46 protein-coding genes and 1 tRNA gene (1 of these 47 cut by a window edge) are annotated in these 57,537 nt (G+C 72.6%); 30 read left to right on the top strand and 17 right to left on the bottom strand.

The window, feature by feature from the left end; translation table 11 throughout:
• The 4 genes from ACLJT4_RS27340 to ACLJT4_RS27325 form a co-directional block, all read left to right on the top strand.
• Positions 1 to 90: the 3' end of an AraC family transcriptional regulator gene (locus tag ACLJT4_RS27340; protein ID WP_351470911.1), read on the top strand. The gene continues 303 nt to the left of window position 1, outside the view; 90 of the gene's 393 nt are visible here — the last part of the coding sequence; the start codon falls outside the window, past its left edge; it ends in the stop codon at positions 88 to 90.
• A 138-nt stretch (positions 91 to 228) separates the two neighbouring features.
• On the top strand, positions 229 to 639 hold the full coding sequence (locus ACLJT4_RS27335; RefSeq protein ID WP_016575190.1) for a VOC family protein: 411 nt from the start codon (positions 229 to 231) through the stop codon (positions 637 to 639).
• Between the two features lie 428 nt (positions 640 to 1,067).
• Positions 1,068 to 1,736 (top strand): DUF4232 domain-containing protein, encoded by a 669-nt coding sequence (locus ACLJT4_RS27330; protein ID WP_411126109.1) that lies wholly within the window; start codon positions 1,068 to 1,070, stop codon positions 1,734 to 1,736.
• Between the two features lie 518 nt (positions 1,737 to 2,254).
• Entirely contained in the window at positions 2,255 to 3,310 is a 1,056-nt protein-coding gene (locus tag ACLJT4_RS27325; protein WP_411126107.1) for an aldo/keto reductase, read from the top strand.
• 18 nt (positions 3,311 to 3,328) lie between these two features.
• On the opposite strand, the gene ACLJT4_RS27320 is transcribed toward ACLJT4_RS27325, so the two are convergent.
• Positions 3,329 to 3,631, bottom strand: coding sequence for a hypothetical protein (locus ACLJT4_RS27320; RefSeq protein WP_411126105.1), 303 nt, complete (start codon positions 3,629 to 3,631; stop codon positions 3,329 to 3,331).
• Between the two features lie 214 nt (positions 3,632 to 3,845).
• Between ACLJT4_RS27320 and ACLJT4_RS27315 the strand changes: the two genes are divergently transcribed.
• The 10 genes from ACLJT4_RS27315 (at position 3,846) to ACLJT4_RS27270 (ending at position 16,797) form a co-directional block, all read left to right on the top strand.
• On the top strand, positions 3,846 to 4,676 hold the full coding sequence (locus tag ACLJT4_RS27315) for a helix-turn-helix domain-containing protein (protein ID WP_411126103.1): 831 nt from the start codon (positions 3,846 to 3,848) through the stop codon (positions 4,674 to 4,676).
• A complete protein-coding gene (locus ACLJT4_RS27310; protein WP_411126101.1) occupies positions 4,673 to 4,894 on the top strand; it encodes a DUF397 domain-containing protein in 222 nt (73 codons plus the stop codon). The genes ACLJT4_RS27315 and ACLJT4_RS27310 overlap by 4 nt, the downstream gene beginning before the upstream one ends.
• Positions 4,895 to 4,917: 23 nt before the next feature.
• A complete protein-coding gene (locus tag ACLJT4_RS27305; RefSeq protein ID WP_411126099.1) occupies positions 4,918 to 6,117 on the top strand; it encodes a M20 metallopeptidase family protein in 1,200 nt (399 codons plus the stop codon).
• Positions 6,118 to 6,292: 175 nt separating this feature from the next.
• Entirely contained in the window at positions 6,293 to 7,090 is a 798-nt protein-coding gene (locus ACLJT4_RS27300; RefSeq protein ID WP_411126097.1) for an SDR family oxidoreductase, read from the top strand.
• A gap of 75 nt (positions 7,091 to 7,165) precedes the next feature.
• Positions 7,166 to 9,205, top strand: a complete 2,040-nt coding sequence (locus ACLJT4_RS27295) for a glycoside hydrolase (RefSeq protein WP_411126095.1) — start codon at positions 7,166 to 7,168, stop codon at positions 9,203 to 9,205.
• Positions 9,206 to 9,346: 141 nt separating this feature from the next.
• Positions 9,347 to 10,729, top strand: a complete 1,383-nt coding sequence (locus ACLJT4_RS27290) for an NAD(P)/FAD-dependent oxidoreductase (RefSeq protein WP_411126093.1) — start codon at positions 9,347 to 9,349, stop codon at positions 10,727 to 10,729.
• Positions 10,729 to 13,368, top strand: coding sequence for a nitrite reductase large subunit NirB (gene nirB / locus ACLJT4_RS27285; protein WP_411126091.1), 2,640 nt, complete (start codon positions 10,729 to 10,731; stop codon positions 13,366 to 13,368). Before ACLJT4_RS27290 ends, nirB begins: the two co-directional genes overlap by 1 nt.
• Positions 13,365 to 13,721 carry a nitrite reductase small subunit NirD gene (nirD, locus tag ACLJT4_RS27280; RefSeq protein WP_038519336.1) on the top strand — a complete coding sequence of 119 codons (357 nt, stop codon included), beginning with the start codon at positions 13,365 to 13,367 and terminating at the stop codon, positions 13,719 to 13,721. The genes nirB and nirD overlap by 4 nt, the downstream gene beginning before the upstream one ends.
• A gap of 42 nt (positions 13,722 to 13,763) precedes the next feature.
• Positions 13,764 to 14,702 (top strand): oxidoreductase, encoded by a 939-nt coding sequence (locus ACLJT4_RS27275; RefSeq protein WP_411126089.1) that lies wholly within the window; start codon positions 13,764 to 13,766, stop codon positions 14,700 to 14,702.
• Between the two features lie 202 nt (positions 14,703 to 14,904).
• The gene (locus ACLJT4_RS27270; protein WP_411126087.1) at positions 14,905 to 16,797 is read left to right on the top strand and encodes an APC family permease; all 1,893 of its coding nucleotides are present in this window, start codon (positions 14,905 to 14,907) and stop codon (positions 16,795 to 16,797) included.
• Positions 16,798 to 17,285: 488 nt separating this feature from the next.
• On the opposite strand, the gene mfd is transcribed toward ACLJT4_RS27270, so the two are convergent.
• Complete coding sequence (mfd, locus tag ACLJT4_RS27265; RefSeq protein ID WP_411126085.1) at positions 17,286 to 20,822, bottom strand: transcription-repair coupling factor; 3,537 nt, start codon at positions 20,820 to 20,822, stop codon at positions 17,286 to 17,288.
• A gap of 316 nt (positions 20,823 to 21,138) precedes the next feature.
• Here mfd and ACLJT4_RS27260 point away from each other — a divergent pair, with 316 nt between their 5' ends.
• Positions 21,139 to 22,863: an MFS transporter gene (locus ACLJT4_RS27260; RefSeq protein ID WP_411126083.1), complete on the top strand. Its 1,725-nt coding sequence runs from the start codon at positions 21,139 to 21,141 to the stop codon at positions 22,861 to 22,863.
• A gap of 24 nt (positions 22,864 to 22,887) precedes the next feature.
• Here the strand turns inward: ACLJT4_RS27260 and ACLJT4_RS27255 are convergent, their stop codons facing one another.
• The 3 genes from ACLJT4_RS27255 to ACLJT4_RS27245 form a co-directional block, all read right to left on the bottom strand.
• Positions 22,888 to 23,922 carry a cellulose-binding protein gene (locus ACLJT4_RS27255; protein WP_411126081.1) on the bottom strand — a complete coding sequence of 345 codons (1,035 nt, stop codon included), beginning with the start codon at positions 23,920 to 23,922 and terminating at the stop codon, positions 22,888 to 22,890.
• Positions 23,923 to 24,571: 649 nt separating this feature from the next.
• Complete coding sequence (locus tag ACLJT4_RS27250; RefSeq protein WP_411126079.1) at positions 24,572 to 27,514, bottom strand: SUKH-4 family immunity protein; 2,943 nt, start codon at positions 27,512 to 27,514, stop codon at positions 24,572 to 24,574.
• Positions 27,515 to 27,519: 5 nt separating this feature from the next.
• Positions 27,520 to 28,527, bottom strand: coding sequence for an HNH endonuclease (locus tag ACLJT4_RS27245; protein WP_411126077.1), 1,008 nt, complete (start codon positions 28,525 to 28,527; stop codon positions 27,520 to 27,522).
• Between the two features lie 436 nt (positions 28,528 to 28,963).
• Between ACLJT4_RS27245 and ACLJT4_RS27240 the strand changes: the two genes are divergently transcribed.
• Both ACLJT4_RS27240 and ACLJT4_RS27235 read left to right on the top strand, forming a co-directional pair.
• Positions 28,964 to 29,497: a YwqJ-related putative deaminase gene (locus tag ACLJT4_RS27240; RefSeq protein WP_411126075.1), complete on the top strand. Its 534-nt coding sequence runs from the start codon at positions 28,964 to 28,966 to the stop codon at positions 29,495 to 29,497.
• Positions 29,498 to 29,505: 8 nt separating this feature from the next.
• A complete protein-coding gene (locus tag ACLJT4_RS27235) occupies positions 29,506 to 30,066 on the top strand; it encodes an SUKH-3 domain-containing protein (RefSeq protein WP_411126073.1) in 561 nt (186 codons plus the stop codon).
• A 10-nt stretch (positions 30,067 to 30,076) separates the two neighbouring features.
• Here ACLJT4_RS27235 and ACLJT4_RS27230 read toward each other — a convergent pair whose 3' ends face one another.
• Complete coding sequence (locus ACLJT4_RS27230; protein ID WP_411126071.1) at positions 30,077 to 31,546, bottom strand: sensor histidine kinase; 1,470 nt, start codon at positions 31,544 to 31,546, stop codon at positions 30,077 to 30,079.
• A gap of 244 nt (positions 31,547 to 31,790) precedes the next feature.
• Between ACLJT4_RS27230 and ACLJT4_RS27225 the strand changes: the two genes are divergently transcribed.
• The 5 genes from ACLJT4_RS27225 to pth all read left to right on the top strand — a co-directional run bounded on the left by ACLJT4_RS27225 (position 31,791) and on the right by pth (position 35,976).
• Positions 31,791 to 31,862: transfer RNA gene (locus ACLJT4_RS27225), tRNA-Gln, on the top strand.
• A gap of 131 nt (positions 31,863 to 31,993) precedes the next feature.
• Positions 31,994 to 33,481, top strand: coding sequence for a bifunctional UDP-N-acetylglucosamine diphosphorylase/glucosamine-1-phosphate N-acetyltransferase GlmU (glmU, locus tag ACLJT4_RS27220; RefSeq protein ID WP_275464336.1), 1,488 nt, complete (start codon positions 31,994 to 31,996; stop codon positions 33,479 to 33,481).
• A gap of 73 nt (positions 33,482 to 33,554) precedes the next feature.
• The gene (locus tag ACLJT4_RS27215; RefSeq protein WP_016578947.1) at positions 33,555 to 34,529 is read left to right on the top strand and encodes a ribose-phosphate diphosphokinase; all 975 of its coding nucleotides are present in this window, start codon (positions 33,555 to 33,557) and stop codon (positions 34,527 to 34,529) included.
• A gap of 188 nt (positions 34,530 to 34,717) precedes the next feature.
• Positions 34,718 to 35,296 carry a 50S ribosomal protein L25/general stress protein Ctc gene (locus tag ACLJT4_RS27210; protein WP_411126068.1) on the top strand — a complete coding sequence of 193 codons (579 nt, stop codon included), beginning with the start codon at positions 34,718 to 34,720 and terminating at the stop codon, positions 35,294 to 35,296.
• Between the two features lie 89 nt (positions 35,297 to 35,385).
• The gene (gene pth, locus ACLJT4_RS27205; RefSeq protein ID WP_411126066.1) at positions 35,386 to 35,976 is read left to right on the top strand and encodes an aminoacyl-tRNA hydrolase; all 591 of its coding nucleotides are present in this window, start codon (positions 35,386 to 35,388) and stop codon (positions 35,974 to 35,976) included.
• 19 nt (positions 35,977 to 35,995) lie between these two features.
• Here the strand turns inward: pth and ACLJT4_RS27200 are convergent, their stop codons facing one another.
• Both ACLJT4_RS27200 and ppc read right to left on the bottom strand, forming a co-directional pair.
• Entirely contained in the window at positions 35,996 to 36,262 is a 267-nt protein-coding gene (locus ACLJT4_RS27200; protein ID WP_411126064.1) for a hypothetical protein, read from the bottom strand.
• A 94-nt stretch (positions 36,263 to 36,356) separates the two neighbouring features.
• A complete protein-coding gene (ppc, locus tag ACLJT4_RS27195; protein ID WP_411126062.1) occupies positions 36,357 to 39,122 on the bottom strand; it encodes a phosphoenolpyruvate carboxylase in 2,766 nt (921 codons plus the stop codon).
• Between the two features lie 263 nt (positions 39,123 to 39,385).
• On the opposite strand from ppc, the gene ACLJT4_RS27190 reads away from it, so the two are divergent.
• Entirely contained in the window at positions 39,386 to 40,408 is a 1,023-nt protein-coding gene (locus tag ACLJT4_RS27190; protein WP_411126060.1) for an acyl-CoA desaturase, read from the top strand.
• A gap of 7 nt (positions 40,409 to 40,415) precedes the next feature.
• A complete protein-coding gene (locus ACLJT4_RS27185) occupies positions 40,416 to 41,117 on the top strand; it encodes a TetR/AcrR family transcriptional regulator (RefSeq protein ID WP_020930731.1) in 702 nt (233 codons plus the stop codon).
• A 255-nt stretch (positions 41,118 to 41,372) separates the two neighbouring features.
• On the opposite strand, the gene ACLJT4_RS27180 is transcribed toward ACLJT4_RS27185, so the two are convergent.
• A complete protein-coding gene (locus ACLJT4_RS27180) occupies positions 41,373 to 42,239 on the bottom strand; it encodes a trans-aconitate 2-methyltransferase (RefSeq protein WP_411126058.1) in 867 nt (288 codons plus the stop codon).
• A gap of 201 nt (positions 42,240 to 42,440) precedes the next feature.
• Between ACLJT4_RS27180 and ACLJT4_RS27175 the strand changes: the two genes are divergently transcribed.
• From ACLJT4_RS27175 to ACLJT4_RS27165, 3 genes are all read left to right on the top strand, one after another.
• On the top strand, positions 42,441 to 42,938 hold the full coding sequence (locus tag ACLJT4_RS27175; RefSeq protein ID WP_411126056.1) for a MarR family winged helix-turn-helix transcriptional regulator: 498 nt from the start codon (positions 42,441 to 42,443) through the stop codon (positions 42,936 to 42,938).
• 65 nt (positions 42,939 to 43,003) lie between these two features.
• Positions 43,004 to 43,825 carry an SDR family NAD(P)-dependent oxidoreductase gene (locus ACLJT4_RS27170; RefSeq protein ID WP_411126054.1) on the top strand — a complete coding sequence of 274 codons (822 nt, stop codon included), beginning with the start codon at positions 43,004 to 43,006 and terminating at the stop codon, positions 43,823 to 43,825.
• Between the two features lie 123 nt (positions 43,826 to 43,948).
• On the top strand, positions 43,949 to 46,003 hold the full coding sequence (locus ACLJT4_RS27165) for a beta-galactosidase (RefSeq protein WP_411126052.1): 2,055 nt from the start codon (positions 43,949 to 43,951) through the stop codon (positions 46,001 to 46,003).
• Positions 46,004 to 46,024: 21 nt separating this feature from the next.
• Here the strand turns inward: ACLJT4_RS27165 and ACLJT4_RS27160 are convergent, their stop codons facing one another.
• The 4 genes from ACLJT4_RS27160 to galT form a co-directional block, all read right to left on the bottom strand.
• A complete protein-coding gene (locus tag ACLJT4_RS27160; RefSeq protein WP_275464329.1) occupies positions 46,025 to 46,804 on the bottom strand; it encodes a response regulator transcription factor in 780 nt (259 codons plus the stop codon).
• A 261-nt stretch (positions 46,805 to 47,065) separates the two neighbouring features.
• Positions 47,066 to 48,241: a galactokinase gene (gene galK, locus ACLJT4_RS27155; protein WP_411126049.1), complete on the bottom strand. Its 1,176-nt coding sequence runs from the start codon at positions 48,239 to 48,241 to the stop codon at positions 47,066 to 47,068.
• Positions 48,242 to 48,305: 64 nt separating this feature from the next.
• Positions 48,306 to 49,331 (bottom strand): UDP-glucose 4-epimerase GalE, encoded by a 1,026-nt coding sequence (galE, locus tag ACLJT4_RS27150; protein ID WP_411126047.1) that lies wholly within the window; start codon positions 49,329 to 49,331, stop codon positions 48,306 to 48,308.
• On the bottom strand, positions 49,328 to 50,374 hold the full coding sequence (galT, locus tag ACLJT4_RS27145) for a galactose-1-phosphate uridylyltransferase (RefSeq protein ID WP_411126045.1): 1,047 nt from the start codon (positions 50,372 to 50,374) through the stop codon (positions 49,328 to 49,330). The genes galE and galT overlap by 4 nt, the downstream gene beginning before the upstream one ends.
• Before the next feature lie 286 nt (positions 50,375 to 50,660).
• On the opposite strand from galT, the gene ACLJT4_RS27140 reads away from it, so the two are divergent.
• Positions 50,661 to 52,364, top strand: a complete 1,704-nt coding sequence (locus ACLJT4_RS27140; RefSeq protein ID WP_411126043.1) for a sodium:solute symporter family protein — start codon at positions 50,661 to 50,663, stop codon at positions 52,362 to 52,364.
• A gap of 14 nt (positions 52,365 to 52,378) precedes the next feature.
• On the top strand, positions 52,379 to 52,699 hold the full coding sequence (locus ACLJT4_RS27135; RefSeq protein ID WP_411126041.1) for a hypothetical protein: 321 nt from the start codon (positions 52,379 to 52,381) through the stop codon (positions 52,697 to 52,699).
• Here ACLJT4_RS27135 and ACLJT4_RS27130 read toward each other — a convergent pair.
• Together ACLJT4_RS27130 and ACLJT4_RS27125 are read right to left on the bottom strand one after the other, a co-directional pair.
• A complete protein-coding gene (locus tag ACLJT4_RS27130; RefSeq protein WP_411126039.1) occupies positions 52,687 to 53,373 on the bottom strand; it encodes a response regulator transcription factor in 687 nt (228 codons plus the stop codon). The two genes, ACLJT4_RS27135 and ACLJT4_RS27130, sit on opposite strands and share 13 nt — an antisense overlap.
• 194 nt (positions 53,374 to 53,567) lie before the next feature.
• Positions 53,568 to 55,370 (bottom strand): ABC-F family ATP-binding cassette domain-containing protein, encoded by a 1,803-nt coding sequence (locus ACLJT4_RS27125; RefSeq protein WP_411126037.1) that lies wholly within the window; start codon positions 55,368 to 55,370, stop codon positions 53,568 to 53,570.
• A 203-nt stretch (positions 55,371 to 55,573) separates the two neighbouring features.
• Between ACLJT4_RS27125 and ACLJT4_RS27120 the strand changes: the two genes are divergently transcribed.
• Positions 55,574 to 56,161 (top strand): Uma2 family endonuclease, encoded by a 588-nt coding sequence (locus ACLJT4_RS27120; protein ID WP_411126035.1) that lies wholly within the window; start codon positions 55,574 to 55,576, stop codon positions 56,159 to 56,161.
• On the opposite strand, the gene ACLJT4_RS27115 is transcribed toward ACLJT4_RS27120, so the two are convergent.
• Positions 56,158 to 56,442, bottom strand: coding sequence for a DUF397 domain-containing protein (locus tag ACLJT4_RS27115; RefSeq protein ID WP_411126033.1), 285 nt, complete (start codon positions 56,440 to 56,442; stop codon positions 56,158 to 56,160). The two genes, ACLJT4_RS27120 and ACLJT4_RS27115, sit on opposite strands and share 4 nt — an antisense overlap.
• Positions 56,414 to 57,274, bottom strand: a complete 861-nt coding sequence (locus ACLJT4_RS27110) for a helix-turn-helix domain-containing protein (RefSeq protein ID WP_411126031.1) — start codon at positions 57,272 to 57,274, stop codon at positions 56,414 to 56,416. Before ACLJT4_RS27110 ends, ACLJT4_RS27115 begins: the two co-directional genes overlap by 29 nt.
• Positions 57,275 to 57,537 lie beyond the last annotated feature (263 nt).

The raw sequence follows: 57,537 nt of genomic DNA, 5'->3' as shown, positions 1-57,537 counted from the left end.
GGGCGGTCGCCGCGGACGTACCGCAAGGAAGCCGTGGCCACGAGCGTGCCGACGTGCTTCACGATGGCGTGGACGCGGCCGAGCGACTGATCGACCGACCGGGCCGGCCGACCCGCCCCCGGACCGGCCCCGGACCGGCCGCCAACTGAAGAGTCCCCGGACTGAGCAGTTCCGGACTGAGCAGTTTTGGATAAGTTTTCGTCGCGGCGGCTCAGTAGCGTGAGGAACATGTTCAACGCCATCACGCAATCGCAGATATACGTCCTGGACCAGGACGAGGCCCTCGACTTCTACGTGGGCAAGCTCGGCCTGGAGGTCGCCGCCGACGTCCCGTTGGGCTTCATGCGCTGGTTGACCGTCAGCGTCCCCGGTCATCCGGAACGCCAGATCCTGCTGGAGAAGCCGGGCGCCCCGGCGATGTCCGAGGAGACCGCGGAGCAGGTCCGCGCATTGGTGACCAAGGGGGCGATGGGCGGGTGGCTCATCTTCACCACGGACGACTGCCGCAAGACCTACGAGACGCTGCTGGGCCGCGGCGTGGAGTTCACCGAGGAGCCCACCGAGCGCCCCTACGGGACCGACTGCGGACTCCGCGACCCCTTCGGCAACCGGATCCGGTTCACCCAGCCGCGGGCCTAGTCAGTCGTTGCGGAGCGGCTCCGGTCCCTCGCGTCTCGCGTCTCACCTCGTGCCGTGAGGATCTCGGTGCGGGGTGAGGGGAGCCTCAAGGGCCAGTGGGCCGCTCTGGAATCGTTGTTGCCGACGTCGCGTTGCCGACGTCGCTACCGCTGTGCTGCCGACGTTGTTGCCCCGGCATCCGCCAGGTGCCGCGGAGCCGGGCGGAGGCCCTCCGGTTCACGGGCGCGTTGGTGTCCGCATGCTGGACGGGCCGGGTTGGGACGCTTCTTGACCCTTTGCACCGTGAGCATGTGCCCGGCCTGCGACAGCGATGTGGTGGAACGGCGACGCTCGTGTCTCTTGGTTCACAGCACTGACATAGTGATCAAGAACGTACTGGGGAACCGAAGCCGCCACGGCTTCAACCATTGCACATCAAGGGGTCTTTCATGTCCGGCAACCGCCGCAAGGCACTTCTCGCCTCCGCAGCCCTCGTCGGCTGCGCCATGCTGATGACGGCGTGCCAGGACTCGGGCTCGGGCACCGCGAAGGACGCTCCGTCCGCCGACGCGTCCGGCTCTTCCGGCTCTTCCGGCTCTTCCGGCTCGTCGTCCGCGGGCGGCGAGAAGGACTCCGCGGCGAAGGACTCCGGTGAACAGGGAACGCTCGCCGGGACCGGCTCCAACGAGAACGGCAAGATCGGCAAGTGCCGCACCGACGAGCTGGAGGTCACGGCGAAGGACAGCACCATCACCGGTGACAACGAGGGCACCGTCGCCGTGGAGCTGAAGAACGGCGGCGGCCGGGACTGTTCCCTGTCCGGGTACGCGGGCGTCGACCTGAAGACCAACGCGGGGTCGTTGTCCGCGAAGCGGACCGGCGAGAAGGCCGAACCGATGGTCCTCAAGGACGGCAAGTCGGTGTACTTCGGCGTCCACTACCCGATCAACACGTCGGGCGGCTCCGGCGTCCGCATCACCGGCCTCGTGGTGACCCCGCCGGACGAGACGAAGTCGGTCACCCTCAACTGGCCGGGCGCCGGCTCGCTGCCCGTCTCGGACGGCCCCGGCTCCCCGGTGAAGGTGGGCCCGATGGGCAGCGCCGGCCAAGGCGCCTGACCCCGCACGCGCCCCACGCCCCGCGCGCGGCGGAAATCCTTCCGCCGCGCGCGAGTTGGCAGCGTTCGCCGGATCGGCCGGACCGGGTTGGTCACCCGGGCGCACGCGGGTCGTCAGGTGACGCGCCGGGCCTCGCGCTCCGCAACCCGGTGTCCTTGACGTCGGCTCAGTCGGTGTCGGGGATCGCCACGGCAGCCCCCGCCGAACGCGGCCCGGTGCGCAGATCCATGCCAGGTCCTCCGTGTTCGGGGCTTACGGGCGGAGCCGATTGAAGCAGCGCCCCGAGGGCGCGCACTACAGGTGCCCCACACGAAAAGACGACAGCGCGCGGCTGTGCAATGGGATGAGAACGGAGGGGGCGGTGGGGTTGGGTTCCCCTGGGGTTGCGAGCCCCTGTCGTTGCCCCGGGCCGGACGCTCAAGCCGGGTCGCCGCCGGCTCGACGGCGCCCGGGAGCGGGCGATGGCTCCGGTCTCCGAAGGCGCCGGACTCCCGGACCCGCTGTTTAAGCTGCGGGGCATGGATGCCCAGACGAATTCCGACGCCGCCGCGACCCCCGAGCCGACCGGGGAGCACGGGGTCTCACGGGAGCCCGGCGCAACGGGGCAGACCGCGGCAGCCGGGGAATCCGGGGTCCGTGCGACAGTCGAGGCACGTGCGGCCGGTGGCGCGCGTCCCGACTTCCCCCTCGGGGGCACGCTGACCGTCAGGCGGCTCGGGTTCGGGACGGGTGGGCTGGTCGGCCCCGGGTACTGGGGGCCGCGGCACGCGGATCCCGCGCGTTCCCTGGCGCTGTTGCGACGGGCCGTCGACCGCGGCGTCACGCTGATCGACACCGCCGACAACTACGGCCCCGACGTGGCCGAGGAGTTGGTGGCCCGCGCCCTCCACCCGTATCCGGAAGGTCTCGTGATCGCGACGAAGGGCGGCGTCGTCCGCACCGGCCCGGACGTCTGGCACGTCGCCGGCCGGCCGGAACACCTGCGCGCCATGTGCGACGCGAGCCTGCGGCGGCTCCGGGCGGACACCATCGACCTCTACCAGTTGCACCGTCTGGACCCCGACGTCCCCATGGCGGAGCAGCTGGGCACCCTGGTCGAACTCCAACAGGCCGGGAAGATCCGCCACATCGGCCTGGACAGCATCGGAGCCGCGGAGTTGGCCCGGGCCCGCGAGCTGGCGCCGATCGCCTCCGTGCAGAACCGCTACAACGTGCTGGACCGCGCCTCCGAGGACGTACTGGAACTGTGCGAGCGGACCGGGACGGCGTTCCTGCCCTGGTTCCCGTTGGGCCACGGCACGCTGACGGGCGCCCCCGGCACACGAACTGCTACCCCCTCCCCCACCCCGCCCCCTGCCGCGGACGCCCTGACGACGATCGCCGCGGCGCACGGCGCGACCACCGGCCAGATCACCCTGGCCTGGCTCCTCCACCACTCCCCCGCCCTCCTGCCGACCCCCGGCACCGGCTCCCCCGACCACCTGGACGAAAACCTCGCCGCGGATCGGATCGCCCTCACGGAGGAGGAGTTGAGGCGGCTCGACGCGCTCGGGACGCCCGAGGCAGGGGCGTAGGCGGCTCTGACCTGGGCGTCAGGCCGGCCGTTCCACCGGGGACGCAGTCCGCAGGCGGGCGCCTCGGCTTGCTGCGATGCGGCGGATCTCCACCAGGGACTCGGTCAACTCGACCGTGAGGAGATGGAGTTCGCCGGCCGTCCAGCTCCGGGCGCCGAGGAGGCGGCGGGCGTCCTCCACCAGGCCGTCGGCGAGGAAGAGTTGGGCTTCCTCGATGTCGTCGGCCAGGCGGGAGACCATGCCGGTTCCGTCACCGAGTACGTAGGAGGGCTTGCCGTCGGGGCTCGACCACGGCAGAAGGCGCGGTGTGGCGTCGGTCATCGTCGTCATCCTCCAGGGGGGCGGTGGCCGCACCGTCGAGCCAACGCGCGTCGGTTGCCGGGGACTTGCTCACCGCAGGTCGGATACTCGGTGTAGCCAATTGGTCACCATGAGAACGCGGCGGGCAATAGGATCGGTGCGGTTGAACGGCAGAGTTCAATGGCCTGACCTGCCGCGATACCGACGTGCGCCCACATGACGAGAGGTCATAACGTTGGACGAGACGACCACGCCCGATCACTTGAATCCGCTGCAGAGCTTCGGCCGTGACGTCAAACAGGTACGCCTGGCGCGCAAGCTCACGCAGAAGCACCTGGCCAAGGCGACGGGCTACACCGACGGCTATGTCAGCAAGGTCGAGTCGGGGACGCTGCTGCCCAGACCCAGCCAGAAGTTCGCCAAGGGCTGCGACAACGCCTTCGGGACAGGCGAGTTGTTCGCGGGGATGTTACGGAGGATCGATGAGGGCGACCACCCGTCATGGTTCGTTCCCTACCTGAATCTGGAGCGGAAGGCGTCCCGCATCCTGGATTACTCGACCAGTCTCCCCATGGGGATCCTTCAGACAAGGGATTACGCACGCGCCGTCTTTCGCGCGTACCACTCGGGGGCAAGTGCCGAGACGATCGAGGACAAGGTCGATGCGCGCCTACGACGCCGTGAGGTATTCGAACGGGAAGCGCCGCCGCTCCTCTGGGCCATCATGCACGAAGCATGCCTACGAACAGTCGTAGGCGGCGTTGAGGTCATGTCGGGACAGCTGGAGCATCTTCTTTCGGTAGCCGTTTCGCCGCAGGTCAACCTACAGATCATGCCGTTCTCGGCAGGCGCTCCGGCCGCATCGACGAAGCCGTTCATCGTGTTGCACTTCACTGATTCGCCGACGGTGTTGTACACGGAGACCCGGGTAGGAGGGCGGATACACGATTCCGCACATACAGTCGAATCAGCCCTGGATGACTACGATCTCCTCCGGGCTCACGCGTTGGCCCCAGACCAATCGCTGTCCTTGATCGAGAAAATGCTGAGGGAGTATCGAGCATGAAGCCCGACTTGAGTCTCACCGTCGTCGAGTGGATCAAGTCTTCCTACAGCGACGCCAACGGCGGCAACTGCCTCGAATTCTCCCCCGCTCAAGCCCCCACCCACGCCGTCGTCCCCTTCCGTGACAGCAAGCTCCCCCACGGCCCCGTGATCACCATGTCCGTAACCGGGTGGTCCTCGTTCGTGGACGCGGTCAAGAATGGGGAGTTCGCCGTCTGAGGACCGTCTGAGGAGGAGCGCCCGTGGACCTGCGTGACGATGCCCGTGCCCTGTCCGGTGAACTCGTGCGGTTGCGGCGGGCGCTGCATCGGATTCCGGAGACCGGGCTCGAACTGCCCCGTACGCAGGAGACGGTGCTGGCCGCACTCGACGGGCTGCCGTTGGAGGTGAGCACCGGCGCGGGGCTGAGTTCGGTGACGGCGGTGCTGCGCGGGGCGGCGCCCGGGCCCGTGGTGTTGTTGCGCGGGGACATGGACGCGTTGCCGGTGGCCGAGCGACTGGATCTGGACTTCGCCGCGGACAACGGGCGGATGCACGCGTGCGGGCACGACCTGCACACCAGCATGCTCACGGGGGCGGCGAGGCTGCTGTCGGCGCACCGGGACCGGCTCGCGGGGGACGTGGTGTTCATGTTCCAGCCGGGCGAGGAGGGGTACGACGGGGCCCGGCACATGCTGGCGGAGGGGGTGCTGGAGGCGGCCGGGCGGCGGCCGGTGGCGGCGTACGCGCTGCACGTGCTGTCGGCGGGGCAGCCGAGCGGGGTGTTCGGGGCGCGCGGCGGGCCGATGATGTCGGCGTCCAACGTGCTGCGGGTGACGGTCCGCGGGGTGGGCGGGCACGGGTCGATGCCGCACCGCGCCAAGGACCCGGTGCAGGCGGCGTGCGCGATGGTGACGGCGTTGCAGGCGTGGATCACGCGGAGCTTCGACGTCTTCGACCCGGTGATCCTTTCGGTGGGCACGTTCCACGCGGGGACGCAGCAGAACGTGATCCCGGAGTCCGCGGTGTTCGAGGCGACGGTGCGGAGCTTCTCGGACGCGGCCCAGGCGCGGGTGAAGGACGGGACCGTGGAGGTGTGCCGGGGCGTGGCGGCGGCCCACGAGGTGGCGGTGGACGCGGAGTTCGTGGAGACGTACCCGGTGACCGTCAACGACGGGGCGGAGGCGGAGTTCGTGGCGCACACCGTGCGGGAGGCGCTGGGCGAGGAGCGGTTCGCGGCGCGGCGGAATCCGTTGCCGGCGTCGGAGGACTTCTCGCGGGTGCTGGACGAGGTGCCGGGCGTGATGATGATGCTGGGCGCGCCGCCGGCCGGCGCGGACCCGGAGCGCACTGCCAACAACCATTCTCCGCTGGCGGAGTTCGACGACGCGGTGCTGGCGGACGGGGCGGCGGTGTACGCGGAGTTGGCGGTGCGGAGGTTGGCGAAGGGCGACAAGGGGTGACAAGGGGTGACGAAGGGCGACGGGGTGGCGGGGTGAGGGGGTAGGGGCGTCGGGTGGGGCCGGTGGTCCCCGGTGCGGGCGGCGGCTTGACCCTGACATCCGTGTGAGGCCCTAGCGTCCCGGTCATCCGCGCGGCGTGCAGGTGCGCCGCGCCGCATGCGAGGGAGCCCCTGCCATGACCCACCCCCACCGCCCGCTGGACGGAAAGATCGCCCTGGTCACCGGCGGCAGCCGGGGCATCGGGCGCGCGATCGCCGAACGGCTCGGCCGGGACGGGGCCGCCGTCGCCCTGACCTACGCCCGTGACGCGGCGGCCGCCGACGACGTGGTCGCGCGCATCCAGGAGGGCGGCGGCCGGGCGGTCGCGCTGCACGCCCCGCTGGGGCACCGCGGTGACGCCGCCGCCCTCTGGTCGGCCTTCGACGAGCACACCGCGGCATGGGCTCCGGCGGCGGAGGGGCGGCCGCGGCCGGTGGTGGACGTCCTCGTCAACAACGCGGGGATCGGGATGCCGGTGGCGCTGCCCGCCCTGACCGAGGACGACTTCGACGAGGTCTTCGCGGTGAACGTGCGGGCCCCGTTCTTCGTGGTGCGGGAGGGGCTGGAGCGGCTGCGGGACGGCGGGCGGATCGTCAACGTCTCCAGCGGCGCCGGCCGGCTGGCCATGCCCGAGGCCATCGCCTACGGCGCCACCAAGGGGGCGTTGGACAACTTCACCCTCAACCTGGCCGCGGCGCTGGGCCCCCGGGGCATCACCGCCAACGCGGTGGCGCCGGGGGTCATCGACACCGACGTCAACGCCGGTTGGCTGCGCGGCAATCCGGTCGCGGAGGCGGATGCCGCCGCGCGGGCCGCGTTGGGCCGGGTCGGCCGACCGGACGACGTTGCGGACGTGGTCGCGTTCCTGGCCTCGCACGACGCGCGGTGGGTCACCGGCCGGGTGATCGACGCCACGGGCGGCGTCCGGCTGTGACGGGTGTCCGGTCCGCCCCGGTTCGTGAACCCGGGTCTTAGAACCTTCTTAAGACCCGCCACTATTCACATGGGCATGACATCACAGGGCAGGACTGCGCAGAGCAGGACATCGAAGGGCCGCACGGCCAAGGGTCGTGCGACGACGCGCACCCGGGTGGTCGCCGCGTCGTTGGCGCTGACCGCGAGCGCGTTCGGGGTCACCGGGTGCGGGCGGGCCGAGGCCGGGACGCTGGCGGACGGACGGCTGGTGCTACCGGTCGCCGGGGGGACCGCCACCGTCGACACCACCACGCTCGCGGTGCGCGCGCGGGCCGACGACGGGACGCAGCTGGTGCTCTCCGAGGCGGCCGGCGGCGGGCTCGGGGTGCCCGGGCCGGTGACCCGCACCGCCGACGGGGCGCGTTGGACGTATCCGGCCAAGGGGCTGTCGGTGACGGCGCGCACCGAACGGGGACGGCTGCGGATCGGCATCCGTTCGGACCGGGACCAGCGGGTGAGCTGGCCGGTGACCGGGACGGACCGGGCCGCGTCGGCCGTGCAGGTGCCGCGCGGCGAGGGGTTGGACCTCCCGGTGCGGGACGCGTTCTGGAACTCGGAGCGGGGCGGGCTGGCCGGCAGCACGGTGGACGTGGGGGCGGACCTGGCGCTGCCGCTGTGGGGGTACGCGATGGGCGGCGACGGGGCCGCCCGGCACGGGGTGAGCTACCTGACGCCGACCGACCTCGGGACGTCGCTCGCGTTCGCGTCGCAGGGCGGGTCGCTGCGGACCACCGCGGCGCACGCCTTCGACGCCGGGGAGGGGGCGCGGGAGTACGAGGTCGCGTTCGCGTTGACCGACGGGGATCCGGTGGCGCCGGCGGCCGACTACCGGTCCTACCTCGCGCAGCACGGGCAGTTGGGCAGCCTGCGGGAGAAGATCGCGAAGAATCCGGCGAACGGGAAGCTGCTGGGGGCGTTCCACGCCTACGCGTGGGGCGAGGCGCGGACCGCGGCGGGCGTGGCGCGGCTGCGGAAGCTGGGCGTGGACCGGATGTGGCTGGGGTACGACGCCGGGCCGGACCCGATGGACGCCGCGGCGGTGCGGGCGGCGAAGCAGGCGGGGTACCTGGTCGGGCCGTACGACTCGTTCGCCAACGGGCAGGACCCGAAGTCGGCGGACAGCCCGACCTCCGCGTGGCCGGGGACGGTCTACCCGGACTTCTGCGTCCGCAAGGCGGACGGGAGCGCGGAGACCGGGTTCGGCGGGCGGGGCTGCTACCTCAGTTCGCAGGCGTTCGAGCAGGCCGAGCCGGCCCACCACTACCTCGCGGACCGGACCCGGAAGATGACCGCGAACGGGGCGGACAGCTACTTCCTGGACGTGGACGCGACCGGTGAGGTGTTCCGGGACCACGCCGCGGGCCACCCGATGACGAAGGCGGGCGACCGGACCAACCGGCTGGCCCGGATGGGGCGGTTGGCGCAGGACTTCGTGCTGGGCTCGGAGTCGGCGCAGCCGTGGGCCAACGGCGTGCTGGCCTTCGACCACGGCTCGGGGACGCCGGTGGCGGACGGGTTGTGGAAGCTGGAGCGGGACAAGGAGACGTGGGGCGGCTGGTATCCGCAGAACGCCCCGAAGAACTTCTTCCAGCCGGTGACGCTGCCGGCGGACCTGGCGACGGCGATGTACGACCCGAAGTACCGGGTGCCGCTGTACGAGACGGCGCTGCACGGGTCGCTGGTCAACGTCGAGCGGTGGGAGCTGTCCTACGACAAGCTGCCGGCGCAGAAGACCACCCGGGCGTTGCTGGCGATGCTCTACAACACGCCGTTGAACTTCGTGCTGGACGGGCCGTCGCTGACGAAGAACGGGGCGGAGCTCGCCGCGTTGCAGAAGTACTTCGCGCCGTTGCACAAGGCCGCGGGGACCGAGCGGATGACGTCGTTCCGGTGGATGACGGCGGACCGGAACGTGCAGCGGACGGTGTTCGGCGACGGGGTGCTGACGGTCACGGCCAACTTCGGCAAGCAGGCGTACCACGGGCTGCCGGGCGGCTGCGTGGACGCGCGGCTGCGGGGCGACGCGAAGCCGCGGCGACTGTGTCCCGCCCAGGTCGGCGGCGCGACGCGGTAGTCCGACGACGCTCCCCGGTGCGGTTGGCACATGCCGCCGACATCTCCTCACAGTGCGGTCGGCGCGCCGCTGAGGGCGGTGTTCCGCCGGGGTAACGCGGGCGATGCGGGCGGGTAACAGTGGCGTCGCAGGCTGTCGGACATGACACTGTCGGACACCGTGCGGACGGATCTCGCGCCGCCGGGCGCAACGGTCGCGGACCGTGCGGCCGTGGGCATCCCGCGCCCGGACCCCGCACCGGGGTCCGGGGCGACGCGGGTGCTGGTGGTCGGCGGCGGGATGGCCGCCGCCCGGCTCGTCCAGCAGTTGGCCGCGGCGGTCGGCACCGCGGGCCCCGGGTCACCGGCGGTGACCGTCCTGGCCGAGGAGCCGCATCCGCCGTACAACCGGGTACTGCTCGCCGAGGTCCTCGCCGGCCGCTACCCGCCCGAGGTGATCGCGCTGCCCGCGCCAGCGCCCGGGGTGAGGTGGTGCGGCGGCGTCCGGGCGACCCGCGTCGACCGGGTCGCCCGGCGGGTGCGGTGCGCGGACGGGCGGGAGTTCGGCTACGACGTGCTGGTCCTGGCGACCGGCGCCAATCCCGTACTGCCGCCGCTGCGCGGCCTGTTCGCACCCGGCGGACGGGAGCTGCCGGAGGGGGTGCATCCGTTCCGCACCCTGGACGACTGCGCGGCGCTGGCCGCGGCGGTGCGGCCCGGGCTGCCGGCGGTGGTCGTCGGCGGCGGCCTGCTCGGGGTCTCGGCGGCCCGGGCGCTGGCCGCGTGCGGGGCGCGGGTCCTCCTGGCGCACCAGGGCACGCACCTGATGGAACGTCATATCGATGCGGAGGCCGGGGCGCTGCTCCGGGACCACCTCACCGCGCGCGGCGTGGAGGTGCACACCGAGTGCCGGGCGCGCGGCGTCCTGACCCGGCCGACGGGCGGGGCCGCGGGCCCGGCCGGGCGCCGGGTGCACGCCGTGGAGCTGGCCGACGGGCACCGGCTCGACGCCGCTCTGACCGTCCTGGCCTGCGGCGTCCGCCCCCGCACCGGCCTCGCCCGGGACGCCGGCCTGGACGTCGGCACCGGCATCCGGGTCGACGGCGCGCTGCGCACCAGCGACCCGCGCATCCACGCCGTCGGCGACTGCGCCGAGCACCACGGCACCGTGTACCAACTGGCCGGCGCCGCCCAGGAACAGGCCGACGCGCTGGCCCGGGTGCTGACCGGCCCCCGGCCCACCTCCCCCGCCTACACCGGGACCCGCGCCCTGACCCGGCTCACCCTGACCGGGCGGGACGCCCTGGACCTCGCCGCGTTCGGCGAGACCGCGCCGCGCCCCGGCGACGACGTGGTGCGGCTCGCCGACGCCACCCGCGGCACCTACCGCAAGGTCGTCGTCCGCGGTGACCGCCTGGTCGGCGGGGTGCTCGTCGGCGCGCTGGGCACCGTCGGCACGCTCGCCCGCGCCTGGGAGGACGCCGAACCCCTCCCGGCCGACAACGGCCCCCTGCTCCACCTGCTCACCCACGACGGAGGCTCCTGATGTCCACGACGGCTCTTCGTGAGCGGCCCCGCCCCACGCTCGTCCTCGTCGGCCACGGCATGGTCGGACAGCGCTTCCTGGAGGCACTGGCCGCACGCGGCCTGACCGGCACGCACCGCGTGGTCGTGCTGTGCGAGGAGCCGCGGCCGGCCTACGACCGCGTGCACCTCACCTCGTACTTCTCGGGGACGACGCCGGCCCAACTCTGCCTGGTCGACGAGGAGTTCCTCGCCGAGCACGACATCGAACTGCACCTCGGCGACCCGGCCGAGACCGTCGACCGGACCGCCCGGACCGTCACCGCCCGCTCCGGGCTGACCGTCCGCTACGACGCCCTGGTCCTGGCCACCGGCTCGTACCCCTTCGTGCCGCCGGTCCCCGGCAAGGACGCCGAGGGCTGCTTCGTCTACCGCACGATCGAGGACCTGCTGGCGATCGAGGCGTACGCGAAGCACCGGGCGAAGACCGGCGCGGTGGTCGGCGGCGGGCTGCTCGGACTGGAGGCCGCCGGCGCGCTGAGGGGGCTCGGACTGGCCACCCACGTCGTGGAGTTCGCGCCGCGCCTGATGCCGGTGCAGGTGGACGAGGGCGGCGGCGCGGCCCTGCTGCGCACCATCGAGGACATGGGGCTGACGGTCCACACCGGGACCGGCACCCAGGAGGTGGTGACCGGTGCGGACGGGGCGGTCACCGGGATGCGCCTGTCGGACGGCACCGAACTCGGCACCGACCTGGTGGTGTTCAGCGCCGGCGTCCGCCCCCGCGACCAGCTCGCCCGGGACTGCGGACTGGCGGTCGGCGAGCGCGGCGGCATCACCGTCGACGCGCAGTGCCGGACGGTGACCGATCCGCGGGTGTTCGCCGTCGGCGAGTGCGCGCAGGCGGTCGACGGACGGGTGTACGGCCTGGTCGCCCCCGGCTACGAGCAGGCGGAGACGGTCGCCGCGACCCTGGCCAGGGAGGAGTCCGCGTTCACCGGAGCCGACCTGTCCACCAAGCTGAAGCTGCTCGGCGTGGACGTGGCGTCCTTCGGCGACGCGCACGGCGCCACCGAGGGCTGCCTCGACGTCGTCTACGCCGACTCCCGCGCCGGCCTCTACAAGAAGCTGGTCATCGGCCGGGACGGCACCCTGCTCGGCGGTGTCCTGGTCGGCGACGCGGAGGCGTACGGGACGCTGCGCGCGCTCACCGGGTCGGTGCCGCCGCTGGCGCCCGAGCACCTGGTGCTCCCGGCGGGCGCCGGTGCGCCCGGGCAGCTCGGCCCGTCCGCGCTGCCGGACGACGCGGTGATCTGCTCCTGCCACAACGTCACCAAGGGCACCATCCGCGGCGCGGTCACCGCGCACCGGTGCACCACCGTGCCGGAGGTCAAGAAGTGCACCAAGGCCGGCACCGGCTGCGGCAGTTGCGTCAAGGTGCTCGGCCAGCTCGTCAACGAGGAGCTCGCGGCGAACGGCGTCGAGGTCGACACGGGCCTGTGCGGCTGCTTCGCACGGACCCGCGAGGAGCTCTACGAGATCGTCCTCGCCCTGCGGATCACCTCGTACCAGCAGCTGCTGGACGGATACGGCCGGGAAGGCGCCCGGGGCACCGACGGCTGCGAGACCTGCAAGCCCGCGGTCGGCTCGATCCTCGCCTCGCTCGCACCGGCGATCGGCGCCGACGGCCACGTCCTGGACGGCGAACAGGCGGCGCTCCAGGACACCAACGACCACTTCCTGGCCAACCTCCAGAAGAACGGCTCGTACTCGGTCGTCCCGCGCGTGCCCGGCGGGGAGATCACCCCGGAGAAGCTGATCGTGATCGGCGAGGTCGCCCGGGACTTCGGGCTCTACACGAAGATCACCGGCGGGCAGCGGATCGACCTGTTCGGCGCCCGGGTCGAGCAACTCCCGCTGATCTGGACCCGGCTGGTGGACGCCGGCTTCGAATCCGGCCACGCCTACGGCAAGTCGCTGCGCACCGTGAAGTCGTGCGTGGGCCAGACGTGGTGCCGCTACGGCGTCCAGGACTCCGTCCGCATGGCGATCGACCTGGAACTGCGCTACCGGGGACTGCGGTCCCCGCACAAGCTGAAGGCGGCGGTCTCCGGATGCGCCCGCGAGTGCGCGGAGGCCCAGTCGAAGGACTTCGGCGTGATCGCCACCGCGGGCGGCTGGAACCTCTACGTCGCCGGCAACGGCGGCGCCACCCCGCGCCATGCGGACCTGCTGGCCCAGGACCTGTCCGACGCCGAGCTGATCCGCCTGATCGACCGCTTCCTGATGTTCTACCTCCGCACCGCCGACCGCCTGGAGCGCACCAGCGTCTGGCTGGAGCGGATCCCGGGCGGTCTGGAGCACGTCCGCGACGTGGTGGTGGCGGACTCCCTCGGCATCTGCGCGGAACTGGAGTCGCTGATGGCGGCGCACGTGGACCACTACCGCGACGAATGGGCGGAAGCGCTCGCCGACCCCGAGAAGCTCGCCCGGTTCGTCTCCTTCGTCAACGCCCCCGACACCCCCGACCCGGTCGTCGGCTTCGTCCCCGAACGCGACCAGATCAAGCCCGACCTGCCGCTGCTGTCGCTCGGTCTGCGGCCGGCCGCCGGTCCCCGAAAGACCCTGGTAGACGCCCTGGAAAGGAGCCCCCAGCGATGACCCTGGCCCCCGAGACCCTCGATCTGGAAGTGCAACTGCGGCTGCCCGACACGTGGTTCACGGTGTGCGGACTGCGCGCCCTGACCCCGGGCCGCGGGGTGGCGGCCCTGCTGCCGGACGGCCGCCAGGTGGCGGTCTTCCGCGACCGGGCGGGCCGGCTCTACGGCATCGACAACCGCGACCCGTTCGGCGGCGCCGCGGTCCTCTCCCGCGGCCTGACCGGCACCCACGAGGGTCGCCCGTTCGTGGCGTCACCGCTGCTCAAACAGCGGTTCGACCTGGAGACCGGACGCTGCCTGGACGATCCGTCGGCGTCCGTCACGGCCTACCGGATGCGGACGCGGGCGGTGTGAGGACCCGGCGTAGGCTGGCCCTCCCCTACCGAGGAGTACGACGTGACCCGGTGGAACACCAGCCACATCCCCGACCAGACCGGCCGCGCGGTCGTCGTCACCGGCGCCAACAGCGGCCTCGGCTACGTCACCGCCCGTGAACTGGCGCGGCGCGGCGCCCGGGTGGTGCTGGCCTGCCGCAGCGCCGAGCGGGGCACCGCGGCACTGGCCCGACTGCGGTCCGAACTGCCCGTGGTGGAGGCCGAGTTCCGCCCGCTGGACCTGGCCGACCTGGCGTCCGTACGGCGCTTCTCCGAGGACCTCACGGACTTCTGCGGCGACCGGCTGGACCTGCTCGTCAACAACGCCGGCGTGATGGCACTGCCGCAGCGCACCACCGCGGACGGCTTCGAGATGCAGTTCGGCACCAACCACCTGGGACACTTCGCCCTCACCGGGCTGCTGCTGCCCAAGCTCCTGGCGACGCCCGGGGCGCGGATCGTGACGGTCTCCAGCATGCTGCACGCGCTCGCCAACGTGGACCTCGACGACCTCAACGGCACCCGCTCCTACCACCGCTGGCTCGCCTACGGCCGCTCCAAGAGCGCCAACCTGCTCTTCACCCGCGCACTGGCCCGGCGACTGGCGGCGGCCGGGTCGCAGGTCGTCGCGGCCGCCGCACACCCCGGCTACGCGCACACCAACCTCCAGACGGCGGGCGTACGAATGGAGGGCCGGCGGAACACCGAGCGGGTGGTGGAGCTGGGCAACCGGCTGATCGCCCAGCCCGCGGACGGCGGGGCGCTGGGGACGCTGTGCGCGGCCACCGCCCCGCACATGCGACCGGACTCCTTCGTCGGGCCGCGCAACGGACTCCGCGGCGCCCCGGCCCCGTCGTTCCGCGCCCCGTGGACGCGGAACGACGCCACCGCCGACCGGCTCTGGACGGCCTCGGAGGACCTCACCGGAGTGCGCTACGAGGTCACCGTGCCGACCGGCTGACCCCCGGCCGGCAGGAGCGCGCCGGCCGGGTGCGCCGCGCGCCCGGCCGCCGCGCGGGCGTGCGCGGGGCACCGTGCCGTCAAGATCGCGTGAAGATCGCCGTGCCGTCCGCCAAGGGCGCGCCAAGGCCGCTCGCGGGCCGCCGGACGCCCCCGCACGCTGGGCTGGTCCCACCCAGTGCCGCACGGAGGTACGACGAACCATGTCGACGGTGTCGCAGCCCGCAAACCGGCCCGAGCAGCCGCCCCCGGCGGCCGCCGCCTCTCACCCCACCGTCGGCACCCCGGCGCCCGCCCCCGACCCGGCCGGCGACCGGCACCGGCTGACCGCCCTCCAGGGCCTGGCCGCGCTCTCCCTCGACGCGATGGCCTCCGTCGCGTACGGACCAGAAGCGATCGTGCTGGTGCTGGCCGCGGCCGGCGCCCACGGCCTGGGGTTCACCCTCCCTGTCACCCTCGCCATCGCCGCACTGCTCGCGGTCCTGGTGGCGTCCTACCGCCAGGTCATCGCCGCCTTCCCCAACGGCGGCGGCTCCTACGCGGTCGCCAAGACCCACCTGGGGCGCCGCTCCGCCCTGATGGCCGCCGCCTCCCTGGTCCTGGACTACATCCTCAACGTCGCGGTGTCGGTGACCGCCGGCGTCGCCGCCCTCACCTCCGCCTTCCCCACCCTCTACGGCGACCGGATGTGGATCTGCCTGGCGGTACTGGTCCTGGTGACCGCGATCAACCTGCGCGGCATCGCCGACTCGGCGCGGGCGTTCCTGCTGCCCACCGCCGTCTTCGTCGCCTCGATCCTGGCCATGATCGTGGTCGGACTGTTCCGGGACGCGCCGGCCTCCACCGTCACCGCCACCGGACACGCCTCCGTCCTCGCCCACAACGCCACCTCCGTCGGCGCGCTGCTGCTCCTGAGGGCGTTCGCGTCCGGCTGCTCGGCGCTGACCGGGGTCGAGGCGGTCGCCAACGCCGTGCCGTCCTTCCGCGCCCCCGCCACCCGGCGCGCCCAGCGGACCGAGGTCGCGCTGGGCGCCCTGCTCGGCGCCATGCTGATCGGCCTCTCGCTGCTCATCGGCCGCTTCCACCTCCAGCCCGTCGAGGGCGTCACCGTCCTCGCCCAGCTGGCGGACGCCTCACTCGGCCACAACTGGGCCTTCTACGTCGTCCAGTTCGCCACCATGGTGCTGCTCGCGCTCGCCGCCAACACCTCCTTCGGCGGGCTCCCCGTCCTGATGGGGCTGCTGGCCCGCGACAACTACCTGCCGCACGTCTTCGGCCTGAAGGCCGACCGGCAGGTCCACCGGCACGGCGTGCTGGCCCTGGCCGCGGTCGCCGCCGCCCTGCTGGTCTTCTCCGGCGGCGACGTCAACACCCTGGTGCCGCTCTTCGCCATCGGCGTCTTCGTCGGCTTCACGCTCTGCCAGGCCGGGATGGTCCGCCACTGGTACCGGGAGCGGTCCGCCCGCTGGGTCGGCAAGGCACTGCTCAACGGCCTCGGCGCGGTGCTCACCGCCGCCGCCGCGGTGGTCGTCACCGCCACCAAGTTCACCGAGGGCGCCTGGCTGATCGTCATCGCGCTGCCGCTGCTGGTCCTCGCCTTCGAGGCCGTCCACCGCGCCTACGCACGCATCGGCGACCGCCTCGGCCTGGGCCGGGTGCCCGAGCCGCCGCGACGCGCCCGCTCCCTCGTCGTCGTCCCCGTCTCCCACCTGTCCCGGCTGACCGGCGAGGCGCTGAACGCGGCGGTGTCCCTGGGCGACGAGGTCATCGCGGTCACCGTCACCTACGACACCCCCGAGGACCGGCCGGCCACCGAAGCGCTGCGCCGCGACTGGGAGTTGTGGAACCCGGGCGTGGACCTGCTGGAACTGCCCTCCCCCACCCGCTCGCTCGGCCGCCCGATCGCCGACTACGTCGCGGACCTGACGGCCCGTCGCCCCGAAGCGCGGGTCACGGTACTCATCCCGGAGGCAGAACCTGCGCACCTGTGGCAGCGGGTACTGCAGAACCAGCGCGGGGCGGTGGTGGCGCGGGCGGTGCGGCGGGATACGGGGGCGGTCATCTGTCGCCTGCGGTTCCGGCTGGCGCCGGGGTAGGCGAACGTCGTCGGGTGTCCCGCCGTTCGCCTTCGGCGGGGGCCCGCGTACGTTGTCGGCTCTCCCGCCGTGGTGGGTTTCGCCTTCGGCGGGGGTGGTGAGGGGTGGGGCTTCGGTGTGTGGTGGGTGACGGGTGTGGGGCCTTGGGGGTGGGTGTGCGGACTGCTGCGCTTTACGTCCGCACACCCACCCCCAAGGCCCCACACCCTCGCGCCGTCCGTACGGTTCCCCACCCCTGGAGTGAGGAGGGAAAGGCCCCGGTTGCGCACGGCCGACCCGCACTGCTGGTCAGGGGGCCACCACGACGGGGCTTCTCTCCCCTTCCCCCTCACCGGGTGGGGGCGCTCCACGGCGGGAAGGGGTCGGGCCCGAGGGGGCGTTGTGCAGGACGTAAAGCGCAGCAGTCCTGCACAACGCCCCCACCCGAACACACCCCCCGCCGAAGGCGAAACCGCAACCCCCACGGCGAGAAAGCCGCACCCCGCGAATCAGCCCAGGATCGTCGTGAGGAACTCGCCGACCCACGCCAGCAGTTCCCGCCCCACCACCGGCTTGCCGCCGACCCGGCCGGTCGTCGGGCGCGGGACCAGGATCTGCCGGGTGGCCGGCTTGAGGACCGTCCGCGGGTGCAGCCGCTTGAGGCGCAGCTCCTGGGACTCCCGCAGCTCCACCGGGCCGAAGCGGATGTTGGAGCCCTGGAGGGTGATGTCACTGACGCCGCAGGCGCGGGCCAGCATCCGCAGGCCGGCGACGAGGAGGAGGTTCTCCACCGGCTCGGGCAACTTGCCGTAGCGGTCGGTGAGTTCCTCGCGGACCGCCGCGACGTCCTCCTCGGTGGTGGCCGAGGCGATCGCCCGGTACGCCTGGAGCCGCAACTGCTCGCCCGGCGCGTAGTCGTGCGGCACGTGCGCGTCCACCGGGAGCTCGATCTTGACCTCCAGCGGGGGCTCCTCCTCGCCGCCCTCCAAGGACGCGCGGTAGTCGGCGACGGCCTCGCCGACCATCCGGACGTACAGGTCGAAGCCGACGCCCGCGATGTGACCGGACTGCTCGCCGCCGAGGAGGTTGCCCGCGCCGCGGATCTCCAGGTCCTTCATGGCGACGTACATGCCGGCGCCCATCTCGGTGTGCTGGGCGATGGTCGCCAACCGCTCGTGCGCGGTCTCGGTGAGCGGCTTCTCCGGCGGGTAGAGGAAGTAGGCGTAGCCGCGCTCCCGACCACGACCGACCCGGCCGCGCAGCTGGTGCAGCTGGCTGAGGCCGAAGTTGTCGCCGCGCTCGACGATCAGGGTGTTGGCGTTGGAGATGTCGATGCCGGACTCCACGATCGTGGTGGAGACGAGGACGTCGAACTTCTTCTCCCAGAAGTCGACGACGACCTGCTCCAGCTGCGACTCCCCCATCTGACCGTGGGCGGTCTGGATGCGGGCCTCCGGCACGATCTCCCGCAGCCGGGCCGCCGCCCGGTCGATGGACTCGACGCGGTTGTGGATGTAGAAGACCTGGCCCTCGCGGAGCAGTTCGCGGCGGATCGCGGCGCCGATCTGCTTCTGCTCGTAGGGGCCGACGAAGGTCAGGACCGGGTGCCGCTCCTCGGGCGGCGTGGTGATCGTCGACATCTCCCGGATGCCGGTGACCGCCATTTCGAGGGTCCGCGGGATCGGCGTCGCGGACATCGTCAGGACGTCGACGTTGGCCCGGAGCTTCTTCAGCTGCTCCTTGTGCTCGACGCCGAAGCGCTGCTCCTCGTCGACGATGACCAGGCCCAGGTCCTTGAACTTGGTCTCGGACGAGAACAGGCGGTGGGTGCCGATGACGATGTCCACCGCGCCCTCCCGCAGCCCCTCCAGGACCGCCTTGGCCTCGGTGTCCGTCTGGAACCTCGACAGCGCCCGGACGTTGACCGGGAACTGGCCGTAGCGCTCGGTGAAGGTGCCGAAGTGCTGCTGCACGAGGAGGGTGGTGGGCACCAGCACCGCCACCTGCTTGCCGTCCTGGACGGCCTTGAAGGCGGCCCGGACCGCGATCTCGGTCTTGCCGTAGCCGACGTCGCCGCAGATCAGCCGGTCCATCGGGACCGACTTCTCCATGTCCTCCTTGACCTCGGCGATGGTGGTGAGCTGGTCGGGCGTCTCCGCGTACGGGAAGGCGTCCTCCAACTCGCGCTGCCAGGGCGTGTCCGTGCCGAAGGCGTGGCCGGGGGCCGCCATCCGGGCGGAGTACAGCTTGATCAGGTCGGCGGCGATCTCCTTGACGGCCTTCTTGGCGCGCGCCTTGGTCTTCGTCCAGTCCGCGCCGCCGAGCCGGTGCAGCGTCGGCGCCTCGCCCCCCACGTACTTGGTGACCTGCTCCAACTGGTCGGTGGGGATGTACAGCCGGTCCCCGGGCTGGCCGCGCTTGGCCGGCGCGTACTCCACGAGGAGGTACTCGCGGGTGGCGCCCTGGACGGTGCGCTGCACCATCTCGATGTACCGGCCCACACCGTGCTGCTCGTGGACGATGAAGTCACCGGCCTGGAGGGTGAGCGGGTCGATCTGCTTGCGGCGGCGGGCCGGCATCCGGGCGGCGTCCTTGCCGGCGGCCTTCTGCCCGGACAGGTCCGTCTCCGTGAGCACCGCGACCTTCAGGCCGGGGTCGACGAAGCCGTTGTCGATCGAACCGCACGCCACGTGCACCACGGACGGCGCGATCTCGCCGAGGTCGGCCTCCAGGCGCGCGGCGATGCCCTCGCCGCCCAGCACCTCGACCGTGCGGGCCGCCGGGCCGTGGCCCTCGGTGACGAACACCGTGCGCCAGCCGTCCGCCAGCCACTCCTTGGTGTCGGCCAGCGCCCGCTGGGTGTCGCCGCGGTACGTCTCGGGGGCGTGCATCCCCAGCTTGAGGGTGTCCCCGTCGGCCTCGGCCTCGTCGGCCGCGAACGGCGACACCGACCACCACATCATGCCCAGTTCACGGGCCCGGTCGCGGACGTCCGCGAGGCCCCACAGGGACGCCGCGCCCACGTCGATCGGGGCCGCGCCGCCCCCGGCGCTGGCCGCCCAGGACGCCTGGAGGAACTCCTGGCTCGTCGCCACCAGGTCGGCCGCCCGGGTCCGCACCCGCTCCGGGTCACAGACCACCGCCATGCTGCCCTTCGGCAACACGTCCAGCAGCAGCTCCATGTCGTCGACCAGCACCGGGGCCAGCGACTCCATGCCCTCGACGGCGATCCCCTCGGCGATCTTCCCCAGCAGTTCGCCCAGCTCCGGGTGGAGCTCGGCGAGCTCCGCTGCCCGCGCCCGCACCTCGTCGGTCAGCAGCAGCTCGCGGCACGGCGGCGCCCACAGCCCGTGCTCGGCCACCTCAAGGGACCGCTGGTCGGCGACCTTGAAGTACCGGATCTCCTCGATGTCGTCGCCCCAGAACTCCACCCGCAGCGGGTGCTCCTCGGTCGGCGGGAAGACGTCCAGGATGCCGCCGCGGACCGCGAACTCGCCGCGCTTCTCAACGAGTTCGACGCGGGCGTACGCGGCGGCCGCCAGACCGTCGACGACCTCTTCGAGATCGGCCGTCCGCCCCGTCCGCAGACTCACCGGGACCAGTTCGCCCAACCCCTTGACCTGCGGCTGGAGCACCGAGCGGATCGGCGCGACCACCACCGACACCGGGCCAGCCGTCGGGTCGTCGGCGCTCGGGTGGGCCAGCCGGCGGAGCACCGCCAGGCGCCGGCCGACGGTGTCCGACCGCGGCGAGAGCCGCTCGTGCGGCAGCGTCTCCCAGGACGGGAACTCCACGACGGAGTTCTCCTCACCGGCCGGCATCAGCGAGCGCAGCGCGGCGGCCAGGTCCTCGGCCTCCCGGCCGGTGGCGGTCACCGCCAGCACCGGACGGCCAGTGCGCCGCGCCAGCGCCGCCACCGCGAACGGGCGGGCGGCCGGCGGCCCGACCAGGTCGACGTGCGGCCGGTGCCCGTCGGCCGCGGCCTTGACCGCTTCGGCGAGCGCCGGGTCCCGTACGACGGCGTCGAGCAGACCACTCAGGCTCATGAAAAGGTTCCGTCCCAGCGAGGCGAACAACGCGACCGGTCCGCCACCCCTCGACGGCGCCGGCGGGCGCACACGGACCAGGGCTGACCACCTTACGCCGGGCCGCCGACAACCGGCCGCCCCGACGGCCGGCACCGCCGTCCACGCTGCGAGAAACCCCATTCCGCCCGGCCACCGCGCGTGCAAGGGTGTCCAGCGGAATCGTGCCGACTACACGTATGCCCACCGCACGGACACCGGTCATCCCGGCACCGGCCGCGCGGAGCGGGGCGCACCCCGGGTCGGCCACGCAGCAGCAGGGCAGGAGGGGGCCACGGTGAGCCGCACCACCGAGGACAGTCACGGTACGGGCCGCAACGGCACCGGGAACCAGCCACCCGACGGACCGGCCGCCGCCCGCCGCGGCCCGGTCGTCGCCGCCCTGATGCTCGGCATGGCCCTGGCCGCCCTCGACTCGACGATCATCGCCACCGCCGTCCCCCAGATCGTCGGCGACCTCGGCGGCTTCGCCGTCTTCTCCTGGCTCTTCTCCGGCTACCTGCTCGCCGTCACCGTCACCCTCCCCGTCTACGGCAAGCTCTCCGACACCTACGGCCGCAAGCCGATCCTGCTCACCGGCATCGTGCTGTTCCTCATCGGCTCCCTGGCCTGCGCCGGCGCCTGGAACATGGGCTCGCTGATCGCCTTCCGCGTCCTCCAGGGGCTGGGCGGCGGCGCCCTCCAAGGCACCGTCCAGACCATCGCCGCCGACCTCTACCCGATGAAGGAACGCCCCAAGATCCAGGCCAAGCTCTCCAGCGTCTGGGCCACCTCGGCGGTCGCCGGCCCCGCACTGGGCGGGCTGCTCACCACCTACGGCGACTGGCGCTGGATCTTCCTGATCAACCTGCCGGTCGGGGCGCTCGCCCTCTGGCTGATCGTCCGCCACTTCCACGACGCCCACCGCGACCGGCCGGCCGCCGGCACCCGCACCCGCGTCGACTGGCCCGGCGCACTCGCCGTCTTCGCCGCCGGCGGCCTGCTGCTCACCGCCCTCGTCCAGGGCGGCACCGCCTGGCCGTGGCTCTCCCTCCCGTCCCTCCTGCTGTTCGCGGGCAGCGCCCTGGCCACCCTCGCCACCGTCCTGATCGAACGCCGCGCCGCCGAACCGGTCATCCCCGGCTGGGTCTGGCGCCGCCGCACCATCTCCGCCGTCAACCTCGCGCTGGGCGCCCTGGGCCTGCTGATGGTCGCCCCGACGGTCTTCCTGCCCACCTACGCCCAGGCCGTCCTCGGCCTCGGCCCGATCGCCGCCGGCTTCGTGCTGTCCGTGATGACCCTGAGCTGGCCGATATCCGCCGCCTTCAGCAGCCGCGTCTACAACCGCATCGGCATCCGCAACTGCGCCCTCCTCGGCATCGGCGGCGCGGCCCTCGTCCTGCTCGCCTTCCCCCTGCTCCCCTATCCCGGCGCCGCCTGGCAGCCCGCCCTGGTCATGCTCGCCCTGGGGGCCACGCTCGGCCTCTTCCAGCTCCCGCTGATCATCGGCGTCCAGTCCTCCGTCGGCTACGCCGAACGCGGCACCGCCACCGCCTCGATCCTCTTCTGCCGCCAGGTCGGCCAGTCCCTCGGCGCGGCCCTCTTCGGCGCCGTCGCCAACGCGACCCTCAGCGACCGCCTCACCCACGCCCCGGCGGCCATCCGCGCCGGCCTCCCGCACGACCTCGACGGCGTCTCCCGCGCCCTGCAACACGCCGGCACGCTCGCCGCCGGCACCGTCGACTACCTCCGACGCGCCGTCGACACCACCGTCGAACACGTCTACCTCGGCGCCGCGGCCGCCGCCGCCCTGGCCTTCCTCAGCGTCCTGGTCCTGGCCCCCCGCCGCTTCCCCGTCCACCCGGACGCCCATCCGGCGCCACCCGCCGAGACCACGCCCGACGCCACCGCGGCGGGCACGACCGGCGACGCGGTCGCCTCCGGGGGCGTCGCGCCCGGGGACGCCGGCCCCCTCGGGGACACCGGCCGGAACGGCGGCGCGAGCACCCCGTCCGCCAGTTGACCGCCACGGGGCACGGACCGCGCCCTAGCGCCGGCCCTGACCGCCCCGGTCCGCCCGCGGCAGCTCCGTCCCCCGCGTGTCCTGGGCGTCCGGGTCCCGCTCTGGCTCCGGCTCCGCAGCCGCACCCGTAGTCGTCCCGGGCGCCGGCGACCCGGCGCCCGCGCCCGAACCGGGGAACTCCGCCGGGTCCTTCCCCGTCAACGCCGCCAGGCTGTTCCGCACGTGCGTCATGTGCACCCGGACCTCCTCGCGCGCCTCGTCGTGCTCCCGCACGACCCGCTCGGTCGTCCGCTCGATCCGCTCCAGCTCGACCTTGGCCTGCGCCAACAGCTCCGCCGCCCGTGCGTCGGAGTCCTCCAGCCGGTGCCGCGCGGACTCCTCGGTCTCCGCCGTCAGCCGCCGGCGCTCGGCCATCACCGCTTCCCCGTGGGCGTCCAACTCGGCGACCCGCTGGTCCATCTCGTTCTCCAGCCGCGCCAGCTCCCGCTCCAGGGCGTCCCACTCCTCGGTGTGCCGGGCCTCCTGGTCCTTGAGCAGCCGCTCGGTGCGCCGCCGGGTCTCGGCCAGTTCCTCCGCCGCCTCGGCCCGCACCAGCTCGGCCTCCTGGCCGGCGTCCGTCACGAGCTCCGCCGCCTCATCGGTCGCGGCCTTCTCCGTATGGCGCGCGTCCTCCGCCGCCTCCGCGCGCAGCCGCTGCGCCGCCTCGTCCGCCGCGTCGTGGGCCTGCTGCGCGAAGTCGGCCGCATCGTCGTGCGCCCGCTCCGCGTCCGCCTCCGCCCCGGTCAGCAGCCGCACCGCCTCGGACTCCGCCGTCGTCAGGATCAGCCGCGCCTGCTCGCCGAGGGACTCGTACGTCTGCTCCGGCAACTGGGCGACGTAGCCCTGTAGTTCGTCGAGTTCGACTTCCATCTCGTTGGCCAGGACCGTCAGCCGGGCGGCCCGCTCCCAGCAGGAGTCGCGGTCGATCGAGAGCCCCTCGACGCGCCGGTCCACGTCCTCCGGCCGATAGCCGCGCCCTCGTACGGTCTCGAACCCGTGAGGCGAAACCGAAGTACTCATCCCTCAAGCCCCTCTCCGCTGCGCACAGCAGTGGCGCGAACCCGCAAGCTTCCGCACAGTCCCGCGCACATCTTTCTGGATCGGCCCGAAGCGGCCTCATCGCGACACTCCGCCCATTCCTTCCCACAAGGATGCGCCATTTGCCACCAGAAGCCGGAATTGGATCTTCGCCCGCGAGGGGGTTTTGCCGCCTCCCACGTTGTCGAGGCGCCCCGAGCGCCACCGCGCCGCCCGTACGTCGCCCCGGTTCCGTCAGCCGTCCGGGCGTTCCACGGGGCTCCGCGGACCCGGAGGATCGCCGGGCCGATTTCACCGTCACGGCGCACGGACCGACCGGTGGGGCAACGGGACGGCGCGGCCGCGGCCCGTCGACGACGGCGCCGCGGGAGGGACCGCGTCCCTGGCGGTCGAGGGCCGCGGAGGCCGGAAGGCCAGCGCGGGGGCCGGGGCGGGCGGGGGCCCGGGCGAACCCCTTGCGGACCGGTCCGGGCCGGCGACCGGCGCGGGCGGGCCCGCCTCAACCGTCCGCCTCAACCGTCCGCGGCGCACCGGCCCGTACGGCACGCAGCGCAAACGGCGCGGCGCGGCTACGGACCGCCCGCGCGACCGCGCCGGCCTCCGCAACCGCGCCGCGCGCCGCCGCCGCCCCCTACAACAACCCGTCCCACATCTGTTCCAGCAGGACCGACCACCACGTCTCCGGCGACCCCAGCGCCGGCGGGTCCAACGCCACCAGCTGCGCCTGGAAGTCCACCGTCCACCGGCCGGCCTGGTCGGGCGTCAGCCCGTACCGCAGGCGCCACATCCGCCCCAGCATCGCCAGGCACCGCACGAACTCCGGCAGCCCGCTGTTCACGAACTGCGGCGCGACGGACTGCCCGCCGGGCCCCGCCTCCAGCGGGACGGCCACGATGTGCGCGGTCCCGTACTGGACGCACAGCTGGCGCCCGAAGTCGTTGCCCATCACCAGGTACGAACCGGCGTCCGGCGACGGCTGCACCCGTCGCTCCATCGCCAGCTCCGCCAGCGTCGGCACCGGACGCCCCGGCTGCGCCTGCGCCCAGAAGAACGGCCCGAAGTCGACCGGCAACCCGGCCCAGACCAGGGTCTGCGCGACGACGTCCGGCACGCCCTGCCGGGAGACCGCCCGTTGGTCGAAACGGAAGACCCCCTGCGGCCCGAACGCCTGCTCCAGTTCGTGCCCGATCGCCTGCGGCGGCGCCGACGGCACCGGCTGGACCTGCGAGGGGTGCGGCAGCGGCGCCCGCACCGGCGCGGGCCGCGCCGGCCCGTCGGCGACCTGGTGCAGTTCGCCCTGGTGCTCGATCAGGTGCCGGACGCCCTGCTGCCGCGACGCGTGGTCCTTGCCGTACGCGGCGGTGTGGCTGATCCGCACCTGCGGCCAGGTCTCCCGGATCATCCGGGCGCAGTAGCCACCGGGCAGATCGCAGCACTCCAACTCGGTGTGGAGCTCCACCACCTGCTGCGGCGGGACGTTCAGCGCGCGCAGCTCGTGCAGCAGTTGCCACTCCGGGTGCGGCGTACCCGGCGCCGAACGGCGCACGATCTTCTGCTCGCTGCCGTCCGGGGCGCGGTAGCTCAGGACCGCCATGTAGCCGGGGCCGACGGTCGGCTGACCGCTGGGCGCCGGCGGGTAGCCGTACGCACCGGACGCACCCTGCCCGCCCGGACCGCCGGAAGCCCCCTGTCCGCCGGGAGCCCCCTGCCCACCGGGACCCGGCACGCCCGGCCCCGGCACCCCGGGCGGACCGAGGTGCGGACCGGGCGGCGCCGGCGGGGCCATCGGCGGACCCGGCGGCATGCCGGGGCCGGCGGCGGGCGGCCCGCCCGGGGCCCCGGACAGCGCGGCACCGTCCGCGAGCATCGTCGCCGCGGCGTGCACCCCACCGCCGGCACCGGCCTGCGGAGCGGGCGGCGGCGGGGCCGGCGGAGGCGGACCGTCCTGACCACCGGGCGCGGTGCCGCCCGCTGCACCGGCGGGCTTGCCGCCCGCGGGCTTCGGCGCGCCCAACGGGCCGGGCGGCGGCGGGGGCGGCATGCCGGGCACGCCGGCACCGCCGGGGCCACCAGGACCGCCGGCAGCGCCGCCCGGACCGGGCGCGGCGGCCTGGAGGGCCGCGCCGTCCGCGAGCATCGTCGCCGCGGCGTGCACCCCGCCCGCGCGACCACCCGCACCGGAACCCTCAGCACCGGGACCGCCGGGACCGGCCGCTCCGCCCGGGCCGTCGACCGCGCTCAAGTCCAGCTCGGACGCGCCCAGTTGGGACACCAGCTGGGTCGGCACGTAACCGCCGGCCGGCGCACCGGTCACGCCCGGGCCCGGGGAAGCCGGGCCGTCACCGGGACGCCCGTCCGCCTCCTGGGCCCCGGCGGTGGCAGCCGCCCCGGACGCCGCCGGGGCGTTCCCGGGCAGCGGGGAACCGTCCGCCGGCATCGTCGCCGCGGCGTGCGCGCCGGGCGGCGGCGGTACGTCGGCGATCGGCGTGCCGGTCGGCGGTGGCAGGTCGCGCAACGCGGCCGGCGTCGCGGATGGCGTCGCGGACGGCGCGGGCGGGGCCGGTGGGGCGGGCGGCATCGGCGGCGGCGCGGACGGCATCGGCGGCGGGCCACCGGTGCCGCCGGGGCCGGTCCGGCCGGGCACGTCGGGCGCCGGCGGGGGCAGCGCGGGCGAGAGCTTGGTACGCGGCAACTGGCTGCCGCCGTGCAGCAGTTCGGTCTTCGCGTCGGGCCGCACCCGCGGCGTCGACGGGGTGTCCTCGTCGTCGGAGCCGGCGAGCGGCGGCGCGAACACCGTCTGCGGCGGCGCCACCGAACGGTCCGCGTCGTCCCCGCCCGCGGTGGTGTCGGCGGCGGCCCACGGGGTGTCGTCCACCGCAGCCGCCCCGGACGGGGACGGCGCGGAGGTCGGGGCGGGGGAAGCCGGGGGTGCGGCCGGCGACGGAGCGTCGGCGGGCGCCGGCCCCGCGTTCACGTTGACGTCGGCCCAGGCGTCCGCGGCAGTGCCCGGGGAAGGGACGGGAGAGGAAGGAGAGGAGGAAGCAGTAGAAGGGGACGAAGAGGGAGAGGAGGGGGCGGCGGACGGGGTGGAAGCGGCAGTTCCCGTCTCTCCCGCGGAACCCTCCTCCGTCGCAGGCCCGGCGGTGTCCCCGGGTTCGGCCCCGGACTGCGTCCCGCCGTCGGCCGGCTTCCGGCCGCCGATCCCGATCGTGTCGGCCGCCTCCTGCAACCACTCCGGCGGCGTCAGCAGGAACGACGTGGCCTCCAGGTCGATCCGCTGCGGCGGCTCGGCCGCACCGTAACCGGCCTCCGCCGCCGCGCCGTACTCCTCCTCGTAGCGACGGATCACCTCGCCCACCGGCAGCCCCGGCCACAGCGTGGTCTCCCCGCTGTCCCGGGCGATCACCAGTCGGCTGCGGCCGCCGTCGGCGACCTGACCGCCGTCGCGGTCCTCCGCCCACGCCACGAAGCCGAGCGCGAACTCCCGCACCCGCACCTCGCGGTGGAGCTCCGACGCGACCTCGCCGTTCACCCACTGCTCGGCGCGCTCCTGCGCCTGCGCGAACGTCACCACTGAGCTCAGCCCCCCACCGGTACGGCGTACGCGAAGCCGCCGTCCACCATCAGGTTCGCCACCGTCTCCAGCTCCGGCGGGTTGCCCGCCAGCCGCAGGAGGAAGTCGTCGAAATCCGCACCGCACGGCAGCATCAGCCGCTCCACCCGTTCCTGCACCGACCACCCGTCCTGATCGCGGGCGTCGTCGTACGGGCAGAACCACACCGAGCCCAGCGCCTCGCCGCGGACCTTCACCGCGATCACCCCGCCCTGTGCGAACGCCACGCCCAGGTAGTCCTTGGTGAAGTGGTCGCGCAGGCACTTGTTCACGTAGACGAGGTCGTTGACGGCGGCGTCGTCCAGCACCGTGAAGAACGGCTGGTCGACCAGGAGTCCCAGTTCCGCGTCGAGGGCCGCGCCCACCGGGGCGCACCCACCGGCCGCCTTCAGGAACGACCGGTACGCCCCGGGCAGCCGGTAGCCCAGCGCCTCCTCGGCCTGGACCAGCTGCTCCTCGCCCACCGCCAGTTCCCGCCGCGGCAGCCCGAAGTGCACCGGCCGCGTCTCCTGCAAGGGCCGCGTCCCGCGCTTGTCGTGCGCCACCGCCGTCGTCGCCAGCCCCGCGTGGTGCCGCAGCAACGCCTTCACCTCGACCGGGACCAGTTCCATCCGCCGGGACCCCGCCACGTGGTGCCAGGTCCAGCCGTGCGGGGTGGCCACCGCCGGCACGTCTATCCACAGTTCGTGGCCCTGCGCGTGCAGCGCCGCGTTCGCCGACACGAAGTCCGTCAGCCGCAGCTCGTCGACGCCGAAGCCCTCCGGCGGCTCGGCGATCTCCGCGGCGGCCCGGGCGTACGGCGAGAAGTCCGGGAAGCCGTTCCCGTCCATCCGCACCCCGGCCGGATGGCGCGCGGCGCGCACCGGATCCGGGAAATGCACGACCTGCCCGGCGTAGGCCGAGTTCGGTGGCACGGGACGTCCTTGGGCCTGGAGGCCGGGATGCGCCCCCAGCCCTTGCCGACCTGTCGTCATCGCGGTTGCCCCCTGGCTGAAGCTGGCTTTGGGGCACAGCCTATGTGGTGCCGCAACACCCTCCACCGCCCCCGTCCCGCCCTCCCGCCCGGCGCCGGACCGGCCGCTCGGCGGTGCCGTCGGACGGTGACGTGGCCGCGCGCGCCCCGCCCCGGCCGGATGGTGCCTCCCCCCTTGTACGGTGCCCGCGCCACACCCGGCCCCCGCGACGCACCCACACCACGCGTCAGCCCCACGCCACACCCGCGTCACCCCCCGTCCCGCACCCCGCGGCGCCCCCCGCCCCTACCCCGCCGACCAGCCCCGTTACCGGACAACCGACGGACCGTCACACGCCAGTGACATCCCCGACAGCACGTCCGACTACCGCAACACCCAGCACATTTGGCAATCTGACCTCCGCAACCGGGGGGATTGCAGGGAGGGAAGCACCACCATGAGCACCACCGCACACCACACGACCACCACGGGCGACCCCCGCGCCGCCGGCGACCCCCGCATCGGCTGGAGCGGCACCGCCGACGCCGACCGCGCGCCCGACCTCCGCCACCGCCGCGACGGCATCCTCCCCACCATCGGCGCCGCTCTGTCCGTACGCGGACAAACCCTGACCTGCACGGCGAGCAAGGCGGAACAACCCCCGACCCTGCACCCGCTCGTACAGGATTTCCTCGACACCCTCACCACCGCGCAACGCGAACGCTTCACCGGCCGCTGCCCGGAGGCGGTCCTGCTCTCCCGCCACCTGACCGCCGTCGAGAGCAACCGCGGCAAGCGCGCCTCCCGCAAGCCCCTCACCAACGGCGAAGCCCGCCGCTCCCTGAAACACTCCAAGATCACCGCACGTCACATCCGCGAGGACGGCGATCCCCAGCACGGCAGCTACGCACCCCCCTGCCGCTCCTGCGACGCGCTCCTCGCCCACTTCGGCGTCATGCCCATCGGGGCCACGACGCCCCAAGGGAGCTGACCGCCACCATGCCGCCCACCCCCGCCCCGCACACCCCGGCCCCCGAGGACCCCGGGTCGACCCGCTTCCCCGCCGCCGTCGACATCGCGCTGCACAACGCCGGCTGGGAACCCGGCCGCTGGGACATACAGCAGGCCGAACGCTGGGCCGACGCCCTGCGCACGCACGCCTCGCCCGGCGGCCACCGCCACACGGTCTTCCCGGCCGCCGTCGAAGCCTGGGCCGAGTTCGGGGGCCTGTGCATCGCCGGTCCCGGCCCCGGCCGCCACATCGCGCCGACCCCGTTCGTCATCGACCCGCTACTCGGCCTCCACCTCGCCCGGACCCTCGGCGACCTCGGCCGCGCCCTGGACACCGACGTCGCCCCGCTCGGGCAGGAGCAGCTCCCCGGCACCAAGGCGACCCGCGGCACCACGTACCCGCAGGCCACCCTCGCCATCGACACCGAGGGCCGGATCTACAGCCTCGACCACACCGGCGACTGGTACCTCGGGCACGACCTCGACCAGGCCCTCGGCACCCTCATCCTCGGCACCCGCCCCAGCCGCCTCACCGTCTCCGGCGACTGACGGCGCGGCCTCAGCCCGCCGCGCCCGCGGCCCGCACCCGGACCACCGGCACCACGGCCGACACCCGGAAGCCGCCGGCGTCGGTCGGGCCGGACACGAACGCGCCGCCCAGGGCCGTCACCCGCTCCCGCATCCCCACCAGGCCGTTGCCCCCGCTCGGCAGCCCGGCGTCGGTCGCGCCCCGCTCCGACGGGCCGTTCTCCACCTGCACCGCGACCTCGCCGGCCCGGTGCGCCAGGCGCACCCGCGCCCGTGCCCCGGGCGCGTGCTTGTGCACGTTGGTGAGCGCCTCCTGCACCACCCGGTACACGGTCTGCTCCACCCGGGCCGCGTACCGGCGCCCGTGGACGTCCGCCGCGGGGGACTGCGCCGCCGCCTCCGCGCCGTCCTGCACCGAGAACTCCACCGCCATCCCGGCCGCCCGGGACTGCTCGACCAGCTCCCCCAGCTCCGTCAGGCACGGCCCGTCGCCGTCCGGTTCCGCGCCGCCCGCCGACGCCCCGGCCGGTCCCGCGAGCGCATCCGACGGCGCCCGCCCGGATTCCGCCGCGGGGTCCTCCGCGGACTTGCGCGACACCCGTGACGCCACGGCCGCCAGTCGCTCCGCCTCGTCCGAACCCGCCGGGCCCCGCACCGCGGCACCCTCCGCCGTGCGCAGCACCCCCAGCATCTCCCGCAGTTCGGTCAGCGCCTGCCGGCCCATGTCCCCGACCAGGGCCGCGTTCCGCGACGCCTTCTCCGGGTCCTTCAGGGCCACCGCCTGCAACGCCGCCGCGTGCACCACCATCAGGCTCACCCGGTGCGCCACGACGTCGTGCATCTCCCGGGCGATCCGCGTCCGTTCCTCGTTGCGGGCCCACTCGGCCCGTTCCTCGGCACGGTCCGCCAGCAGCGACAACTCCCGTTCCAGGCCGTCCGCCCGCTCGCGCAGGCTCTCCACCAGCCGCCGCCGCGCACCGACGTAGAGCCCCCACAGCACCGGCGGGGCCGTCAGCACCAGGCCCACCGCGAGCGCCATCACGATCATGAACCAGGACGGCGGGTGGAAGTCCGGCTCGGCCGCCACGTCCTGTCGCATGCTGAAGAAGGTCGTCACCACGGTGCCGACCACGGTCATCCCCGCCAGCAGCCCTATGATCCGCCGCGGCACGTCCGACGCCGCGAGCGTGTACAGGCCGACGACGCTCAGCAGTCCGCCCATCTCCGTGGGCATCACCGCGATCGAGGTCAGCACCACCGCGACCGGCCAGCGCCGGCGCACCAGCAGCATCGACCCGGCCACCAGGCCGAACAGCATCCCGGCCACCGTCGGGATGCCCGACGAGTGCGCGAACGGGATGCCCTCGGCCATGCACTCCGCCATGGACGCCAGCGCGAGCAGCACGTCCAACACGGCGCTGCGCCGTCGTGTCCACCACCAGGGACCGCCCCCCGGTCTGCCTCGCGCGGCCACGCTCTCACTTGCCCCCGATGCGGTCATACCGACCAGCGTACGGGCGCCGGCACCGCTTCCCCGGCCTCCTCCCGGCCCGCATCCGGCCCGTTACCGCGCCTTACGTTCGGTGAGCGTGCGCACCCGACCGCCCGACCCCGCGGCGGCGCCCCGTCGTTCGGGTTTCGCAAGGCAGTGATCCATACCGTCGCGTCGAAGGCCGGTGGTACGGCATAGTGTTGGGTGTCGAGCGGCCAGCCTGACGGAATGTCCGGTTTAGCTCGCTTTACACTCCCCTGTGGTGTAATCGGCAGCACTGAGGTTTTTGGTACCTTAAGTCCGGGTTCGAGTCCTGGCGGGGGAGCACAGTCACCACATCGCGACGTCCGGGTCCTGACCACACGGTCAGGACCCGCCCTCGTTTCCTCCGCAAAACGCCCCGGTATCCTTCGGATGACCACCACCCGAAGTAGCCAAGAAGCCGAAGGGCATCCCGTGAGCGCCAACCGCCCGGCCGCCGTCGTCGTTCTCGCAGCGGGTGAGGGAACCCGCATGAAGTCGACGACCCCCAAGGTCCTGCACGCGATCTGCGGCCGATCCCTCGTCGGCCACGTCGTCGCCGCATCCCGCGAGCTGGACCCCGAACACCTCGTCGTGGTCGTCGGCCACGCCCGCGAGCAGGTGCGCGAGCACCTCGCCGCGATCGACCCCGCCACCCGCACCGCCGTGCAGCACGAGCAGAACGGCACCGGCCACGCCGTCCGCACCGCGCTCGAAGAGCTCAGCGGCGACGGCGTCACGCTCGACGGCACCGTCGTCGTGGTGTGCGGCGACACCCCCCTGCTGACCGGCGAGACGCTGCGCCAGCTCAGCGAGACGCACGCCGCGGACAAGAACGCCGTGACCGTGCTCTCGGCCGAGGTGCCCGACTCGACGGGCTACGGACGGATCGTGCGGGACGAGGAGTCCGGCGCGGTCACCGAGATCGTCGAGCACAAGGACGCGAGCGAGGCCCAGCGGGCCATCCGGGAGATCAACTCCGGGGTGTTCGCGTTCGACGCGCGGCTGCTGGTCGAGGCGCTGGGCAAGGTCCGCACGGACAACAGCCAGGGTGAGGAATACCTCACGGACGTGCTGGGGATCCTGCGGTCCGCCGGACACCGGGTGGGCGCCGCGGTGGCGGGCGACCACCGCGAGATCCTGGGGATCAACAACCGGGTGCAGCTGGCCGAGGCCCGGCGGCTGCTCAACGCGCGGCTGCTGGAGCGGGCGATGCTCGCCGGCGTCACCGTCGTCGACCCGGCGTCGACGTGGGTGGACGCGTCGGTGACGTTCGAGCAGGACGCCACGGTGCACCCCGGGACGCAGCTGCTGGGGGCGACCCACGTGGCGTCGGGGTCCGAGGTCGGCCCGCAGTCGCGGCTGACGGACACCGTCGTGGGTGCGGGGGCGTCGGTGTCGTTCACGGTGGCCGACGGCGCGGAGATCGGACCGGACGCCTCGGTGGGTCCGTACGCGTACCTGCGTCCGGGCACGGTCCTGGGCCTGAAGGCGAAGGCCGGCACGTTCGTCGAGATGAAGAACTCGCAGATCGGCGAGGGCACGAAGGTGCCGCACCTCTCCTACGTGGGGGATGCGACGATCGGCGAGTACACCAACATCGGTGCGGCCAGCGTGTTCGTGAACTACGACGGCGAGGCCAAGCACCACACGACGGTCGGCTCGCACTGCAAGACGGGCTCGGACAACATGTTCGTGGCGCCCGTCACGATCGGGGACGGCGCATACACCGCGGCCGGTTCGGTCATCACCAAGGATGTGCCCCCGGGTTCGCTGGCGGTCGCACGCGGCCAGCAGCGCAACATCGAGGGTTGGGTCGCGCGCAAGCGGCCCGGGAGCGCCGCCGCGCAGGCCGCTTCGTCCGCCCACCAGGAAGCGGAGTCGGGTCAGGGCTCTGACCGGAAGTCCGAGGGTGAGCGGTGACTGTGCCAACGGGTACGCCGTGCGGGGCGTACGGTGACGAGCGCACGCAAACTGTGATGCAAGGAGATTTGCTGTGACCGGGATCAAGACGACCGGCGAGAAGAAGCTGATGCTCTTCTCCGGCCGCGCCCACCCCGAGCTTGCCGAGGAGGTCGCGCACCAGCTGGGCGTGGGCCTGGTCCCGACGAAGGCGTTCGACTTCGCCAATGGCGAGATCTACGTCCGGTACCAGGAGTCGGCGCGCGGCGCGGACTGCTTCTTGATCCAGAGCCACACGGCTCCGATCAACAAGTGGATCATGGAGCAGCTGATCATGATTGATGCGCTGAAGCGGGCCTCGGCCCGCAGCATCACCGTGGTCGTGCCGTTCTACGGGTACGCGCGTCAGGACAAGAAGCACCGTGGGCGCGAGCCGATCTCGGCGCGCCTGATCGCGGACCTGATGAAGACGGCGGGCGCGGACCGCATCGTCACCGTGGACCTGCACACGGACCAGATCATGGGCTTCTTCGACGGCCCGGTGGACCACCTCTTCGCGCTGCCGGTGCTGGCGGACTACGTGGGCGCCAAGGTCGACCGCGACAAGCTGACCGTGGTGTCGCCGGACGCCGGCCGGGTGCGGGTGGCGGACCGCTGGTGCGACCGCCTGGGCGCGCCGCTGGCCATCGTCCACAAGCGCCGGGACAAGGACGTGGCGAACCAGGTCACCGTCCACGAGGTCGTCGGTGACGTCGAGGGCCGGGTCTGCGTCCTGGTCGACGACATGATCGACACCGGTGGCACGATCTGCGCGGCGGCCGAGGCGCTGTTCGCCAACGGTGCGGCGGACGTGATCGTGACGGCCACGCACGGCGTGCTGTCGGGTCCGGCCGCGGACCGCCTGAAGAACTCCAAGGTCAGCGAGTTCGTGTTCACCAACACGCTGCCGACGCCTTCGGAGCTGGAGCTCGACAAGATCACGGTGCTGTCGATGGCGCCGACGGTCGCGCGGGCGATCCGCGAGGTGTTCGAGGACGGCTCGGTGACGAGCCTGTTCGACGAGCAGTGAGCCGGCGGCCGGCGGTGGCCGGCTAGATCGACTTTGGGGCGGCCTTCCCGCCGGGTAGACTCATCGAGTTGCTCGGCGAGGGAGGCCGCCCTTTTGCGGTGGCTGTCCGTTATCGACGCGCTCTTCGTAGCAGGTCTGTCGTGGGCCGGGTGACGCCCCGCAGATACTTTGAGATACGAGGAGCTGGCATGGCTGAGATCAAGCTCGCCGCTGAGGCCCGGAACGACTTCGGCAAGGGCGCCGCGCGCCGTCTGCGCCGCGAAGAGAAGGTTCCGGCGGTCATCTACGGCCACGGCGCGGAGCCGAAGCACGTGGCGGTCGACAGCCACGCGCTGATGATGGCCCTGAAGACCCCGAACGCGCTGATCCGCCTTGAGGGCGAGGGCACCAACGAGCTGGTGATCCCGAAGGCCGTGCAGCGCGAGGCGATCCGTCGCTTCCTCGTGCACGTGGACTTCCTCGCCGTGAAGAAGGGCGAGAAGGTCTCCGTCGAGCTGCCGATCCAGACCGAGGGCGAGCTGGCCCCCGGCGGCAACCTGCTGGAGCACCTGCTCAACACGCTGCCCGTCGAGGCCGAGGCGACCCACATCCCCGAGTCCGTCACCGTGTCGATCGCGGGCCTGGACGCCGGTCACACCGTGCTCGCCAAGGACATCGAGCTGCCGGCCGGCGCGTCGCTGACCGTCGAGGGCGACACCCCGGTGCTGCAGGTCGTCGCCGCGCAGGCGGAGGCCCCGGCCGAGGCCGCCGAGGGCGACGAGGGCTGAGTCCTCGCGCGGTAGTTTTCTTCCCAACCGCTGTCGCGGTGCCGGACGGCGCCGGGGCGGCGGTTGGGTCGTTTCGAGGAGACGTGAACATGACCGATGCGGCGAGCCCCTGGCTCATCGTGGGGCTCGGCAACCCGGGCCCGGAGTACGCCGGCAACCGCCACAACGTGGGGTTCATGGTGGCGGACCTGCTGGCGGAGCGGATGGGCGGCCGCTTCAAGGCCCACAAGGCGCGGGCCCAGGTGGTGGAGGGACGCATCGGCCCGCCGGGCCCGTCGAACCGTCGGGTGGTGGTGGCCAAGCCGTCGTCGTTCATGAACCTGTCGGGCGGGCCGACGACCGCGCTGCGGGACTTCTTCAAGGTCCCGGTGGCCAACATCGTCGCCGTGCACGACGAGTTGGACATCGACTACGGCACGCTGCGGTTGAAGCTGGGCGGCGGTGACAACGGACACAACGGCCTGAAGTCGATCACCAAGTCGCTGGGCGCGGAGTACCACCGGGTGCGGTTCGGGATCGGCCGGCCGCCGGGGCGGATGCCGGTGGCGGACTTCGTGCTGAAGGACTTCTCGTCCGCGGAGCGCAAGGAACTGGCGTACTTCGTGGACCGGGCGGCGGACGCGGTGGAGGCACTGGTCCTGGAGGGCCTGGAGCGGGCGCAGTCGACGTACAACACGTGAGGGGCGGCCCCGTCGGCCGCTACTGCTGGTACATGGGCTGCTTGCTGAGGCCGGATTTGCCGAGGCTGTCGTCGTCGGTGTCGGTTGCTTCGTAGGCGCCCATGCCCGCGGGAAGCTGCGGCTTGATCAGGTCACGCACCTCGGATGCCGTGAGTTGGTGCCGGGGCCGCGGGCGCATCGTCATCACGAGCGTTCCGCCGCTGATCTCGGGCCAGGTGAGGCCGGGCGGCGGCGTGAGGTGGTCGCGCAGCGCGCGCAAGTGCCGGTAAACGGTCTGCTCTGTCATGGGTCCTCCGGTCGCCTGCTACATCCGTACGACAACGGCGGGGCCGTCCGGAAGGTGTTCCGGGCGGCCCCGCCGTTGCGTGGGTGGGTGGTGGTCAGCCGGTGTTGCGCAGGCCGGCCGCCACGCCGTTGACGGTCAGGAGCAGGGCGCGGGAGAGCAGCGGGTCGGGCTGCTGGTCGGCGGCGGCCGCGTCGCGCTGGCGCTTGAGGAGGGAGACCTGGAGGTAGGAGATCGGGTCGAGGTAGGCGTCGCGGACGCGGAAGGTCTGCTTGAGCACCGGGTTGGAGTCGAGGAGTTCGGTCTCGCCGGTGATGCGCAGGACCTCGGCGACGGTGAGCTCGTGTTCGGCCTTGATGACGGCGAAGACGTGCTGGAGCTCTTCGGGGACGAGGGTGTCGACGTAGTGCTCGGCGATCCGCAGGTCCGTCTTGGCCAGCGTCATCTCGACGTTGGAGAGGAAGTTGCGGAAGAAGTGCCAGTGCGCGTGCATTTCGTCCAGGACCGTGTCGAGGCCGGCTTCGCGGGCGGCCTTGAGGCCGGTGCCGACGCCGAACCAGCCGGGGACGATCTGCCGGGACTGGGTCCAGCCGAACACCCACGGGATGGCGCGGAGGCCGTCGAGGCCGGCGCCGGAGTCGGGGCGGCGGGAGGGCCGCGAGCCGAGGTGGAGGTCGGCGAGTTGGTCCACGGGGGTGGAGGCGAAGAAGTACGCGGGCAGGTCCGGGTCCTCGACGAGGCGGCGGTAGGCGCCGTGGGCGGCGTCGGAGACGGTCTCCATGGCCGCGTCCCAGCGGGCCAGGGCCTCGTCGGACTGTCGGGGCGCGGTGTGCAGGGCGGATGCCTGGAGCGTCGCGGCGACGGTCAGTTCGAGGTTCTCCCGGGCGAGTGACGGGACGAGGTACTTGTCGGAGATGACCTCGCCCTGCTCGGTGACCTTGATCTCGCCTTCGAGGGTGCCGTAGGGCTGGGCGAGGATCGCGTCGTGCGAGGGGCCGCCGCCGCGACCGACGGTGCCGCCGCGGCCGTGGAAGAGGCGCAGGCGCACGCCGTGGCGGTGCGCGACGTCGCGGAGCAGGCGCTGGGCGCGGTGGATCTCCCACTGGCTGGTGGTGATGCCGCCGAACTTCGAGGAGTCGGAGTAGCCGAGCATGACCTCCTGGACGTCGCCGCGCAGGGCCACGAGGCGGCGGTAGGAGGGGTCGGAGAGCATGTCGTCGAGGAGCTGGTCGGCGATCTTCAGCTCGTCGGTGGTCTCCAGCAGCGGCACGATGCCGACCTTGGCCCAGCCGGCGTGCAGGTCGATCAGACCGGCCTCGCGGGCCAGGACGGCCGCGGCGAAGACGTCGTCGGAGCCCTGGCACATCGAGATGATGTAGGACTCGATGACCTCGGGGCCGAAGGTCTTCTTGGCCCGGCGGATGGTGCGGAAGACGCCGAGGGTCTTGGCGCCGGCCTCGTCGAGGGGCGGCGGGGTGGGGGCCAGCGGCCGCCGGGAGCGGAGTTCCTTGGCGAGCAGCTTGCGCCGGTAGTCGCGCGGCATGTCCACGTAGCGCCAGGACTCCTCGCCGAGGCGGTCGAAGAGCTGGCCGAGGGCGTGGTGGTGGGCGTCGGCGTGCTCGCGGACGTCCATGGTGGCGAGCTGGAGGCCGAACGCGGAGATGGTGCGCAGGGTGCGTTCGAGGCGGCCGTCGGCGATCAGGCCGCCGCGGTGGGCGCGCAGCGAGGTCTGGATGAGGGCGAGGTCGTCGAGGAGCTCGCTGGTGCCGAGGTAGTCGCGGCCCGGCACGTGCGGGGTGTCGCCGGCGAGGCGGTCGCGGGTGTTGAGGAGCTTCTGCCGGATGCAGGTGGCCTTCAGGCGGTAGGGCTCTTCGCTGTTGAGGCGCTTGTAGCGGGGGCTGATCTCCGGGAGGAGGTCGAGGTCCTGCTGGAGCGAGGCGAGCAGTTCGTCGGTGGCGCCGCAGTTGCGGATGGAGTTGGAGAGGGCGCCGCGGAGTTCGTCGACGTGCTCCAGGGCGTCGCTGATGCCGTGCTCGTGCTGGAGGATCAGCACGTCCCAGGTCACCTGCGGGGTGACGTTGGGGTTGCCGTCGCGGTCGCCGCCGATCCAGGTGCCGAAGGTCAGCGGGCGGGTGCCGGCGGGGAGTTCGGTGCCGGCGCGCTCAAGTTCGGCGGCGAGGTCTTCGAGGACGTCGCCGACGGCGCCGCGGCCGAGCTCGTCGAGGTAGTAGATGGCGTTGCGCGCCTCGTCGGTGGGCTCGGGCCGGGCGACGCGGAGTTCGTCGGTCTGCCAGATGAGGTCGACGTTCTCGGCGAGGCGGAGGTCGACGCGGCGGCGGTCGGCGGCGTCGGTGCGGTCCAGCAGCTCGGCGATCTTGCGGAGCTTGGTGAGCACGGAGCGGCGGGCGGCCTCGGTCGGGTGGGCGGTGAAGACCGGGCGGACGCCGAGGTTGCGGGCGGTGGCCCGCAGGTGCTCGGGGTCGGCGTCCTTGAGCATGTCGGCGGTGCGGGCCAGGATGCTGCCCTCGGAGGCGCGCCTGGCGCGGAGCTCGCGACCGCGGTGGACCTGCTCGGTGACGTTGGCGAGGTGGAAGTACGTGGAGAAGGCGCGGACCAGCTTGGCGGCGGTGATCAGGTCGGTCTCGCCCAGGAGCCGGGCGGCGGCCTCGCCGTCGGAGCGGGTCAGGGCGCGGACCTGTTCCACGAGGTCGAGGAGGTCCTGGCCCTCCTGCCGGACGAGGGTCTCGCCGAGGAGGTCGCCGAGGCGGCGGATGTCGGCGCGCAGGGCACCGTTGTCACCGCTGGTGCCCTGGGTGGTCCCGGGGGTGGTGGACTCGGCGGGGTTGCTGTCGGCACTGCTCACAGGTGCGGCTCCTTGCAAGGGATGGTGCAGTCATTGAGCACGTCTTGGCGGGGTGCGGACCGCGCTGTCCGACGCCCCCAGGATAGGTCTGCCCGCCGACCGGGGATCACACCGTCCGAGGGTTGGGCATCCGGGGTGCGGGGCCGGCGGTGGGGCCTGTCACGGCCTTGCCCGGGGCGGTGTCGCTGCCATACTTACGAGACCGTAGGTTACGGTCCCGTAGGCCGTAGCCGTGCCCCCGAGCCCCCGACGAGGGACACCACATGACCGCTGGTCCGAATGCCGTGGAAGAGTCACCGATGCCGCTCGATGTGCCCGCTGGTTCTTCTGCCTCCTCCCCCGTGCCGTCCGCGACGCTGGGCGGCGAGCAGCGCAGATCGCTGGAACAGTTCACCCTGCTGATGTTCATCACCGTGCCGTTCCTGGCCTTGATCGCCGCGGTGCCGCTGGCCTGGGGCTGGGGCGTGAGCTGGCTGGATCTCGGGCTGATGACGGCGATGTACTTCATCGGCTGTCACGGCATCACCATCGGCTTCCACCGCTACTTCACGCACGGTGCGTTCAAGGCGAAGCGTCCGCTGCGGATCGCGCTCGCCGTCATGGGGTCGCTGGCGGTGGAGGGGCCGCTGGTCCGCTGGGTCGCCGACCACCGCAAGCACCACAAGTTCTCCGACGCGGAGGGTGATCCGCACTCGCCGTGGCGGTACGGCGAGACCGTCCCGGCGCTGATGAAGGGCCTGTGGTGGGCGCACGTCGGCTGGATGTTCGACGAGGAGCAGACGCCGCAGCACAAGTACGCGCCCGACCTGATCAAGGACCGGGCGATCCGGACGATCTCCCGCCAGTTCGTCCTGTGGACCACGGTGTCGCTGCTGATCCCGCCGCTGGTCGGCGGGCTGGTGACGTGGTCCTGGCAGGGCGCGCTGACCGCGTTCTTCTGGGGCTCCCTGGTCCGGGTGGCGCTGCTGCACCACGTCACGTGGTCGATCAACTCCATCTGCCACGCGGTCGGCAAGCGCCCGTTCAAGTCCCGGGACCGCTCCGGCAACGTCTGGTGGCTGGCGGTGCTCTCCTGCGGCGAGTCCTGGCACAACCTGCACCACGCCGATCCGACCTGCGCCCGGCACGGGGTCCTGAAGGGCCAGCTGGACTCCAGCGCCCGGCTGATCCGCTGGTTCGAGCTGGCCGGCTGGGCGCACGACGTGCGGTGGCCGAACGCGGCGCGGATCGACGCCCGGCGCCAGGACGGCGCCCGGGGCGAGGAGAAGGCCCCGCTGGGGGCATGATTGACGGGTGGCGATCGACAGCAGCGCGAGCAACGGCAGTAAGGGAAAGTCCTCCGGCTCCTCCGGGACCCCGTCTTCGGGCACCCGACGGGCCCGCCGGGTGCGGATGACCGGCGCGGAGCGCCGTGAGCAGTTGCTGGACATCGGCCGCACGCTGTTCGCCGAGCGGGGGTACGAAGGCACGTCGGTGGAGGAGATCGCGGCCAAGGCCGGGGTCTCCAAGCCGGTGGTCTACGAGCACTTCGGCGGCAAGGAGGGGCTGTACGCGGTGGTCGTGGACCGCGAGATGCGGCAGTTGCTGGACATGGTCACCGGTGCGCTGACCGCCGGGCATCCGCGGGAGCTCCTCGAACAGGCGGCGTTCGCGCTGCTCGACTACATCGAGACGTTCACCGACGGCTTCCGGATCCTGGTCCGGGACTCCCCCGTCGCGCAGTCCACGGGCACCTTCGCGTCGCTGATCAGCGACATCGCCACCCAGGTCGAGGACATCCTGGGCCTCGAATTCAAGGCCCGCGGCTTCGACCCGAAGCTAGCGCCGCTGTACGCCCAGGCGCTGGTCGGCATGGTGGCGCTGACCGGCCAGTGGTGGGTCGACGCCCGCAAGCCGAAGAAGGCGGAGGTGGCGGCGCACCTGGTGAACCTCGCCTGGCACGGGCTGGGGAACCTCGAACCCAAGCCGCGGCTGATAGGGCACCGGAAGAACTGAGGGGGAGCGCCGGCGGTCGCCGGGTGCGTGCCGGCCCGTCAGGGCGGATTGCCGTCGGGCCGTCGTAGCCACGGGCGCCCCTGCCACCTGGGCCGCCCCCAGGGTCCGGCCGTAATCCCCACGCTCCGGCGCGGTCGCCTTCGGAGCGGTCCGCGCACCCGCGCCGGCCTCGAACCAGCAGCCTTCTCCTGCCTCCCCAGGCCGGCGGCGAGCTGGATGTGGTCGAGGCCGGTGCTCACTGCGGAACCTTGGGAATCAGGCGGTCGGGCCGCCGGGGGCGGCGCCCCGCGCGGGTGGCGCCGCGGGCCCGGGCTTCTGGGCTACGGCGAAGATGCGGCGGAACGGGAAGACCGTGCCGTGCGGGCCGGTCGGGTAGGCGCGGCGCAGGGCGTCGCGGTACTCGGCGAGGAAGGCGTCGCGCGCCTCGGGGTCGCCTTCGAGGGCGGTGAGGACGGGGCGCAGGGCCGTGCCCTTGACCCAGTCGAGGACCGGGTCGTCGCCCTGGAGGAGTTGGACGTAGGTGGTCTCCCAGGCGTCGGTGGTGCAGCCGAGGTCGGTGAGGCGCTGGAGGTAGTCGGCGGGGTCGAGGATGTGGACGAAGCGGCGGCCGTGCCGGTCGAGGCGCTCGGACCACTGCGGGGAGTCGCACAGTTCGCCGAGGAGGGCGTGGCTGGGCGAGGTGAAGTTGCCCGGGACCTGGAAGGCGAAGGTGCCGCCGGGGGTGAGGGCGTCGATCCAGCGGGCGAAGGAGTCCGGGTGGTTGGGGACCCACTGCAGGGCCGCGTTGGAAATGATCAGGTCGAAGGGCTCTTCGGGGGTCCAGTCGGCGGCGTCGGCGGGGGCGAAGTCGAGGTGGCCGCCGCCGCGGGTGGGGCCGGCGTAGGACTCGGCCTCTTTGAGCATGTCGGTGGAGTTGTCGAAGCCGGTGATGTGCGCGTCCGGCCAGCGGTCGGCGAGTTGGACGGTGACGTTGCCGGGGCCGCAGCCGAGGTCGGCGATGCGGGCGGGGCGGTCGGGACGGGGGAGCTCGGGTATCCGGGCGAGGAGGTCGTGGAAGGGGCGGGTGCGGTGACCTGAGTGGTGGAGGTACTGCTGGGGGTCCCAGACGGGTGCGTCGTGCATGTTCGATAACCCCTTTGCTGATGCAGGGCTGGCACGGTTCTGTTGTGGAGCCTGTCGAACGGCCTCCGAGCGAGTTTTGGCCATCTCGGGCGGATTCCGTGCTGCGCCCACGATGCCCAGTAGTCCAGGGAAATATATCTTGATATCGAGAAGCTCGCCATCAAGAGACTTTATGTCGACAGACCCTTTACACTGATCGCCATGGAGGACGAGGTCGATCGACTGGTCGCAGCATGGCGCCGCGAGCGCCCGGACCTCGACGTGGAGCCGCTTGAGGTCCTCAGCCGCGTCTTCCGCCTGGCCAGACACCTCGACCGGGCCCGTCGCCTCGCCTTCTCCGAGGTGGGCCTGGAGCCCTGGGAATTCGACGTGCTGACCGCGCTGCGGCGCGCCGGCGCCCCCTATCAGCTCTCCCCCGGCGCCCTGTTGACGCAGACACTGGTCACCTCCGGCACGATGACCAACCGCATCGACCGGCTCGCCAAGAAGGAATTGGTGGAGCGGTTGCCGGACCCCAGCGACCGGCGTGGCGTGCTGGTCCGACTGACCGCCAAGGGCCGCGACAAGGCCGACGAATCGCTGGCCGGGCTGCTCACGCAGGAGCGCGCCATCCTCGCCGAGCTGTCGCGGCAGCAGCGACACGAATTGGCCGGTCTCCTGCGGCGGTTGACCGGACCGTTTGACAACGTGCCGGGTTAGGTCCACAGGGGGCGTGCGGCCGGGTGCTCTTGCCGGGTCGCCCCGGGGTGGGCTTGGATCTCCGCATGAGCCAGCAGGGGACCGGAGGAACGGGCTCCGTGCCCGTGGGGCCGTACGGCAGTGGTGGCAGGCGCGGACGGCGGTTTTCGGGGCGGACGGTGCTGGTCACCGGCGCCGCCGGCGGTATCGGGGCGGCGACCGCGGACCGGCTGGCCGCCGAGGGCGCCGCGGTGCTGCTGCTGGACGTCGACGACGCCCGCGGCGAGCGCGTCGCGCGGCGGATCCGGGCGGCCGCCGGGCGGGCCTCGTACGAGCACTGCGACGTGGCCGTCGAGGACGACTGGCGGCGGGCCGTCGCCGCGGCGCACACCCGGTACGGGCCGGTGGACGGCCTGGTCAGCAACGCCTACCTGGCGCACGTGGCTCCGGCGGACCGGACCTCGCCGGTGGAGTGGGACCGGCAGCTGGCGGTGAACCTCACCGGGGCGTTCCTGGGCGTGCGGGCGGTCCTCGCGGACCTGCGGGCGCGCGGCGGGGCGGTGGTGCTGACGTCGTCGGTGCACGCGCTGGTCGGGCTGCCGGGGCGGCCCGCGTACGCGGCGTCCAAGGCCGGGTTGACCGGACTGGGCCGGCAGTTGGCGGTGGAGTACGGGCCCGAGGTGCGGGTGAACTGCGTCCTGCCGGGTCCGGTGCTGACCGCGGCGTGGGACGGCATCGGCGAGGAGCAACGGCGGGCCAGCGCGGCCGAGACCGCGGCGCGGCGGCTGGGGCGGCCCGAGGAGGTGGCGGCCGCCATCGCGTTCCTGCTCTCCGGGGAGGCGTCGTTCGTGACGGGGGCCAGCCTGGTGGTGGACGGCGGCTGGAGCGTGTACAAGAACTCCTCGTGAGGCAGACCTGAAGACGGGCGGCGCCCCGGGAGCGGTCGTGGCGGGGTGGTGCCCGTGCCGTGGCGCCGCGCGGCGCACCGGGTCGCGCGGCGCCTCCATCCCGCATGCGAGCCAGGGGGTCCGATGGGCATCCGATTCGGCGGCGACTACAACCCCGAGCACTGGCCGGAGGAGGTGTGGGCCGAGGACCTGGCGCTGATGAAGGCGGCCCACGTCTCCATGGTCACGGCCGGGATCTTCTCCTGGGCGAAGGTCGAACCCCGGCCGGGGGAATGGGACTTCGGCTGGTTCGACCGGGTCATGGACGGCCTGGCCGGGGCCGGGATCGAGGTGTGTCTGGCGACGATGACGGCGTCACCGCCCCCGTGGTTGAGCCGGGCCCACCCGGAGATCCTGCCGGAGGGCCCGGACGGGCAGCGCCGCTGGCCGGGCGCGCGGCAGCACTTCTGCCCGTCCAGCCCGGTGTTCCGGGCGCATGCGGTGCGGCTGGTGGAGCAGGTCGCGGCGCGGTACGGCGACCATCCGGCGCTCGCGCTGTGGCACGTGGGCAACGAGTTCGGGTGCCACACCCGGCAGTGCTTCTGCGACGTGTCGGCGGAGCACTTCCGGAACTGGCTGCGGGAGCGGTACGGCAGCGTGGCGGCGCTCAACGACGCCTGGTCGACGTCGTTCTGGTCGCAGGCGTACGGGGACTTCGCGGAGGTGCTGCCGCCCCGGACCGCGCCGACGTTCGCCAATCCGGCGCAGCAGTTGGACTACCTGCGGTTCGGCGACGCGGCGCTGCGGGAGTGCTATCTGGCGGAGCGGGCGGTGCTCACGCGGCTGACGCCCGGGGTGCCGGTGACGACGAACCTGATGCCGCAGCACAAGCCGGTGGACGCGTTCGGTTGGGCGCCGTCGATGGACGTGATGGCGCTGGACTTCTACCAGGACCCGCACGTGCCGGACGACCACGTCCGGGCGGCCTACGTCTTCGACCTGATGCGGTCGGCGCGCGAGGGGCAGCCGTGGCTGTTGCTGGAGCAGGCACCGGGCGCGGTCAACTGGCGGCCGCGCAACGGGCCCAAGCCGCCCGGGGCGATGCGGCTGTGGAGCTGGCAGGCGGTGGCGCAGGGCGCGGACGCGGTGCTGTTCTTCCAGTGGCGGCAGTCGCTGGGCGGGGCGGAGAAGTTCCACTCGGCGATGGTGCCGCACGGCGGGACGGACACCCGGATCTTCCGTGAGGTGTGCGCGCTGGGGCGGGAGTTGGCGGCGGTGCCGGGGATCGAGGGAGCCCGGTCCCGGGCCTCGGTGGCGCTGCTGGCCGACTGGCAGAGCTGGTGGGCGCTGGAGCTGGATTCCCGGCCGTCCACGGCGCTGGACCACTCCCGGATCGCGCTGGCCCACTACCGGCCGCTGTTCGAGGCGGGGGTGGCCTGCGACGTGGTGCCGCCGGGGCGGGAGCTGTCGGGGTACCGGATGGTGGTGGTGCCGAACCTGTACCTGCTGACGGACCGGGACGCGGCGCGGCTGGCGGCGTACGTGCGCGGCGGCGGGCAGCTGGTGGTGTCGTTCTTCTCGGGCATCGTCGACGACTGCGACCGGGTGCGTCCGGGGGGCTACCCGGGGCCGTTGCGGGAGTTGCTCGGGTTGCGGGTGACGGAGTTCTGGCCGCTGGCCGAGGGACGGTCGGTGGCGGTGGGCGACGGCGATCCGACCGCGGCCGGGCGGGGCCGGCAGACCGGGCGGGCCTACGCCGGTCGGGCGGACCTGTGGTCGGAGGAGATCGAGGTGGCCGGCGCCGAGGTGGTGGCGCGGTTCCTCGACGGCGAGTTGGCCGGGCAGCCGGCGGTGACCCGGCACGACCACGGGCGGGGCACGGCCTGGTACGTCGGGACCCGGCTGGAACCGGCCCTGATGCGGGCCCTGTTGGACGACGTGCGGGCGGCGGCGGGCGTGGCGCCGGTGCTGCCGGACCTGCCGCCGGGCGTCCAGGCGACGGTGCGGGAGGGCGCCGGCGGCCGGTACGTGTTCCTGCTGAACCACGGCGGCCGGGCGGTGGAGGTGGCACTGCCGGAGCCACTGCGGGACGCGTGGGAGCCCCGGGCGGCGGCGGTGACGCGGGTGACGCTGGCCGCCCGGGGCGTGGCGGTACTGACCGGTTCGGAACGGGAAGGCGGTGGGGGCGCCGCGGAGTGATCCGGTCGGGCGCGGCCGGGGTCAGGGCAGGGTGAGCGGCCCGGCGCCGGCCGGTTCGAGGTCGGCGGGGCCGACGCCGGCCCGGCGGGCCAGCGCGACGGCGGCGAGGGTGGAGTGCACGCCCAGCTTGCCGAGCACGTTCTGCATGTGGGTGCGGACGGTGTGCGGGGAGAGGAAGAGCCGCTCGGCGACCGCCTTGCGGCCCAGTCCGGCGACCATGCAGCGCAGCACCTCGCGTTCGCGCGGGGTCAGGGACTCCACCAGTCGCTCGCTCTCGCTGCGGTGCTTGCGGGCCGCGGTCAGCTCCCGCAGCACGCCGGTGAGCAGGGCGGGCGGCAGGTGCGTCTCGTCGCGCAGCACGCCGCGGATGACGGCCAGCAGGCGGGAGAGCGAGGAGTCCTTGGCGACCCAGCCGGAGGCGCCGGCCTGGAGGGCGGCGGCGGCCCGGCGCGGGTCGTCCCGGTCGGCGAGGACCACGGTCCGCAGGTACGGGTGGCTGGTGCGCAGGCCGGACACCAGGGCGATGCCGTCCAGCGGGGCGCGGGGCGGGCTCTCGCGCGGGGTGCCGTCGCGGGCGGGCCCTTGGGGCGGCACGGCGAGGAGCGGGGCGGCCAGGTCGGCGTCGGCGAGCAGGACGTCGAAGCGGCGGCCGTCGGTGGCGGCCCGGTCGAGCGTACGCAGCGCCGCCGGTGCGCTGCCCGCCGCGGCGACGTCCACGTCCACCTCGGCGGCCAGTGCGGCCGCCAGGGACTCGGCGAAGATGCGGTGGTCGTCGACCACCAGAACCCGGATTCGTTGCACGCAAGACCCCCTGTCTCGGTGAACGGACCATAGCGGGCACGGCGTCCGGATTGAAGATCGCCTCGGCCGGGCGGCGGACGCCGCCGGCCGGTGACCACCCGCCCCGGGCGCGGTACCCGAGCGGTCTCGCCCCCTGATCTGCGCCGGCCCCCACCGGCGCTGGTGACAGCGTACGGACGGGGTGCCCGAGCGGAAGGTGATTGACGAAAGTGGCCGGGGAACGGGGGGCGCCCGGCGCACGGGCGGTGGTTCGCGGACGCCCTACGGCCGGAGGCGGTGGGCGCCGGGGCCCGGGACGGCCGGGAAGATCCGGGGCGGGGTGTGGCCGGCGGCGGTGAACGCCGCGTGCAGGGCGTCGGTGACGGTGTCCGCGGCGGCCGCCTCGACGAGGACGAGGGCCGAGCCGCCGAAGCCGCCGCCGGTCATCCGGGCGCCGAGCGCACCGGCGGCGTTGGCGGTGTCGACGGCGAGGTCGAGTTCGGGGCAGGAGACCTTGAAGTCGTCACGGAGGGAGGCGTGTCCGGCGGTGAGCAGGGGGCCGATGGCGCGGGGGCGGCCGGCGTCCAGGTGGGCGACGGTCCGTTCCACGCGGTGGTTCTCGGTGACGATGTGGCGGACGAGGCCCCGGACGGCCGGGTCGGACGCCAACGCGTCGAGGGCCGCGGGCAGATGCGCGTACGGGACGTCACGCAGCGCGCGTACGCCGAGCGCCCGCGCGCCGCGTTCGCATCCGGCGCGACGCTCGGCGTACGCGCCGTCGCCGAGTTGGTGGCGGACGCGGGTGTCGACGACGAGGAGGCGGAGCCCTTCCGCGGCCAAATCGAACGGGACGTGGCGGTGGCTGAGGTCGCGGGTGTCCAGGAAGAGGGCGTGGCCGGCGGTGCAGCAGGCGGCCGCGGTCTGGTCCATGATCCCGCAGGGCACGCCGACGTAGGCGTTCTCGGCGCGTTGGGCGAGGCGGGCCAGTTCCGCGCGGGGCAGGCCGAGGCCGTACAGGTCGTCCAGGGCGAGGGCGGTGGCGATCTCCAGGGCGGCCGAGGAGGACAGGCCGGCGCCGAGCGGGACGGTGCTGGAGTAGTGCAGGTCGGCGCCGCCGATCGGCAGGCCGGCCGCCCGCATCGCCCAGACCACGCCGGCGGGGTAGGCGGCCCAGTCGGCTCCGCGGGCCGGCGGGGCGAGGTCGTCGGTGCGGAGGGTGACCGGGCCGCCGGGGGCGCCGGCGGAGTGCAGCCGCAGCACCCCGTCGGTGCGGGGTGCGGCGGCGGCGATGGTGGTGTGCGGGAGGGCCAGGGGCATCACGAAGCCGTCGTTGTAGTCGGTGTGTTCACCGATCAGGTTGACCCGGCCGGGGGCCGCCCAGGTGCCGGCGGGCTCGGCCCCGTACACGGCGTGGAAGGCCGCCGCGGTGCGGGCCGCGCCGTGCTCCGTGTCTGTCACGTGGACTCCTTCGTGCTGTCCCGGCCGGTGCTCGCGCCCCGGGGCGGGTCTCGAACTCCCCCGGCTACGGCTGGGAGGTGCCCCCGGCCGGGCCGGGGTTGTCCGGGCTGGTGGTGGCCCGGGCGAACGCCCAGGCGTCGGCGATGATGTCGGCCAGGTCGGTGCGGGTGGGGCGCCAGCCCAGCCGGTCGGTGGCGGTGCGCGCGGAGGCGACCAGGACGGCGGGGTCGCCGTCCCGGCGCGCGGCGGTGACCTCGGGAATCGGGTGGCCGGTGACCTTGCGGACGGTCTCGATGACCTCGCGGACGGAGAAGCCGTTGCCGTTGCCGAGGTTGCAGATGAGGTGTTCGCCGGGGCGGGCGGCGGCCAGGGCCAGCAGGTGGGCCTCGGCGAGGTCCGCGACGTGGAGGTAGTCGCGCACGCAGGTGCCGTCGGGGGTCGGGTAGTCGTCGCCGTAGACGGAGATGGCGTCGCGCCGGCCCTGGGCGACCTGGAGGACGAGCGGGATCAGGTGCGACTCGGGGTCGTGGCGTTCGCCGTGACTGCCGTACGCGCCGGCGACGTTGAAGTAGCGCAGCGACACCGCGGCCAGGCCGTGCGCGGCCGCCTCGCCGGTGATCATGTGGTCGACGGCGAGCTTGGTCGCGCCGTAGGGGGAGGTGGGGGCGGTCGGGTCGGTCTCGGTGATCGGGGTGTTGACCGGCTCGCCGTAGGTGGCCGCGGTGGACGAGAAGACGAGTGTGCGCACGCCCGCCGTGCGCATCGCGGCGAGCAGTTCCATGGTGCCGCCGACGTTGTTGGTCCAGTACTTCTCCGGCTGTTGGACGGACTCGCCGACCTGCGAGAACGCGGCGAAGTGCAGGACCGCGTCGTACGTGGGGGTCCCCCCGGCGGAGCCAGGGGGAGCGTCCAGCCACCGGTGCGCGTCGCGGATGTCGCCCTCGACGAACGTCGCCCCGGCGGGCACGGCCTGGCGGAAGCCGGTGGAGAGGTTGTCGAGGACCGTGACGGCGTGGCCGGCCTCCAGCAGGTGCTGGGCCACCACGCTTCCCACGTAGCCCGCCCCGCCGGTCACCAGGTAATTGCTCATGACTCGCTCGCTACCTCTCGCAGTCGCTCGGCCGCAGCCTCCGGCGGCACGTCGTTGATGAACACGTTCATGCCGGATTCGGAACCCGCGAGGAACTTCAGCTTTCCGGGAGTCCTGCGGACGGTGAAGAGCTCAAGGTGGAGCGCGAACTGGGAGCGGTCCGCGGCGTGCACGGGCGCCTGGTGCCAGGCGGAGATGTACGGCGTCGGGGGCGCTTCCGGCCCGAAGATCCGGTCGAACCGGCGCAAGACTTCCAGGTAGATCTGTGGGAATTCTGTGCGGGCCGGCTCGTCGAGCGCCAGCAGGTCCGGGACCCGGCGCTTGGGGTAGAGGTGCACCTCGTAGGGCCAGTGCGCGGCGTACGGGACGAAGGCGACCCAGTGGGCGCCGTCCAGGACGATGCGCCGGCCGTCGGTGCGCTCGCGGGCGACCACGTCGTCGAAGAGGTTGCGGCCGGTGGCCTCGCGGTGGGCGGCGAGGGAGGCCAGCATCCGTTCGGTGCGGGGGGTGACGAAGGGGTACGCGTAGATCTGGCCGTGCGGGTGGCCGAGGGTCACGCCGATCTCGGCGCCGCGGTTCTCGAAGCAGAAGACCTGTGCCACGCCGGGGAGTTGGGAGAGCGCCGCGGTGCGGTCGGTCCAGGCGTCGAGGACCAGGGCGGCCTGTTCCTCGGTGAGGTCGGCGAACGAGGCGTCGTGGTCGGGGGTGAAGCAGACCACCTCGCAGCGGCCGTGTTCGCCGGCGAGCGAGGGGAAGCGGTTCTCGAAGACGACGACGTCGTAGCCGTCGGCGGGGATCTCGGTGTACCGGCCGGGGGCGGAGGGGCACAGCGGGCAGGCGTCGGCCGCGGGGTGGTAGGGGCGGCCCTGGCGGTGCGAGGCGACGGCGACGGCGTCGCCGAGGAGCGCGTCGGTGCGGATCTCGGCGGTGGTGGCGACCGGGTCCAGCGGGCGGGCGTCGGCGGCGGTGCGGTCGGCGGCGTCGGACGCGTCGTAGTAGAGCAGTTCCCGGCCGTCGGCGAGCCGGGTCGTCGTCTTCTTCACCGGGAGCTCCTCATCATGGCGGGCACACCACCCAAACACAAACAAACACAATGAAGCACAACCCAACAGAGACGTCAACGCACGCCCTCACCCGCCCCCTTGGGATCCCATACCGCCCATAGCGGATAAATCTCCACCCAATCCACGACCTTCACCCATGATCCAACAACTGAAACGCACAAAACTATTCAGTTTTCGGTCGAGCGTGCGTACGTTTTTGTGCGTTCACTTCGCGGACATCGCCGCGCCCCCCCGAAAAGGCTGCACTCCCCCGGAAAGAGGACTCATGATCACTCTGGCCGACGGGCTACGACTCCCGACAAACGGGCTCGACTACACGATCCTGGCCATCTACTTCGTCGTCGTCCTCGGCATCGGATTCGCCGCCAAACGCAGCGTGCGGACCAGCCTGGACTTCTTCCTCTCCGGACGGTCGCTGCCCGCCTGGGTCACCGGACTCGCCTTCGTCGCCGCCAACCTCGGCGCCACCGAGATCCTCGGGATGGCGGCGACCGGCGCGCAGTACGGCGTCGCGGTCGTCCACTGGTACTGGATCGGCGCCATCCCCGCCATGGTCTTCCTGGGCCTGGTCATGATGCCCTTCTACTACCGCTCGAAGGTCCGCTCCGTACCGGAGTTCCTGCTCCAGCGCTTCGACAAGTCCGCGCACCTGCTCAGCTCGATACTCTTCGCCTTCGCCGCCGTCCTGATCGCGGGCGTCAACCTCTACGCCCTGTCGATCGTCGTCGAGGCGCTGCTCGGCTGGCCGCAGTGGGTCGCCATCGTCGTCGCCGGACTCTTCGTCCTCGCCTACATCACCATCGGCGGACTCTCCTCGGCGATCTACAACGAGGTGCTCCAGTTCTTCGTGATCCTCGCCGCGCTCATCCCGCTGGTCGTCCTCGGCCTCAAGCGGGTCGGCGGCTGGGGCGGCCTGACCGACTCGCTCACCGCGTCGCACGGCCACAACTTCCTGACCGCCTGGGGCGGCACCGGCATCGGCCAGGCCAACCCGCTGGGCGCCAACTGGCTGACGATCATCCTCGGCCTGGGCTTCGTGCTCTCCTTCGGCTACTGGACCACCAACTTCGCCGAGGTGCAGCGCGCACTGTCCGCGAAGAACCTCTCCGCCGCCCAGCGCACCCCGCTCATCGCCGCCTTCCCGAAGATGTTCATCGTCTTCCTGGTGATGATCCCGGGCCTGGTCGCCGCCGTCCTCGTGCCGAAGCTCGGCGCCCCGGAGAACCTGCAGTACAACGACGCGATCCCCTACCTCATGCAGGAGCTGCTGCCCAACGGCGTGCTCGGCATCGCCGTCACCGGCCTGCTCGCCGCCTTCATGGCCGGCATGGCCGCCAACGTCTCGTCCTTCAACACCGTCTTCACGTACGACATCTGGGCCAAGTACGTGAAGACGGACCGGCCCGACGGCTACTACCTGCGCTTCGGCCGGCTGATCACCGCGATCGGCGTGCTGGCCTCGATCGGCACCGCGTTCATCGCCTCGTCGTTCTCCAACATCATGGGCTACCTCCAGACCCTGTTCTCCTTCTTCAACGTGCCGATGTTCGTGGTCTTCATCATCGGCATGTTCTGGAAGCGGGCCTCGATGAAGTCCGGCGTCTGGGGCCTGCTCGCCGGCACCACCGCAGCGATGGTCAACTACTTCTGGATCTACAAGCAGGGCATCATCGCCATCCCCACCGACCAGGGCGCCAACTTCGTCTCCGCGATCGTCGGCTTCGTCGCGGGCGCGGTGGTCATGGTCGTCGTCACGCTCTTCACCGAACCCAAGCCGGAGGCCGAACTGGCCGGGCTGGTCTGGGGATCCCCGCACTCGAACGGAGTTGGGAGTGGGGAAGGAACCACGGCGCCGGGCCTCGCGGAGCCGCCCGCCGAGGGCGACGCCGCCTGGTACCGCAAGCCCGCGCTCCTCGGCTGGGGCGCCCTCGTCCTCGCCGCGCTGTGCTACCTGCCCTACTCGCTCTGACCGGAGACCCCACCATGTCTGAACTGCAGAACGAAGTCAGCGAGTTGGAACGCACCTCGGCCACCGCCGCCCGACTCTTCGACATCCGGCGCATCATCGGTGGCCTGTTCGTCGTCTACGGCGTGATCGTCACCGTCGCCGGGCTCACCGCCTCCGACGCGGACCTGGCGAAGGCCCAGGGCGTCAACATCAACCTGTGGACGGGCCTGGGCATGCTCGCGCTCGGCCTCTTCTTCCTGGTCTGGCTGGTGCTACGGCCCAACGTCCCGCCGTCCGCCGCGGAACTCCGCGACGCCCAGGACGCCCCGGCCGACCGCCCGGATCAGGAGAGCTGACCCCCAGGGACCTGCTGGACCCGCTCCAACAGGCCGGTGCGGGCGGCCAGCGCGGCCGCCTCCAACCGGGAGCCCACCTCCAGCTTCATCAACACCCGCTGGACGTGGGTCCTGGCGGTGCTCGGCGCGATGTCCATGCCCGCCGCGATCACCCGGGTGTCCTCGCCCTCCGCGACCCGGATCAGCACCTCCACCTCGCGGGGGGTGAGCAGCGACAGCAGCCGCGCGCCCTCGTCGTCGGGCTGGGCGGCGGGGTGCAGCAGCTCCTCGAACGCCTGCCGGAGCAGTTGCGGGGCGACCGCCGCCTCACCCGCCCGGGCCTTGAGCATGGCCCGCTCGACGCCCTCGATGCGTTCGTCGTTGCGGACGTAGCCGGAGGCGCCGGCGGCGAACGCGGCGGCGATCCCGCGCGGGCTGGGCACCGGCCCGAGCACCACCACCGCGACCTGCGGCCGCTCCCGCTTGATCCGGACGACCGGGTCGAACGCCCCCGGTTCGGCGGGCCCGGCGGTGCCCAGCAGGCAGACCTCCGGCGCCCGGCTCACCACCAGGTCCGCGGCCCCGGCGCTGGGCGCGGCGGCCGCCAGGACCCGGTGCCCGCGCAGCTTCAGGGCCGAGGCGAGCGCCTCGGCGAGCAGACGGTGATCGTCGACCACCATGAGCCGCACGCCCATCGAGCGGACCCCCTCAACTCCCCGACCCGGCTGTGTGTTCCCGGGAAGGTACACGGTCGGCTGCCGATGCGCTCCCCCTAGCGGGGAGAAGACCACCGGAACGCGGGAATCCAGGCCAATCGGGGCCGGTTGCCGCCCTTGCGCCCGGCCCCGCGGACCACCGCCCGCCGGCCCGCGGGCCGGCCACCGGGCGCCTACGCGTCCTCGGCCAGCTCCAACCAGCGCATCTCCAACTCCTCGCGCTGCGCGCCGAGTTCACGCAACTGCGCGTCCAGTCCGGCGATCTTCTCGAAGTCGGTGGCGTGCTCGGCCATCTGCCCGTGCAGCGCCGCCTCCTTCTCGCCGATCTTGTCCAGTTGGCGCTCGATCCGCTGGAGCTCCTTCTGCGCCGCGCGGTTGACGGCGGCCGGCTTCTTCGGCGCCGCGGCGGCCGGCTGGGCGGGCGTCGGCGTCGCCGCCTCGATCACCTTCTGCCGGCGCTCCAGGTACTCGTCCAGGCCGCGCGGCAGCATCCGCAACGCCGCGTCACCCAGCAGCGCGAACACCCGGTCCGTCGTCCGCTCCACGAAGTACCGGTCGTGGCTGATGACGATCATCGAACCGGGCCAGCCGTCGAGCAGGTCCTCCAACTGCGTCAGCGTCTCGATGTCGAGGTCGTTCGTCGGCTCGTCCAGGAACAAGACGTTCGGCTCGTCCATCAGCAGCCGCAGGATCTGCAACCGCCGCCGCTCGCCACCGGAGAGGTCACCGACCGGCGTCCACTGCTTCTCCTTAGTGAAGCCGAACTTCTCGCACAGCTGCCCCGCCGTCATCTCCCGGCCCTTGCCGAGGTCGACCCGGTCGCGGATCTGCTGGACGGCCTCCAGCACCCGCAGCGCCGGATTGAGCTCGGCGACCTCCTGCGAGAGGTACGCGAGTTTGACGGTCTTGCCGACCACGACCTTGCCGGCCGCCGGCTGCTGCTCGCCCCCGCTGCGGGCGGCCGCCTCCAGCGTCCGCAGCAGCGAGGTCTTGCCCGCGCCGTTGACGCCGACCAGACCGATCCGGTCACCCGGCCCCAACTGCCACGTCAGATGCTTGAGCAGCACCTTCGGCCCGGCCTGGACGGTCACGCCCTCCAGCTCGAAGACCGTCTTGCCCAAGCGCGAGCTGGCGAACTTCATCAGCTCGGCGTTGTCGCGCGGCGGCGGCACGTCCGCGATCAGCTCGTTGGCCGCCTCGATCCGGAACCGCGGCTTGCTGGTCCGGGCCGGCGCCCCGCGCCGCAGCCAGGCCAGCTCCTTGCGCATCAGGTTCTGCCGCTTGGCCTCCTCGGTGGCGGCGATCCGCTCCCGCTCGGCCCGCGCGAAGACGTAGTCGGAGTAGCCGCCCTCGTACTCGTGGACGGCGCCGCGCTGGACGTCCCACATCCGCGTCGCCACCTGGTCCAGGAACCACCGGTCGTGGGTGACGACCACCAGCGCGGACCGCCGCGCCGCCAGGTGCCGGGCCAGCCAGGAGATCCCCTCCACGTCGAGGTGGTTGGTCGGCTCGTCGAGCACGATCAGGTCCTGCTCGGCGATCAGCAGCTTGGCCAGCGCGATCCGCCGCCGCTCGCCACCGGACAGCGGCCCGATGACGGTGTCCAGCCCCTGCGTGAACCCCGGCAGGTGCAGGTCCCCGAACAGCCCGGTCAGCACGTCCCTGATCTTGGCGTTGCCGGCCCACTCGTGATCGGCGAGGTCACCGATCACCTCGTGCCGGATGGTCGCGGCCGGGTCCAGCGAATCATGCTGGGTCAGCACGCCCAACCGCAGGTCACCGGCGTGCGTGACCCGCCCGGTGTCGGCGGACTCCAACTTGGCGAGGATCCGGATCAGCGTGGTCTTGCCGTCGCCGTTGCGGCCGACGACGCCGATCCGGTCGCCCTCGCTCACGCCGAGGGAGACACCGTCGAGCAGCGCACGGGTCCCGTACACCTTGTCGACGGCTTCCAGATTGACGAGGTTGGCGGCCATCTCACTCCTGCTCTGTGCGCCCCCGGACGGGGGCTCGATCGGCCTCCCAGCGTAGTCGCCACGGGACGGGGGCCTTCGGGGGAGGACGGGGGCGGGCTGCCGGAGGCACGCGGGGGGGGCGGTCACCCTTTGTGATGACGTGAGCGGGATGCGGCCGTTACCGTGGACTGGCAGGCCGAAGAATCCCCTCCATGGGAGGAATCATGACCGCCGAGTTCGTAGAGCACCGCGTCCACTGGCCGGTGCCGCCGCACGCGGGCTACACCGTGGACGATTTGTTCACCCTGCCGGATCTCCCGCCGCACACCGAGTTGATCGACGGGAGCCTGATCTTCATGAGCCCGCAGCGTAACTTCCACGCGCTGGTGCTGTACGTCCTGGAGCACGGCCTGCGAGCAACGGCCCTAGACGAGTTCCGCGTGCGGCGGGAGATGACCGTCGTCCTCGATGACCACAATGCGCCCGAGCCCGACATCAGCGTGGTACGAGCCGGAGCCGACGCCGGACTTGAGCAGACGCGCTACCAAGCGAGGGACGTGCATCTGGCCGTCGAGGTTGTCTCGCCGGACTCCAAATCCCGCGACCGTACGACCAAGCCGGTGAAGTACGCCGCGGCCGGGATCCCGCATTTCTGGCGCATCGAGCGCGACGGCGGAAGGAATGTGGTCCACGTCTACGAGCTCGATCCGCTGACCCACGCGTACGTGCACATGGGCGTCCACCGCGACCAGATCAAGGTCGACAAGCCCTACCCCATCGACATCGACCTGACCGCCATCGACAAGCTCTAAGCGTCACCCTTGACAGCCGACACGAACGACGCCCACCCGGCAGCGGAGAAGACCAGCGCGGGCCCCTGCGGATCCTTGCTGTCCCGGACGGGGACGATGCCGGGAAGGCCGTCGGCTACCTCGACGCAGTTGCCGCCGGAGCCGTTGCTGTAGCTGCTCTTGCGCCAGATCGCGGCCCCGGAGAAGTTCTCGCCCACCTCGACGCAGTCCCCTCCGGTGCCGTTGCTGTAACTGCTCTTGCGCCACGAAGGGTCACTCAAGTCGAGTGCTCTGCTTGCCATTTCGATAGTCCCCTGCCGCTGTCTCGATCAAAGAGAGCGACGCCGCGGGCGACAGTGCGGCGGCCCTGAGCAGATCGTACGACTCGCGGTACTGCTTCACGAGCGGCGGATAGTCGATGAGTTGGCCGCTGAGCATGCTCTCGGCGTACAGCACTGGCGGTGCGTCCGTGAAGGTCATGACGCGAAGCTCACCCGTCACGAGTGGGTGCACGCCATCGACCTTCGGCATGATTTGCAGAACTGAGCGCGTCGCCCTGACCACCTTCGCAATGTGCTCCAACAGCTCTGCCATCTGCTCGTCCGGGACAGCTCGGTGGTGAATCAGCGACTCGTCCAGGATCGCCCAGAACTTTGGAGGCGTCTCCCCATCGAAGATCGCCGACCGGGACATCCGAGCCGTTACCTTCTCCTCGACCTCGTCGTCCGTCGCCCTGGGCAACGTCGCCCGCACTACCGCCCGTGTGTACGCAGGCGTCTGAAGCAGCCCGGGAACGAGCATCGGCGCCCACTCCTCAATCGTCTCCGCCCGCTCCTCCATCTCCAGCACATCTGCGAAGTACTCCGCATGACCGGCCCGACGGGCCTTCTGCACCGCCTCGCAGCGGCGCTCGAAGAAGCCGTTCGTGTGAAGCTTCTTGTCGACGTGGAGGGCCAGGTCCAACGGCATGGTCCGTTCACCGCGCTCGATCTGACTGAGCAGCGAGATACCGCGATAACTGCCCTCCGCTAACTGTTCGAGCGTGAGGCCGGCCTGTTCCCGGAGATAGCGCATCTCGGCGCCGTAGAAGCACGGGACGCTGGCTGAGGGATCGGCGTCCTTACGAGGGGGCATGACTCACCACCGTTATTTGCTGGTCGCCCGGTACAACGCGATTCCCCGGCACGCTACGCGCATGCGGTGCCGCCACGTGCCCGTTTCACCGCAATGCACACAGAAGGGGCGCCCGCCGAATCGTGCGTTCCCGCGACCCGGTGGGCCGGATCCCGGTGCGGCGCGAGGCAAAAGCTCAAGACCAGGGAAAGGACCCCTCCCCACCCCTCCAGCCTCCCCGTGGCTGTGCCACTCACACGGGTGACATGTGCCAACTCGGTTGT

This window comes from Streptomyces sp. x-19, from assembly GCF_046549115.1.
Lineage (GTDB): Bacteria > Actinomycetota > Actinomycetes > Streptomycetales > Streptomycetaceae > Streptomyces > Streptomyces albulus_C.
This window is presented reverse-complemented; position numbering and strand designations above follow the sequence as displayed.

Bases quoted from the DNA above. Each gene is read 5' to 3' on its own strand.
- ACLJT4_RS27295 (WP_411126095.1), top strand. From the start codon at position 7,166: ATGACATCACAGGGCAGGACTGCGCAGAGCAGGACATCGAAGGGCCGC.
- ACLJT4_RS27210 (WP_411126068.1), top strand. From the start codon at position 34,718: ATGGCTGAGATCAAGCTCGCCGCTGAGGCCCGGAACGACTTCGGCAAG.
- ACLJT4_RS27235 (WP_411126073.1), top strand. From the start codon at position 29,506: ATGCCGCCCACCCCCGCCCCGCACACCCCGGCCCCCGAGGACCCCGGG.
- ACLJT4_RS27240 (WP_411126075.1), top strand. From the start codon at position 28,964: ATGAGCACCACCGCACACCACACGACCACCACGGGCGACCCCCGCGCC.
- ACLJT4_RS27110 (WP_411126031.1), bottom strand. From the start codon at position 57,274: ATGCCCCCTCGTAAGGACGCCGATCCCTCAGCCAGCGTCCCGTGCTTC.
- mfd (WP_411126085.1), bottom strand. From the start codon at position 20,822: ATGAGCCTGAGTGGTCTGCTCGACGCCGTCGTACGGGACCCGGCGCTC.
- ACLJT4_RS27320 (WP_411126105.1), bottom strand. From the start codon at position 3,631: ATGACCGACGCCACACCGCGCCTTCTGCCGTGGTCGAGCCCCGACGGC.
- ACLJT4_RS27325 (WP_411126107.1), top strand. From the start codon at position 2,255: ATGGATGCCCAGACGAATTCCGACGCCGCCGCGACCCCCGAGCCGACC.
- ACLJT4_RS27245 (WP_411126077.1), bottom strand. From the start codon at position 28,527: ATGACGACAGGTCGGCAAGGGCTGGGGGCGCATCCCGGCCTCCAGGCC.
- ACLJT4_RS27230 (WP_411126071.1), bottom strand. From the start codon at position 31,546: ATGACCGCATCGGGGGCAAGTGAGAGCGTGGCCGCGCGAGGCAGACCG.
- ACLJT4_RS27310 (WP_411126101.1), top strand. From the start codon at position 4,673: ATGAAGCCCGACTTGAGTCTCACCGTCGTCGAGTGGATCAAGTCTTCC.
- ACLJT4_RS27140 (WP_411126043.1), top strand. From the start codon at position 50,661: ATGATCACTCTGGCCGACGGGCTACGACTCCCGACAAACGGGCTCGAC.
- ACLJT4_RS27290 (WP_411126093.1), top strand. From the start codon at position 9,347: ATGACACTGTCGGACACCGTGCGGACGGATCTCGCGCCGCCGGGCGCA.
- ACLJT4_RS27120 (WP_411126035.1), top strand. From the start codon at position 55,574: ATGACCGCCGAGTTCGTAGAGCACCGCGTCCACTGGCCGGTGCCGCCG.
- ACLJT4_RS27170 (WP_411126054.1), top strand. From the start codon at position 43,004: ATGAGCCAGCAGGGGACCGGAGGAACGGGCTCCGTGCCCGTGGGGCCG.
- ACLJT4_RS27125 (WP_411126037.1), bottom strand. From the start codon at position 55,370: ATGGCCGCCAACCTCGTCAATCTGGAAGCCGTCGACAAGGTGTACGGG.
- ACLJT4_RS27330 (WP_411126109.1), top strand. From the start codon at position 1,068: ATGTCCGGCAACCGCCGCAAGGCACTTCTCGCCTCCGCAGCCCTCGTC.
- ACLJT4_RS27200 (WP_411126064.1), bottom strand. From the start codon at position 36,262: ATGACAGAGCAGACCGTTTACCGGCACTTGCGCGCGCTGCGCGACCAC.
- galE (WP_411126047.1), bottom strand. From the start codon at position 49,331: ATGAGCAATTACCTGGTGACCGGCGGGGCGGGCTACGTGGGAAGCGTG.
- pth (WP_411126066.1), top strand. From the start codon at position 35,386: ATGACCGATGCGGCGAGCCCCTGGCTCATCGTGGGGCTCGGCAACCCG.
- ACLJT4_RS27270 (WP_411126087.1), top strand. From the start codon at position 14,905: ATGTCGACGGTGTCGCAGCCCGCAAACCGGCCCGAGCAGCCGCCCCCG.
- ACLJT4_RS27135 (WP_411126041.1), top strand. From the start codon at position 52,379: ATGTCTGAACTGCAGAACGAAGTCAGCGAGTTGGAACGCACCTCGGCC.
- ACLJT4_RS27300 (WP_411126097.1), top strand. From the start codon at position 6,293: ATGACCCACCCCCACCGCCCGCTGGACGGAAAGATCGCCCTGGTCACC.
- nirB (WP_411126091.1), top strand. From the start codon at position 10,729: ATGTCCACGACGGCTCTTCGTGAGCGGCCCCGCCCCACGCTCGTCCTC.
- ACLJT4_RS27255 (WP_411126081.1), bottom strand. From the start codon at position 23,922: ATGAGTACTTCGGTTTCGCCTCACGGGTTCGAGACCGTACGAGGGCGC.
- nirD (WP_038519336.1), top strand. From the start codon at position 13,365: ATGACCCTGGCCCCCGAGACCCTCGATCTGGAAGTGCAACTGCGGCTG.
- ACLJT4_RS27335 (WP_016575190.1), top strand. From the start codon at position 229: ATGTTCAACGCCATCACGCAATCGCAGATATACGTCCTGGACCAGGAC.
- ACLJT4_RS27190 (WP_411126060.1), top strand. From the start codon at position 39,386: ATGACCGCTGGTCCGAATGCCGTGGAAGAGTCACCGATGCCGCTCGAT.
- ACLJT4_RS27130 (WP_411126039.1), bottom strand. From the start codon at position 53,373: ATGGGCGTGCGGCTCATGGTGGTCGACGATCACCGTCTGCTCGCCGAG.
- ACLJT4_RS27180 (WP_411126058.1), bottom strand. From the start codon at position 42,239: ATGCACGACGCACCCGTCTGGGACCCCCAGCAGTACCTCCACCACTCA.
- ACLJT4_RS27175 (WP_411126056.1), top strand. From the start codon at position 42,441: ATGGAGGACGAGGTCGATCGACTGGTCGCAGCATGGCGCCGCGAGCGC.
- ACLJT4_RS27115 (WP_411126033.1), bottom strand. From the start codon at position 56,442: ATGGCAAGCAGAGCACTCGACTTGAGTGACCCTTCGTGGCGCAAGAGC.
- ACLJT4_RS27165 (WP_411126052.1), top strand. From the start codon at position 43,949: ATGGGCATCCGATTCGGCGGCGACTACAACCCCGAGCACTGGCCGGAG.